Raw genomic sequence first — 55,625 nt, 5'->3', positions numbered from 1 at the left:
TGGATGTGTTCGATTCCGAAATCGCGGAGCAGGGCGCGCGGCTGCAGCTGCAGGCGGCCGAGCTCAATCTCGCACGGCGCAACATTATTGCGCCGATCGACGGCATCGTCGGCATCGTGCCCGTCAATATCGGCGATAACGTCACGACGAGCATCCCGATCGTCACGCTCGACGACCGTTCGGAAATCCTCGTCGACTTCTGGGTGCCGGAGCGCTTCTCCAACACGGTGTCGGTCGGCCAGCCGGTCGAGGCGATGTCGGTGGCGAAGCCGGGACAGATGTTTTCCGGCGTGGTCGAGGCCGTCGATAACCGCATCGACGCGGCAAGCCGTACGCTTCGATTGCGGGCCCGCATCGACAACTCTTCCGACGAACTGCGCGCCGGCATGTCCTTCAGCGTCAGCATGAAATTCCCCGGTGATAAATATCCGGCCGTCGATCCGCAGTCCGTCCAGTGGGATTCGCAAGGGTCCTTCGTCTGGCTGGTGACCGACGACAAGTCGCATAAGGTGCGGGTCAGCGTCGTGCAGCGCAACCCGGATTTCGTGCTCGTCAAAGCCGATCTCAAGGACGGCGACAAGATCGTGACGCAGGGCCTGCAGCGCGTGCGTGAGGGTGGGGCGGTGCGCGTTTCCGCCGATGTCGCCGCGAATGCGGAGGTCGCCACGCAATGAATGTGACCGAAATTCATCAGGACAGGGCCTCGGGCAAGCAGAGCTTCACCGCGCTTTTCGTTCGCCGGCCGATCCTGGCGCTGGTGTTCAACACGCTGATGGTCGTCGCCGGCCTTGCGGCTTATGTCGGCGTCGAGGTGCGCGAACTGCCGGATGTGGACCGTCCCGTCGTCACCGTCCGCACCACTTTCGACGGCGCATCGCCGCAGACGATCGACCAGGAACTGACCAAGGTGATCGAGGGCGCGGTCGCGCGCGTCAGCGGGCTGAAATCGATCTCCTCGACCTCTTCCTTTGGCCAGAGCCGGGTGACGCTCGAATTCTCGGATACGATCGATCTCGCGGTCGCCGCCAACGACGTGCGCGACGCGATCGGCCGCATCACCCAAAACCTGCCCGATGAAGCGGATGCGCCGCAGATCGTCAAGGCGGATTCGGATTCCTCGGCGATCATGCGCCTTGCCGTCACCTCCACCAATCTCAACATGGACGACCTGACGCAGCTCGTCGAAAACGAGGTGATCGATCGCCTCGCCTCCGTCGACGGTGTCGCCGACGTCGAGGAATATGGTGACCAGGAGAAGGTCTTCCGCGTCGATGTCGATCAGGGCGCTCTGGCGAGCCGCGGGCTGACCATCGGCGATCTGACCAAGGCGCTCGACAATGCCGCGCTCGACGTGCCGGCGGGATCGCTGAAGAGCAATACGCAGGATATTGTGGTGCGCGCCACTGCCAACCTGCAGACGCCGGCGGATTTTGCCAACGTCATGCTGCAGGACCGCGTCCGGCTCGGCGACGTCGCGACGGTGACGCTAGGCCCACGCGACGGCGAAACGGCGCTGCGCTCGAACGGCAAGCCGGGCATCGGCCTCGGCATCATCCGCCAAGCGCAATCCAACACGCTGAACATCTCGACCGGCATCAAGGCCGCCGTCGAGCAATTGTCGAAGACGCTGCCCGAGGGCACGACGATCGCGATCACCAGCGACGACGCCGTCTTCATCCAGGGCGCGATCCACGAGGTGGTGCTGGCGCTGGTGCTTGCCGCCGTCATCGTCACCGCCGTCATCTATCTCTTCCTGCGCGACTGGCGGGCGACGCTGATCCCGGCGGTCAGCATGCCGGTGGCGCTGATCGGCACGCTGGCGGCGATCTATATGGTCGGCTTCTCGATCAACATCCTGACACTGCTGGCGATCGTGCTGGCGACCGGCCTCGTCGTCGACGACGCGATCGTGGTGCTCGAAAACATCGTGCGGCGGCGCGCCGAAGGTATGGGGCCGCGGGCGGCCGCCGTGCTTGGAACGCGCGAGGTGTTCTTCGCCGTTGTCGCGACGACCGCGACGCTCGCGGCCGTGTTCATCCCACTTTCCTTCCTGCCGGGACAGGTCGGCGGCCTCTTCCGTGAGTTCGGCTTCGTGCTCGCCTTCTCCGTCGGCCTGTCGTCGATCGTGGCGCTGACGCTCTGCCCGATGCTTGCCTCGCGCATGCTGACGAAGCCGATGATCGAAGATCACGGCGCGCTCGGCCGTCTGGGCGGGGCGCTTGCCCGGCTCTACAAAGGGGCGCTGCACGGATGTCTCAATGCGCCCTTCATCGTCATCCTGTTCTCGGTGATCTTTGCCGGCGCGGCACTCGTCGCCTTCTCGAGCGTCAGGAGCGAACTGACGCCGGAAGAGGACCGGTCGATGGTGATGATGCGGCTGACGACGCCGCAGGGATCGAGCCTCGAATACACCCGCGACAAGATGCAGCTCGTCGAGGAAAATCTGCAGCCGCTCGTCGACCGCGGCGATATCCGCAACATCTTCTCGATCTCCGGCCAGGGCGGTTCGCTGAACAGCGGCTTCATGGTGCTGACGCTAGCGCCCTGGGGAGAACGCCACAGGACGCAGGCGGAGATCGTCGGCGACATCAATCAGGCGGCAGCAAGGGTGCCGGCACTGCGCGGCAATGCCATCTCCTCCAACAGCCTGCGCATCCGCGGCGCCGGTAGCGGCGTCCAGATGGCGCTGATCGGCAATGATCATGAGGCGCTGACGGCGGCTGCCGCCAAGCTGGTCCAGGCCCTCGACGCTACCGGCCGGTACGATACGCCGCGCCTGACCAACGAGCCTAGCCAGGCGCAGGTGTCGGTGGCGATCGACCGCGAGCGTGCCTCGGATCTCGGCATCGACATAACCGGGCTTTCGACGGCAATCCAGTCGCTGCTCGAAGGTCGCTCGGTGGTCGACGTCTTTGTCGACGGCGAGTCCTATCCCGTGCTGCTGACCTCGACGACGCGGCCGATCGACGATCCCACAGACCTCGAAAACGTGTTCCTGAAAACTGGCGACGGCAAGATCGTGCCGATGTCGGTTATCGCCACGATGAAGGAAGGTTCGGTTGCGCCGCAGCTGAACCGCGAGCAGCAGCTCGCCTCAGTCGCGATCACCGCCGGTCTGAAGGACGGCATGTCGCTCGGCGACGCGGTCAAGCAGGTGACGCAGCTTGCGCAGCCGCTGCTGCCGGCCGGCGCACGCCTGCTGCCGCTTGCCGAAGCCGCGACGCTGGAGGAGAATTCGAGCGGCATGGCGCTGACCTTCGGCTTTGCCATCGTCATCATCTTCCTGGTGCTGGCGGCGCAGTTCGAGAGCGTGCTGTCCTCGCTGATCATAATGTCAACGGTGCCGCTCGGCCTTGCCTGCGCCGTCTTCGCGCTCATCATCACCGGCTCCAGCCTCAACATCTACAGCCAGATCGGCTTGGTGCTCTTGGTCGGCGTCATGGCGAAGAACGGCATTCTGATCGTCGAATTCGCCAACCAGCTGCGCGACCGGGGCGAGGACGTGCGCTCGTCGATCGAAAAAGCCTGCGCGCTGCGCCTTCGCCCCGTGATGATGACGATGATCGCCACCATCCTCGGCGGCGTGCCGCTGGTCTTTGCCCACGGCGCCGGTGCCGAAGCGCGCGTCGCCCTCGGCTGGGTGATCGTCGGCGGTCTCGGCTTCGCGACGCTGGTGACGCTGTTCATCACGCCGGTCGCCTATCTGCTGCTCGCCCGCTTCGGCAAACCGCACGCCCATGAAGAAGCGCGGTTGCACGAGGAGATGGCGGTCGCCACGCGGCCCCGCGCCGCACCCGACGAGGAACAGCTGCAAGCCGCCGAATAGGCCTTCCATCCGAATTGAACACGCCGCCGGATCCCCATTCGGCGGCGTTTCTTATGGTGTATGAAACCTTGCGAAATAAGATAAATTACTTCTGAAGTTTAGCCGTTTGTTAAGCATAAACGGCAATGATCGTGAGCAGCAACCGGCTGGTCTTCTTCGTTTCTTGAAGGCCACAACGCGCTGGAACCCCAGCGACCCCGGACATGAATGTCCGCGCGGCAACGGTTCATTTCTTTGTGCAGTTTGCGTCCTGTTTGCGTTTTGGAGTTTAGTTCCCGTGAGTATTTATCAGCGCGTCTCCGTGGACGCGGCGCTTCATGTGCTGCGCGATATCAACCGCAATATGACGGTTACGCAAAACCACATCACGACCGGCCTGCGTGTCGCGAAAGCCGCCGACAATGGCGCCTACTGGTCGGTCGCCACCACCGCGCGCACCGACAACAAGGCTGTGTCGGCGATCCAGGATGCGCTCGGCATGGCGGCTGCGACGATGGGCACAGCCTATACCGGCGTCGAAAACGTCATCGACGTCGTCTCCGAGATCAAAGCCAAGCTGGTTGCCGCGACCGAAGACGGCGTTGACAAGGACAAGGTCAACGAAGAGATCAAACAGCTGCAGGAGCAACTGCGCAGCGTTTCGGAATCGGCGACCTTCAACAGCGACAATTGGGTGATTCTCAACAACGACGCGACGCCGACGCAGCCGCGCCAGATCCCGGCTTCCTTCATCCGCAATGCGGACGGCACGGTCTCGGTCGGCATGCTGAGCTATCACATCGACAATACGCCTGTGGGAGCGACGAGCTCCAAGGACGCGCGCTATCTGATCGACGACCGCGCCACCGGTTCCGGCGAATACGGCGTGCTGACATCGGCCTACTTCGCCACCGAGCTCGGCGCCTCGCAGAATTATGTGCTGATGGAAAGCAAGAACGGCACCACCACCGGGCAGGTGGTGATCTCGCTTTCGGACGCCACGACGCAGGGGCAGATCGGTGAAATGATCAGCGTCGTCGATGCCGCGCTGACGCAGCTGACGACGGTCGGTTCGGCCTTCGGCGCATTGGAAAAGCGCATCAATCTGCAGAACGATTTCGCCACCAAACTGCACGACAACAACACCGCCGGCATCGGCCGGCTTGTCGATGCCGACATGGAGGAAGAGTCGAGCAAGCTCAAGGCGTTGCAGACGCAGCAGCAGCTCGGCCTGCAATCGCTGAACATCGCCAATGCGACGTATGATACGGTCAGGCAGTTGTTCCATAATTTCTAAAGGTTGTGATTGGATGCTGAGAGCGGCGCACTGCCTATCCCATTATTGATCTCCCGAGATATCGGCGGTCGATTTTGGGGCGGTGCTATCCCACTCTCCCTCATTCCTGTGCTCGTCACAGGAATCCAGTGCGCCCAAGTCTTTGGGCGCGAGAGACTTTTCACGCTTGGTGAGAGCTATTCACCGCGCAGACGCGCGGTGGCTGGATTCCTGTGACGAGCACAGGAATGAGGGAGGAGAAGTGGGCGCTCCCAAAGATGCCTGTGGAGATGTCAGTGGCGAAGCTAGCCGCAAGCTCTGCCACTTCGCGAAAACTGGTGATATCAGCGCATTCCGGCAACATGGCTCCTATTTCGGCGACTGAAATTCCCCTATCACGAGAGCATCTTCATTTTCTTGCCGCAATCCTTGCCATTTGCTCGCATCAGCTTCGAACGGAGACCATCCTGTCCATGATCAAGAAATTCGTACTTCTGGCTGTTGCAGCAAGCTATCTCAGCGCCTGCACGACGACCGACCCCTATACCGGTGAACAGAAGGTTTCCAATACGGCGGGCGGCGCGGCGCTTGGTGCGCTTGGCGGCGCTCTGGTCGGCGTGGCTGTCGGCGGCGGTGGCCACGGCAAGCGCAACGCAGCGCTGATCGGCGCCGGCGTCGGCGCGCTTGCCGGCGGCGCAATCGGCAATTACATGGACCAGCAGGAATCCGAGCTTCGCGCCCAGCTCGAAGGCACCGGCATTTCGGTGACCCGCAACGGCGACAACATCATTCTCAACATGCCGTCGAACATCACCTTCGACGTCGACCAGGACGCGGTGAAGCCGGGGTTCTATCCGACGCTGAATTCGGTGGCGATCGTGCTGCGCAAGTTCAACCGCACGCTGATCGACGTCAACGGCCACACGGATTCGACCGGCAGCCTGCAGCACAATCAGGATCTGTCGCAGCGCCGTGCGCTTTCGGTCGCCGATTATCTCGGCGGCCAGGGCATCGACCAGCGCCGCGTCTCCGCCGTCGGCTTCGGCCCGTCGCAGCCGGTCGCCTCCAACGCCAGCGAAGCCGGCCGCGCCCAGAACCGCCGCGTCGAAATCCAGATCGCGCCGATCACACAGGGTTGAGTCGGATTTTCCGTCTTTCAAGCGGCCGGGCTATGCCCGGCCGTTTTTGTTACTGCTGCATCGTCGCGCCCTTGGTGATCTTGTCGACGATCTTCTTTTCGGCCCGTATTGCGATACCGACCACCCTGGCATCGTCGGGCGCGAATTCGGCGAAGACGGCACGGTTGGCCGCGTCGTGGCCGGTCGCAAACATTTCCTCGATGAAGAGAGAGGCGGTGATATCGCGCTCCAGCGCGCGGCGGTGGATGGCTGATATCGTCGACTCGTCGGCGGAGAGCACGATGATCGGCTGGATCGACAGCGGGTTGTAGAGATTGCCGGCGCGGTCCTTGTAGGGCTCGCCAATGATTTCGGGATGGCCGCCGGCGATGCCGGTCATCAGGAAGGCGGCGACGTTCAGCTTCTGCCAGCCGGCAAGATTGTTTCGCAGGACGACGGCAATTTTGGTATCAAACATCGGACAGTGTTTCACCTCGGGTTAGGGAGTCTCGGGCGGTTGAGCCAGGATCTACATCCGCAGGCCTTCGAAGGTCTTGAACGTTTGTGCGCGGGAGCAGCCGGCAACGCCATCCTGGCGGCGCCGGCTTTTCCCGGCATCGAGCGCATCGAGGCGCAGTTTTCAGGCAATGCCTTCGAGCCGCACCGCCACGACACCTATGCGCTCGGCGTGACGCTGAAGGGCGTGCAGACGTTCGGCTATCGCGGCGAGCGGCGCTTCAGCCTGCCGGGGCAGGTGATCGTGCTGCATCCCGATGAGGAGCATGACGGCGGGGCGGGGACCGAGGACGGGCTGCACTACCGCATGCTCTACCTGGAGCCGTCGCTGCTGCTCGAATGCCTGGAGGCCGATGGCGTCGGTCTGCCTTTCGTCGACCAGCCCGTTATCGGCGATCCGGCGCTGGCGGCTGTGCTGCTCGCCGCGCTTGGCGAGCTCGACCGCGAACTGGACGAGCTTTTCGTCGACGATTTCCTCTCGCAGGTGGCGGGCGGGCTGTCCCGGCATGCGTCGATGCCGCGTCGGCTGCTCGGCAGCGTCGCATGGCGGCAGGCGCGGGCGGCGCGAGATTATCTTGAGGCGCATACGACCCGCGCAGTACGCTCCGGCGAGCTGGAAGCGGTGACGGGGCTCGACCGTTTCGCGCTGTCGCGGCATTTCCGGGCGGCCTTCGCCACCAGCCCGCACCGCTATCTGCTGATGCGGCGGCTGCAGCGGCCGCGCACCATGATCGGCGCGGGAGAGGGGATTTCGGACACGGCGGCGGCGACCGGCTTTGCCGACCAGAGCCATCTCAACCGGCATTTCAAGAAGGCCTACGGCATGACGCCCGGCCAGTGGGCAACGCTGGCGCATAACCCCGCGCGCCGCCTTATACAGGGTTTTCCGCAAGGCCGGAACGACGGGCGATGAAGCGAGCGAGCGCCGGGCCGATCATCAGAATGACCAGGAAACGGCCGGTCTGCATCGCCATGACGAAGGGCACGTCGACATCGCTGGAGGCGGCGATGATGGCGACGGAATCGGCACCGCCCGGGCTGGTGGCGAGATAGGCCGTCAGCGGATCGATGCCGGCGAAGATATGAAGCGCAGCCGCCATGCAGCCGCAGAGCCCCATCAGCAGCACGATGCAGGCCGATACCCGCGGCAGGGCGCGGGCCACATGCTCAAGGATCGAGCGGGTGAAGCGCAGGCCGATGCTCCAGCCGACGAGCGCATAGGCGATGGCGAGCAGCCACATCGGCAGCTCGATCTTCAGGAGGCCCAAGCCGTGCAGAAAGGCGCCGAGAAAGAGCGGTACGATGATCGTGCCGCCCTGGATGCGCAGGCGCCGGACGCCATAGGCACAAAGGGCGGCAAAGGCGATGGTCGCGGCGAAGGCCGGCCAGTCGACCGCGGGGAAGAGGATGAGCGGCGGCGGCTCGGCGCCGTCGGCCGCCACCCAAAGGCGCGAGATCACCGAGGCGCCGACAGCGACAAAGACGACGCGCAGATATTGCATGAAGGCGACGAGGCGGGCATCGGCGCCATAGGCCTCAGACATGATGACCATGGCGGAAGCGCCGCCCGGCGAGGATCCCCAGACGGCGGTGGTTCCGGGCAGTACCTGCCAGCGTGTCAGCAGCCAGCCGAGGCCGGTGGCGATGGCGATGACCGAGAAGATGAACAGCAGGAAGAGCGGTGCGTCCTTTGCCATCGTGCCGAGAATGTCGGGCGTGATGGTGCGCGCCATCATCAGGCCGACAAGGACCTGGCCGAATTGCAGCGGCCAGGCGGGCACGCGAAGCTTTCCCTTGCCGGCGGTGAGCGCCAGCAGGATCGCAGCTGCCATCGGTCCGATCAGCAACGAGGCGGGCAGGGCAAAGAGTTCGAGGAAGATGACGAGAGCGGTCGAAAGCGCCAGCAGCAGGGCCCATTTTGGCAGGCCGGCATCGCGCAGCAGGCGGCGTGCGTCGCTGAATGGCATGATCCCCATATCTTTCCTGGCCGGTGCCATGCCCTGAAGCTGAAGATGGAAGGACGCTCCGGCATGTCGAAGAGAGGCCGGCTGCAAGGACCGGCTGGGTTCGGTATAGTCAGCAGCAATAGCGGCGGTCAATTGCGAAATCTGGCTCTTCCGCGGCCCGGAATGCGAATTCGATTCAAGCTGCCGCCTTAAGCCATTGTTTTTATGGATGAGAGACGCACATGCTCGGCGAGGAAATCGAGCAGGGCGCGCACGCGCGCCGGCAGCGGGCCGCCCTGGCCGATATAGAGGGCGTAGAATTCTTCGAGATCGCCGGGATTGGCTGCTTCGAGCACCGGCACCAGTCGGCCGGCATCGATATCGGCGCGCACGGTGAAGGCGGCAAGCCGGGCGAGACCGGCGCCGGACAGCGCCAGATGCCGCAAGGCTTCGCCGTCTCCCACCTGTATGCCCGGCGTGATCGGGACCGTTACCGTCTCGCTCCCTTCGCGCAGCGGCCAGCCTTCGACGGCGCGGGCGTAGGAAAAGCCGATGCGGCAGTGGCGGTGGAGATCGGCGACCGTGCGCGGCTCGCCGTGATGCCTGAGATAATCGGGCGAGGCGACAATGATCTTGCCGGTGGCGCCAAGCTTGCGGGCAATCAGTCTGGAATTCTTCAAGGGGCCGGCGCGGATGGCGATGTCAGCGCGTTCCTCCATCAGGTCGACGATCGCATCGGTATGAGAAATATCCAGCGTCACGGCGGGATGAAGCGCCATGAAGGCCGGCACCAGCGGCGCCAGCACATGGTTGCCGAAGGAGCCGCTGGTATTGATGCGGATGCGGCCCGAGGCCTCCTCGCCTGATGAGGCCTGGCGCTCGGCCTCGGCGATATCGGCAAGGATGGCGATGCTGCGCTCGTAAAAGGCGCAACCCTCAGGCGTCAGTTGCAGCTTCCGCGTCGAACGATTGACAAGGCGGGCGCCAAGGCGGTTCTCCAGCCGGGCGACGAGCTTGCTGACGGCCGATGGCGTCATGTGCCGGGCCATGGCGGCCGCGGAAAAGCCGCCGCGCTCGACGACGCTGACGAAGACCTCCATTTCGCCGGAGCGGTTGATGTCCTGACGGCTCATGTTGAATTCAAGTCACAGATGATTTGCTGGCAGGCAATCTATATCACCGGGTTGCCGAGGTCTATCTCATAGGAAACGAAGGAGACAGATCCATGGACTACAGAAATCTCGGTGCATCCGGCCTCAGAGTGCCGGTGTTGAGCTTCGGCGCCGGCACATTCGGCGGCAGCGGCCCGCTGTTCGGCGCCTGGGGCAATACCGATGCGGAAGAGGCGCGGCGGCTGGTCGATATCTGCCTCGAAGCCGGCGTCAATCTCTTCGACACCGCCGACGTCTATTCGGGCGGCGCTTCCGAAGAGGTGCTCGGCCGGGCGATCCGCGGCCGGCGCGACGCCGTGCTGATCTCGACGAAGACGGCGCTGCCGACGGGCGAGGGGCCGCAGGACTGGGGAACGTCGCGGGCGCGGCTGATCCGCGCCACCGAGGCTGCGCTCAGCCGGCTCGGGACCGATTATATTGACCTCCTGCAGCTGCACGCCTTCGATGCCTCGACGCCGGTCGAGGAGGTGCTGTCGACGCTCGACGGGCTCGTTTCCTCAGGCAAGATCCGCTATGTCGGCGTTTCCAACTTTGCCGGCTGGGAGCTGATGAAGTCGCTCGCCGCCGCCGAGCGCCACGGCTATCCGCGTTATGTCGCCCATCAGGTCTATTATTCGCTGGCGGGGCGTGATTACGAATGGGAGCTGATGCCGCTCGGCGCCGACCAGGGCGTCGGCGCTCTCGTCTGGAGCCCGCTCGCCTGGGGACGGCTGACCGGCAAGATCCGCCGCGGCCAGCCGCTGCCTGCGGCAAGCCGGCTGCACGAAACGGCGCAGTACGGCCCACCGGTCGACAATGAGAAGCTGTTCGACATCGTGGAGGTGCTGGACGCCATCGCTGAGGAGACCGGCCGGACGGTGCCGCAGATCGCCATCAACTGGCTGCTTGGCCGGCCGACGGTCTCGAGCGTCATCATCGGCGCCCGCAACGAAGAGCAGCTCAGGCAGAACCTCGGCGCGGTCGGCTGGAGCCTTTCGAAGGATGAGATCGCAAGGCTCGACGCCGTCAGCGCCGTCACAGCGCCCTATCCCTATTTCCCCTATCGGCGGCAGGAGGGTTTTGCGCGGCTCAACCCACCGATCGTCTGAGGCGCCGGGGATGGCGGACTTGCGTGTGGCAATGGGTCTACAACAAACGGGGAATGAAATCTTCTGGCAATCTTAACTGGACAGCCGCTTTGACTTGCCGCATACCCAGCCTGCTGGATAATTCCTGAAATCGGAATCGATTTAAGGATGAAATTATGCAGTAAATTTAAAGGTCTACAGCGGCCTTCGCGCGTCTGAAAAGATGCGCGGCGCTGTAGCCTGCAGGCCACATTGTGGTTTCTGCGAAATTGCAGGGAGATCAAAGGGATGGCGCTGAAGGACGCGAAGGCCGGCACACGCAACGAGGCGGGAATATCAGCCGTGCTCGGCATTCTCAAACAAAGCTTCGGCGAGCGCTTCCAGACTGGCCAATCCTTCCGCGAACAGCATGCCCACACGACCACCTACATCCCGCCGCAGCTGCCTGATGGTGTGCTCTTCGCCGAGAGCGCCGAGGATGTGAAGGCTGCGGTCAGGGTATGTGCGACCCACAAGGTGCCGGTGATCGGCTTCGGCGTCGGCACCTCGCTGGAGGGTCAGGTCAATGCCGCCAATGGCGGTATTTCGATCGATTTCAGCCGCATGAACCGGGTGATCGAGGTCAATCCCGAAGATCTCGACTGCACCGTCGAGCCGGGTGTGACGCGTGAGGCGCTGAACATCCACCTGCGCGATACCGGCCTGTTCTTCCCGATCGATCCCGGCGCCAATGCCTCGATCGGCGGCATGGCCTCGACGCGGGCCTCCGGCACCAATGCCGTGCGTTACGGCACGATGAAGGACAATGTGCTTGCCGTCACCGCCGTCACCGCCAATGGCGAGGAGATCCGCACGGCCCGGCGCGCCCGCAAATCGTCCGCCGGCTATGACCTGACGCGGCTCTTCGTCGGCGCCGAGGGCACGCTTGGCATCCTGACCTCGGTGACGCTGCGCCTGCAGGCGATCCCGCAGAAGATCGCCGGCGGCGCCTGCGCCTTTCCGAGTGTCAAGGCCGCTTGCGACGCCGTCATCATGACGATCCAGATGGGCATTCCGGTGGCGCGCATCGAGCTGCTCGATACGGTGCAGATGCGGGCCTGCAATGCCTATTCCAAGCTTTCCTATGCCGAAAGCCCGACGCTTTTCCTCGAATTCCACGGCACCGACGAGACGGTGCCGCTGCAATCGGCAGCCTTTGGCGAGATCGCGGCGGAATGCGGCGGGGGCGAATTCCTGTGGACCGCCAATGCCGAGGAGCGGACCAAGCTCTGGAAGGCGCGCCACGATGCCTATTGGTCCGCAAGGGCGCTGGCGCCCGGGCTTGCCGCACTTTCGACCGATGTTTGTGTTCCGATATCGCGGCTTGCCGACTGTGTTTCGCAAACGCAGGCCGATATCGAGGCGCATGGACTGCTCGGTCCGATCGTCGGCCATGCCGGCGACGGAAACTTTCATGTGCTGCTGTTGTTCGATGACAAAAGCGCCGCAGACATCGCCAAGGCCGAGAGCTTCGTGCAGCGGCTCAATCGGCGGGCGCTCGACATGGATGGGACATGCACCGGCGAACACGGGATCGGGCAGGGCAAGATGGCGTTCCTCGAACAGGAGCTGGGGGGCACGGTGGATCTGATGCGACAGGTGAAACAGGCGCTCGATCCGGACGATATCTTCAATCCCGGCAAGATTTTCCACCAGGGCTGAAAACGGAATATTCTCATGAACTTGGGCCTTGCCCCCGGCATGAATAGCGCTAGTGTCGGCAACAGTATCCCGAATGGAGAATCCTTGCATTGGTAGGCCGGTTCCTCGTCTTTCTGGGGGGAGTGATCGTCGTAGCGCTGTTTGTGGCGCTGCTTGCGCCGCTGTTCATCGACTGGACGGATTTCCGCAAAAATTTCGAGGATCAGGCAAGCCGCATCATCGGCAAGAAAGTCACCGTCTACGGCACGGTGGACGCGCGTCTGCTGCCGTTTCCGTCGGTCACGCTGCATGACGTGCGCGTCGGCCAGGAAGCGGACGGCACGCCGATCGTCAAGGTCGAGCAGTTCTCCATGGATGCGGAGCTTGCGCCTTTCCTGTCGGGCGAGGCGCTGATCTTCGACATGCGCATCGTCAATCCGAAGGTGCGCCTCAGATTGCTCAAGGACGGCACGCTCGACTGGATGCGCGGCAGCCACGCCGAAATACCGGCGAAAACCGTCGTTCTCGAGAACGTGCATGTCAATGGCGGCGAAGTCGAGTTCATCGACGACCAGTCGGGCCGCTCCCGCCGGATCACAGGCCTCAATGCGGAAATGTCGGCCAAGTCGCTGGCCGGCCCCTGGCGCATCGAGGGCGATGCGGCGCTTGATGGCGAGCACGGCAACTTTGTGATATCGAGCAGCCAGCCGGACGAGAAGGGCGTGCTGCGCATGCGCACGAAGCTTTCGCCGGACAAACAGCCTGTCAGCGTCGATCTCGACGGCGAATTGAAGCTCGTCGACAGCAAGCCGAACTATCAGGGCCAGCTTTCAGCGGCGATCGAAAACCGCAACAGCGCCAGGCCTGCCAACAAGAAAGAGCAGCCGCCCCGCGTCAAGGGCCGCTTCGAGCTTACCAACGAACGCATCCGCATTCCCGAATACCGAATGGAGATCGGCCCGACGGACGATCCCTATGTCATCACCGGCGAGGCGACGCTCGACACCGGCAATGCGCCGGAATTCCTGTTGACCGCCGACGGGCAGCAGATCGACGTCAACCGCATCGGCAATCAGGGCGCGGCCGGCAAGACGACGCGCGATGCGGCGGTCTCGGCACGCCAGCGGCTGAGCTCGCTGATCGATGTCATCCGGCAGGTGCCGATCCCGCAGGTGCCTGGAAAGGCGAGCGTCAAGCTGCCGGCGATCGTCGCCGGCGATACGACGCTGCGCGACGTGCAGCTGGAGTTGGAGCCGGCCGGTACCGGCTGGATGATCGACAGCGCCACCGGCACGTTGCCGGGGCGCACGCAGGTGGAAGGCAAGGGCAAGCTCCTGCTGCAGGGCGAAGCCTCGTTCAACGGCCAGATCGTGGTGGCCTCCAGCCAGCCGACGGGGCTTGCCTCCTGGCTTGCCGGCGCGGTCGATCCGGCCATCCGGCAATTGCGGCAGGCCGGCTTTTCCGCCAATGTCAGCCTGACACCCGAATTGCAGCGTTTCGAAAATCTCGAGATCGCCATGGGACCGGCGACGCTGAAGGGCAGGCTGGAGCGGCAGGCGATCTCCGGCCAGACGCCGACGCTGTCGGTGGCACTGAACGGCGATACGCTCGATCTCGATGCGCTGCAGGCGCTGAGCGGGCTGATGACCGGCCAGGATGCCGGCGACAACGTGCTCGACCACAAGATCGCCGCCCAGCTCAAGGCCGATAAGTTCACCGCTTTCGGTGTCGATGCCGAGAATGTCGAGACCACTTTCACCATCGCCGACGGGGCGCTTGCCGTCGACCGGCTGTCGATCAAGAATATCGCAGGCGCCGAACTGACGGCGACGGGCAGGGCGGAAGGCTCGCTGCTCGACTATAAGGGCGCCGGTGAGATCACCTTCAAATCGGCCGATCCCGGCGGCTTTTTCACCATGCTGCGCGAGCACCTGCCGCATCACCCGGTGCTCGACCGGCTGGTGCGAAATGCCGGCTGGTACGGTAATACGGCGCTGCGCGGCGCGCTGACGCTCGGCGGCGACGAGGGCGACGCGCTGACGGTGACGCTTGCCGGTGTTGCGAACGGCAGCCGCGTCAATCTCGATTACCGCATGTCCGACCTGCTGGCGCTGACCGGCAACGGGACCACGAGCCTCGAGGCGACGCTCGAAAATGCCGTGCCGTCCATCCTGTTCGGCCAGGCCGGGCTCGACCCGCTGCCGGTCGATGTCGGCGCCAACGGCCGCCTGACGCTGAAGGTGAAGGCATCGGGCAATGATCCCGCCGATGCCGCGCTGACTTTTGCCACCGACCGGACCTCGTTTACCGCCAACGGCAAGGTCGATGTCCGGCCGGAGACTTTCATGAACGGCCAGATCGCGCTTTCGCTCGACAGCGCCGATATCGATCCCTATCTCATCATGAACGGCATCGCCCTGCCGCAGACGGGAACCGGGCTGCCATTCGGCCTGCAGGTCAATGCCGGCGTCGACAGCGACAAGATCGTCTTGTCCGATCTCAAGGGCCATGCGGCCGACAACGAGTTTTCAGGCGCGCTGAGCTTCGACCGGAAGGCTGCGAAGACGACGGCGAGCGGCGAACTGACGCTCTCCAAGGCGGATGCCGGCTGGCTTGGCGAGGCGGTGTTCGGGCAGATCGTCGATCCCGCCAATGGCGCGCTGACGACGGCGCCGCTCGGGCTGCCGGTTTTCAAGGATCTCGACGTCAACGTGAAGCTGACGGCCAAGCAGTTCTGGCCCGGCCTGCCGGAAACGGCAGTCACCGACTTCACCAGCAACGTCGCCTACAAGGGCGACGAGCTGCAGCTCAACGACATGGCCGGCAGCTGGGACGGCGGAAAGCTCTCCGGCAATCTGCTGTTCACCAATGCCAACGGCACCGGCTTCCTGCAGACGAAGCTTGCGCTTGCCGATTCCGATCTTGCCGGCGTCGTCTGGCTGCGCGACGGCGCACCGATCGCCAACGGCAAATTCGGATTGTCGCTGTCGATGGAAGCCTCGGGCAAGACCATCGGCGAGATCGCCAGTTCGCTGAACGGTTCGGGCGAACTGAGGCTCGGAGATAGCAGCATACGCGGGCTGAACCTCGCCATCCTTCCGCCGCTGCTTGCCGCGACCGACACGATGCAGGAGCAGATCAATGCCGGCAAGGTGCATCCGATCGTCGAGACGCTGCTCAGCAACGGAGAGGCGAAGCTGCCGCCGCTCGGCATCCCCTTCAATATCGCCGATGGGACGTTGCGCGTGCAGAATGTCGCCATCGCCAACGATCTCGCCCGCATCACCGCCGATGCGCAGATCGCGCTGCCGGAGGAACGGATCAGCGCAACGTTGGGCGTCGGGCTCATTCCGGGCACGGAAGCGCTTTCCGGCGCGGAGCCGGCGCTCAGGCTGAATTTTTCCGGCATGTTGCCGTCGCCCGGCAAGACGATGGATGTGACCGATATCACCAGCTATCTGTCGCTGCGCGCCTTTGAGCGCGAGCGCCGGCGCGTCGAGCGGCTGCAAGCCATCGTACTCGAAAAGCAGCGGTTGCGCCGCGAGGCGGCCCTCTACCGGTTCAACGACGCCGAGCGCGTCAGGGCGGCCGAAATCGAACAGCAACGGCAGGCGGAGGAAGAGCGGCTGCGCGCATTGGCGCAGGCAGCGGCTGCGCAGAAGGCGCTCGCCGAAGCGGAGGCGGCACGCGCAGCCGAGGCCAAAGCCAAGGCGGATGCGCAGGCGAGGGCTGCCGCCGAGGCGGAAGCGGCGCGGCGCAGCGGGCCGCCCGGTTCGCTCAATTTCGACCAGGTGCCGGGCGTTCAGGCGCAATGAATATGCGCGGGATTCGATTACAGCGCGCGGCGTAAATCGAGTCCGATTTAAGGACTTATGCCGCAGCGCCGGCTTTCGCCCAGGCGAGCACATGCAGCCGGAGTGCCGAGGACAGGTTGCTGTCCGGCGGCCGATGATCATCGATCTCCGAAATCAGCGCGGCGAGCGGCATTGCGCGGCCTGCGGCGATCGTCTTCAGCTCAGCCCAGAACTCGTCTTCGAGGGAAAAACTGGTGCGATGGCCGTGCAATGTCGCAGAATGCTTGCGGATCATGAAGCGGCATCTCGGTTTGGTTTTCGCGGATTGATTCAGTAAAGCCGCATAAGTGGCTGATCTTGGAATCGATTCCGACTCTTCAAGTTCTGCGTGAAAGTGTCAGGCTCCGTCGTCATCCGTCTCGATCCGGCCGGCGCGATGAGCCTTGTCGGCCTTCTCGTTCAGGCTGCGGGTGAGCTGCTTTTCGGCCTTGGTTCGGCCGAAGGAAATGCGGTTCTGCTCGGCCTGCGCCTCCTTTTCGGAGCGGGCCTGCTGCTTGCGGAATTGGCGCAGATTGACGATTTCGGCGCTCATGCGGGGCCTGAATCCTTATGAAAAAGGGAGGCCTGGCCTCCCTTTGAAATCACTGCTTCTTGCGGAAGGAGTCGAGCGAGACGACCGAGCCTGGCTTCTTCTCTTCGCCATCGGCGGGTTTTGCGGCCGAGGCCTCTTCGGGCTTTCCTGCCGCGTCGACGGGATAGGCTGTGATCTCGCCTGACGGCAATTCCTCGCCATCGGCGAGCGGCACGTCGAATTCGAGCTCGAAGTTGACGGAAGGATCGTAAAAGCCGCGGATCGCATTGAACGGGATGACCAGCTTTTCCGGAACGTCGGAGAAGGAAAGGCCGATCTCGAAATGCGTCTCGGTGATCTTCAGGTCCCAAAACTGATGCTGGATGACAATGGTCATCTGCTCGGGATATTTCGACTTCAGGTGCTGGGAGATGCGTACGCCGGCGGCACCCGTGAGGAAGGTGATGAAGAAGTGATGGTCGCCGGGCAGACGGCCCGTCGCTCCGACTTCCGCCAAAACCTTGCGGATGACGCCGCGAAGTGCATCCTGCGCCAGAATGTCGTAGCGGATATGATCCTGCCCCATGCTTTTCCTGTCTTTCGTCGGTTCGGAAGTCTTTTCACAAGGTTATATGCCACGTCCGGGCGCCTTGGGAAAGACCGGAGCCGAGTCACGTTTTTCAGCAGCATACATGATTTCGGCGGCAGGGAGAAGGTGAAGGCTTCTGTTGCCAGGTGCCTTCGGACCCCGCCTAGAGGTGCGAACCACTAGGGCTTTGATTGAAGTGTCACACCGCGATTAAGCAGCGAGACGAGCTTCCGCATAGTTGTCGTTTGCAACTACAATTTTAGCCCGATAACGGCGGTACAATGCCGAGCAAAAAGACGATCTTTACACCCTTGTCGATCCTGTTTCGCCCCCATCAAAAGCCGGCCTTCGTGGCCGCCGGTTTTTGGTGGAGGCGCCGGGTACCGCCCCCGGGTCCAATAGGTTTATTACACCGCTCGTTTATCGCCATAGCCGGCCCGAAAGCCGGCAGGGGTGATATAGTGGTTTCCTCAGCCCAAGGAAAGGGCCAACGTCATAAAAGCGTAATGCACCGCATCAGAAACATTGGGAAAATGCCCGCCGGTGACTGGTTTCCTGCTGCTGGTAGCATAAATTAGCTCAAACGGAATCAGCGCGCCATGAAGCAATATCTCGATCTCCTCAACCATGTGATTGAAAAGGGCTCCGACCGGGGCGACCGCACCGGCACCGGCACCCGCTCGGTGTTCGGCTACCAGATGCGCTTCGACCTGCAGGAAGGCTTTCCCGTCCTCACGACGAAGAAGCTGCATCTGCGCTCGATCATTCATGAGCTTTTATGGTTCCTGAAGGGCGAGACGAATATCCGCTATCTCAAGGAGAACGGCGTTTCCATCTGGGACGAGTGGGCCGACGAAAACGGCGATCTCGGCCCGGTCTACGGTGCCCAATGGCGCTCCTGGCCAGCGCCTGACGGAGGCCATATCGACCAGATCGCCAATCTCGTCAAAGGTATCGTCAACAACCCGAATTCGCGTCGCCACATCGTCTCTGCCTGGAATCCGGCCGAGGTCGACGAGATGGCGCTGCCGCCCTGCCATTGCCTGTTCCAGTTCTATGTCGCCGAAGGCAAGCTCTCCTGCCAGCTCTATCAGCGCTCGGCCGACATCTTCCTCGGCGTGCCGTTCAACATCGCCTCCTATGCGCTTTTGACGATGATGGTGGCTGAGGTCACCGGGCTGAAGCCCGGCGATTTCGTCCACACGCTGGGCGACGCCCATCTCTACCACAACCATTTCGACCAGGCGAAGCTGCAGCTGGCGCGCCGGCCGAAGCCTCTGCCCTTCATGCGCATCAATCCCGACGTGAAGGACATATTCGGCTTCACTTTCGACGATTTCGAGCTGATCGGCTACGAGGCCGATGCCAGCATCAAGGCGCCGATCGCCGTCTGATCCGGGACATTCCATGGCCGATATTCGCAGGACCATTATCGTCGCCGTTGCCCGCAACGGCATCATCGGCCGCGACGGCGACATGCCCTGGCGGCTGTCGAGCGATCTCAAGCGCTTCAAGGCGCTGACATTGGGCAAGCCTGTGGTGATGGGCCGCAAGACCTTTGAATCGATCGGCAAGCCGCTGCCAGGGCGGCCGAACGTCGTCATCTCCAGGCAGGCGGCGATAGACCATCCCGATGTCTCCATGGCGCATTCGCTGCCGGAGGCGATGACGACGGCCGACGGACTGGCGCGCGAAACTGGTGTCGACGAGATCTGCATCATCGGCGGCGGGCAGGTCTATGCCCAGGCGATCGGCCTGGCCGACCGGATGTGCATCACCCATGTCGAGGCCGATCTCGACGGAGACGCATCGTTCCCTGCGATCGATCCCGACATCTGGCGGGCAGGGGAGCCTATCGCGGTCCCGGCCGGCGAGAAGGACAGTTATCCCACGCGCTACGTCGTCTATGAGCGCCGCCACGCCTGAAAATGAACTATTTTCCAATTAAATTGACCAAGTTTCTCACGTTGCGTTGAAAGCCGATGCGGCGATACCTATAACGGTCACCAACGCATCCACCGGTCAGCCCCCACGGTTCCGGATGCGTGGAAGACTTAACGAACAACGAGGTTTTGATGCCCTGGAGCAATCAGAATGGCGGCGGCGGCCCTTGGGGCGGCGGCGGCGGTAATAATCAGGGACCATGGGGCCAGGGGCCGAACCGCCCGCGGGGCGGTGGCAGCGGCAAGGGCGGACCGCCCGATCTGGAAGATATCATCCGGCGCGGTCAGGACCAGCTGCGCAACATTGTTCCCGGCGGTTTCAACGGCGGCGTGGCGGTGATCGTCGCGGCGGTCGTTGCGGTTTTCTGGCTGATCCAGTGCGTCTACGTGGTGCAACCGGACGAACGCGGCGTCGAGCTGCGCTTCGGCAAGCCGAAGGAAGAGATCTCGATGCCCGGCCTGCATTTCCATTTCTGGCCGATGGAATCCGTCGAGACGGTCAAGGTGACCGTGCAACAGCTGAATATCGGGGCGACGTCTGCGTCGTCGTCGAACGGCCTGATGCTGTCCAGCGACAAGAGCGTCATCAATGTGCAGTTCGCCGTGTTCTACACGGTCAGCGACCCGAAGGCCTATCTCTTCAACGTCGAAAATCCGGCAGAGACCCTGCAGCAGGTTTCCGACAGCGCCATGCGCGAAATCGTCGGGCGTCGTCCGGCACAGGACGCCTTCCGCAGCAATCGCCAGCCGATCGAAGTGGATGTGCTCAATATCGTGCAGGATACGATGAACCGCTACGGCGCGGGCGTGACCGTGACCGGCGTGACGATCCAGAACGTGGCGCCGCCGCGCGAAGTCGCCGATGCCTTCGAAGAAGTGCAGCGTGCCGGCCGTGACCGCGACAGCACGATCGAAGATGCCAACCGCTACACGAACCAGAAGCTCGGCCAGGCACGAGGCGATGCGGCGCGAATCCGTGAAGATGCGGCCGCCTACAAGAACCGTGTCGTCAAGGAGGCGGAAGGTGAGGCGCAGCGCTTCACTGCGATCAACGACGAATATACGAAAGCTCCAGAAGTGACCCGCAAGCGGCTGTTCATCGAAACGATGGAACAGGTGCTGAAGAGCTCGAAGAAGGTCATCATCGACGAGAAGCAGGGTGTGTTGCCCTATCTGCCGCTCAATGAGCTCGGCAAGCCGGCGCAGCAGGGAGGTTGAACCATGACATCGAACAGACTTCCCATCATTCTCCTCATCCTCGCCATCGTGCTGGTCGGGCTTTATTCGTCGATCTTCGTGGTGAATGCACGCGAGCAGGCGATCGTCGTCCGCTTCGGCCAGATCCAGTCGGTCAAGACCGAACCCGGCATCTATTTCAAGCTGCCCTTCGGCTTCATGGATGCCGACCGCGTCCAGCTTGTGGAAAAGCAGGCGCTGAGGCTCGATCTCGATAATATCCGCGTTCAGGTTCAGGACGGCCAGACCTTCGACGTCGATGCCTTCGTGATCTACAATATCTCGGATGTTCGCCGCTTCCGCGAAACGGTGTCGGGCGATCGCGAGGCCGCGGAAGCGCGGCTGAGGGCACAGCTCGATTCATCGCTGCGCCGCGTCTACGGCCTGCGCGACTACAATGCCGCGCTTTCTGAAGAGCGTGTCGCGATGATGCTGGAAATCCGGGACGACCTGCGCACGGATGCCGAAAATCTCGGCCTGCATATCGACGATGTTCGCATCCGCCGCACCGATCTTTCTCCCGAGGTTGCGCCCAACACCTATAACGCCATGCGCTCGGAACGCCTGGCCGAAGCCGAGCGTATCCGCGCGGAGGGTAATGAAGAAGGCCAGCGGCGCCGGGCCGTCGCCGACCGCCAGGTCGTCGAGTTCACCGCGGGCGCCCAGCGCGACGCGGAAATCCTGCGCGGTCAAGGCGATGCGGAACGCAACCGCGTCTTCGCCGACGCCTTCAGCAAGGATCCGGCTTTCTTCGAATTCTATCGCTCGATGGCCGCCTACTCCTCAGCGCTATCGTCGCAGGATACAACGTTGGTGTTGTCGCCGAATACGGAATTCTTCCGCTATTTCGACAATGCCGCCGGCGCCCTGCAACCGCCGACAAATCCGGCCGCGTCAGTTCCCGGTGCGGCTGCTCCCGCAGCACCCGCCCAGCCGGCGAACTGACGGCAAGGGGTGCCGCTCGCATCCCGACAATCCTGAAAGGGCCGGCCCGAGTGCCGGCCCTTTTTTCGTGGAAAGGTCGAGATAATCAGGCCTTTGCGAGGGTAAGTCATATTGCACGGGGATTTCGCGAAAAGGTGATTTCGCCCTCCATCATTCCGCCTTATGCTGGTGCTCAATGTGCGCATTTACCCCTTATGAGGAAGCTTGATGGCCCCCACGAATCGCTCGCCCTTCAGACGAACGCTCGCGTTTATGGCCAGCGCTGCAATTCTTGCGCATGCCGGCATGAACGGGGTCGCCTATGGGCAAACCGCGCCTGATACGACAGCGCCAGGAGTTGTCGCACCCGCTCCGGCTACTCCGGAAACGACTGCTCCTGCACCCACGCCGGCTGCAGCCGCTGCGCCGCAGCCGGCCGCACCAATTCAAGCCGGAGTGCCGAACAACGGTCCGGCTTCGGTCGCGGATCTGGCCGAGGGGCTGCTCGACGCCGTGGTCAACATCTCGACCTCGCAGAACGTGAAGGACGACGAGGGCGTCGGCCCAGCGCCGCGCGCGCCCGACGGCTCGCCGTTCCAGGAATTCTTCAACGACTTCTTCGACAAGAAACAGGGCAATAAGGGCGGCAATCACAATGTCAGCTCGCTCGGCTCCGGCTTCGTCATCGACCCGACCGGCTATATCGTTACCAACAACCATGTGATCGAGGGCGCCGACGATATCGAAGTCAACTTCGCCAATGGTTCGAAGCTCAAGGCAAAGCTGATCGGCACAGATACGAAGACTGACCTTTCGGTGCTGAAGGTCGAGCCGAAGACGCCGCTGAAGTCGGTAAAATTCGGCGATTCCAGCACAATGCGGATCGGCGATTGGGTGATGGCGATCGGCAATCCGTTCGGCTTCGGCGGTTCGGTGACGGTCGGCATCATTTCCGGACGCGGCCGCAACATCAATGCCGGCCCTTATGACAACTTCATCCAGACGGATGCAGCGATCAACAAAGGCAATTCCGGCGGGCCGCTCTTCAACATGAAGGGTGAGGTGATCGGCATCAACACGGCGATCATTTCGCCGAGCGGCGGCTCGATCGGCATCGGCTTCTCGGTACCCTCCGAGCTTGCCTCCGGCGTCGTCGACCAATTGCGTGAATATGGTGAGACGCGGCGCGGCTGGCTCGGCGTGCGCATCCAGCCGGTGACCGACGATATCGCCGACAGCCTCGGGCTCGACAGTGCCAAGGGCGCGCTGGTCGCCGGCGTCATCAAGGGCGGCCCCGTCGATGACGGTTCGATCAAGGCGGGCGATGTCATTTTGAAATTCGACGGCAAGACCGTCAGCGAAATGCGCGATCTGCCGCGCGTCGTGGCGGAAAGCACGGTCGGCAAGGAAGTCGACGTGGTGGTGCTGCGCGACGGCAAGGAGCAGACCGTCAAGGTGAAACTCGGCCGGCTCGAAGACAGCGATCAGGCGGCGGCATCCGGCGATGCGGCGCCCGACGGTTCGCAGGATGACGGCGTGATCACCCCGGATCCCGACGAGAACAACGACATGGACCAGCCGGATTCCGGCGATCAGGCCCAGCCCGCACCGGGTGCACCGGCGCCGGACCAACATCAGGGCCAGGTGTCACCGGATGCATCAACGCCGAAGAATGTGCTCGGCCTGTCGCTGTCGCTTTTGAGCGCCGAGACGCGCAAGGCTTTCGGCATTGCCGAGAGCGTCGACGGTGTCGTCGTGACGGAGGTGACGCCCGGCTCCGCCTCGGCCGAAAAAGGGCTGAAGCCCGGCGATGTGATCGTCGAGGTGGCGCAGGAGTTCATGAAGTCGCCGGATGCGGTCGCCGCGAAGGTGAAGTCGCTGAAACAGGAAGGCCGCCGCAACGCCCAACTGATGATCGCATCGGCGAATGGCGATCTGCGGTTCGTGGCGGTGCCGATGGAGTAGGGGAATTGCGGCGGTGATTTGATTGGCCGCTGCGGTTTCTACCCCTCGTTCCCGTGACAAGCGCTGGACAAGGAAGGAGAGGGCGTGCCGTGTGGTACCCCCTCTGCCCTGCCGAGCATCTCCCCCACAAGGAGGGAGATCGCAAGCGGCCTGCGCCCCCCTGCCTATCTACAGTTTCGTCGTGCTGGACGCTGATTAATTGGGGAAGCGGGTGCGCCCAGCCGATCTCCCCACCTGTGGGGAGATGCCCGGCAGGGCAGAGGGGGGCGGCCACGGACACGCGGGTGAAGGCGGAGGGTGTGTGCCGTGTCGGCTTCAACCCATCACAAAATCCGTCTTCCTATAGCCCTGGATGTAGAGCAGCGCCGTCAGGTCGCCGTGGTTGATGCGCATCTGCGCCTCGGCGGCAACAGCCGGTTTGGCGTGGAGGGCGACGCCGGCGCCGGCGAGGTGCAGCATGCCAAGGTCGTTGGCGCCGTCGCCGACGGCGATCGCATCCTCAGGCGAAATGCCGAGGCGAGCCGAAATCTCGTTCAGCGCATCGACCTTCGCCTGCTTGCCGAGGATCGGTTCGGCGACGAAGCCGGAGAGGATGCCGCCGTCTTCGAGCAGCGTGTTGGCGCGGTTCTCGTCGAAGCCGAGTGTGGCGGCGATGCGGCTGGTGAAGACGGTGAAGCCGCCGGAGACGAGGGCGGTGTAATGGCCTTTCGACTTCATGGTGGCGATCAGTTCCGGGCCGCCCGCCGTCAACGTGATGCGCTTGGCGATCACTTCGTCGACGACCGATATCGGCAAGCCCTTCAACAGGGCGACGCGTTCACGCAAAGCGGGTTCAAAAGCGATCTCGCCGTTCATGGCGCGGGCGGTGATGATCGCCACCTTCTCCTTCAGGCCGACTTCGGCGGCAAGTTCGTCGATGCATTCCTGGCCGATCATCGTCGAATCCATGTCGGCGATCAGCAGTTTCTTGCGGCGGCTCTCCTGCTCCTGGACGACGAGGTCGATCGGCGCGCCTGATATGACGGCGAGAATAGTGGCCTCGGCGGCTTGCGCATCCGTGCCGTCACGCAGCGCGATGTCGCAGGCGATGCCGTCGGCCAGCCAGTAGAGGCCGGAAGCGTTCACCGCTTCGGCCGCCTGTTCGGCGATCTTGGGTGTCAGCACGGGATTTGACGGATTGGCAACAAGCGTGGCAACGAGAGCCATGATGGAAAACCTTCTGAGCACAGTGAACGCGATCCTGATAACCGGGCCGACCGCCAGCGGCAAGTCCGCGCTCGCCGTCGAATTGGCCAAGCGCCATGGCGGCGCGGTCGTCAACGCCGACAGCATGCAGGTCTACGATACGCTGCGGGTGCTGACCGCGCGCCCGTCGGAAGAGGAGATGCAGGGCGTGCCGCATCATCTCTACGGCCACGTGCCTGCGGGTGCGGCCTATTCCACCGGCAGCTGGCTGCGCGATGTCTCGGCGCTGCTGCCGGCGCTCAGGGCCGCCGGCCGGCTGCCGGTCTTCGTCGGCGGCACCGGGCTTTATTTCAAGGCGCTGACCGGCGGCCTCTCCGATATGCCCGAGATACCTGAGGCGCTGCGGGAGGACCTGAGGACACGGCTGCTGGAGGAGGGGCCGGAGGGGCTGCATGCCGAGCTCGCCGAGGCTGATCCCGCCATGGCGGCCAGTCTCAACCGCCAGGACGGGCAGCGCATCGTCCGGGCGCTAGAAGTGATCAAGGCGACGGGACGGTCGATCGCCGATTTCCAGGGCCGGTCGGGACCGGTGGTGATCGACGCCGCCCAGGCTCGCAAGATCGTCGTGCTGCCGGACCGGGCGGTGCTGCATCAGCGTATTAACGGGCGTTTCGAAAAGATGCTGCGCGAAGGCGCGGAAGACGAGGTGAGGGCGCTGCTTGCGCTCGACCTGCCCGCCGAGGCGCCCGTGATGAAGGCGATCGGGGTACCGCAGATCGCGGCGATGCTGAGCGGCGAGATGACCCGCGACGAGGTGCTGGAGAAGGGCGCTGCGGCGACCCGGCAATATGCCAAGCGTCAGATGACATGGTTCCGCAACCAGATGGACGGGAGCTGGGAGCGGCTGACGCTTTAGCTGGCGGCGAACCCGTCAGCCGCCGCACTTGTGCTGGGCATCGGGCAGAATCCAGCTTTCATGGGTGCGGCCGTTGGTGACGAGGAATAGCCTCCCGCCCTCGTCGGGGCTGCAATCGCGGTCGATCTCGACCAGGCACATGGTGACCAAATCTCCGGGCTTCGATCTGATCAGCGCTTCCTCCCTGTTATAAGAGACCTGGTAGCCGTCATTGGCATAATCGATACCCGTGCCGTTATCGAAGTCCGCATCGTCAGCCGCGCCGCCATTGTCGAGGCGGGGATGGACTTCAAGAACCGATGTGGTCGCACAGCGACCGGCCTTCTCAGGGATCGCGGTCGCCTCGGGCAGCTTGCTGCCTGCAAGAGACTGGGCTGAAACCCCCTGCATGAAATCGGTTTTGTCAGGCGAGATATTCCAGAGGACGGCGAGATAGGCGCTCAGAATGCACGACCTGTCGTCGCCGCAATCGCGCCGATCCGCCAGGAAATTGCGGGCCGTATGGACGTTATCCTCGTCGGGCGCTGCTTTTTTCTGAGCGGCATAGCGTTGGTTGAAAAGCTCGTCGAGCCGGGAGAGCTGACTGTCGCTGCAGACGATCTTTTCATCGGCGCTGCCCGCCTTGGAGCAGTCGAAGCCGGCAGCCCCCGCCGCCGTCGCGAGAAGAACGCCGACGCTGAAGACAATGATGAAGTTCAAGATGGATTTCACGATCGCCCTCTCCGAAAAGCTGCCGTCTCCCACGGCGCAACGCACACTCGCATCAGGGCGCGGACTCATCAATGCGTAGCCGTCAGTTCACATCGCCCCACCGGCCTCTATGTCGGGGGCGCCGCTGGCATAAGGCCGTGACGGCGCATGATTTCCGCGATCTTGGCCCGGTCCGGCGGACCACCGTTCGCTGCGTTGAGCACCGCGAAAGCCTCGCGGAAATACTCCGGTCCGATCGCTGCCGGCGTGACCACGCAGAGCGCCTTCACGTCTTGGCTGCCGTTGTTGTCGAACCGATGGACGGCGCCGCGCGGAATGCAGAGCGCTTGCCCCGGCCCGACGTCGATCTGTTTTCCGTTGACCGTCCAGGTCAGCACTCCCTCGAGGCCGTAGATCGTCTCTTCGTAGTGGTCGTGGCTGTGCGCCGGGGCCGGCAGTCGTAGCGCGGCCGGGACCATGAGCTCGAAGGCGGCAACGCTTCCGTTCGAGTTGTCCGCAGTCAGCAGGAAGCGAACCGCGAACCCTTTGGTGCCAATGGTTTCATCGGAAGGATTAACGCGAGGATCGATGGTTCTCTGTGGCATTTTGGAAATTCCTCCGGTAAACTACATTTACTACTTAGCAGTAAACTCAATTTACCGGATCGTCAATGCCGCCATCCATGAAGGCTTGCCAGTGAGAACCGAAGACATGCTGATCGGCGCCCTGCTGCGCGTGCCGGCCCAGGCGATCCAGCGCCGGCTGATCAAAGGACTGAACGCCGCCGGTTTTGACGAGCTGCGTCTGCCGCATATGGCGGTCCTGCAGTTTCCAGGGCCGGACGGAGCACGGCCGGGCACGATCGCCGAGCGCTCCGGCATGAGCAAGCAGGCGATCAACCAGCTGCTCCGCAGCCTCGAGGGTTTCGGCTATATCGTCCGCTCCGACGTTCCGGGTGAAGCCAGCGCGCGCATCGTCCGGTTTACCGAACGTGGACACGCCGCATTCTCGAAGATGGTCGACATCTTGCGCGACATCGAGGACGAGTGGCGCGCCGAGCTTGGTCCGGAGCGTTTCGCCCAACTCAAAGCGCTGCTGTTTGTCGTCTGGGACAGTCCATTGGCGCGCTAGCCGAAGCCATTTGCAAATTCCTCACTCTTTCACAGCGGCATATGTGCGCTTGTCTGCCGTTTCACGCAGCCTCAGCAGTCTGACGAGTTCGCCGACCGCGGCCTGCAATTGCTCCGGCAGAAATCCGCCGAAGCCCAGCATCAGGCCCGGGCGCGCCGGCTGCGTGGCATACATCGGGGAGATTGCCCGCACCGCGAGGCCGGCCGACAGGGCACGGGCTGCGAGTTGCACGTCGTCGGCCCCCTCGGGCAGCCACAGAAGAATGTGCATGCCCTGGTCGCTCGGCTGAATGCGGCATCCCTCAGGCAAGGGCCGCTCGAGGCTTGCGAGCAGGATTGCGCGGCGCTCGGCATAGAGGCCGCGGATGCGGCGGACATGGGCTTCGAAATAGCCTTCCCTCATATAGGCCGCCAGAACGTGCTGTTCTGCGGTCGGCGAGTGCCGGTCGAGAATGGCGCGGGCACCGGCGAAGGCTTCCGCGAGCGGAGCAGGGGCGATGACATAGCCGAGGCGCAGCGATGGAAAAAGCACCTTGCTGAAGGTGCCGAGATAGACGACGCGAGAGGGACGCAAGCCCTGCATCGAGGGGAAGGGGTGTCCGGCATAACGCAGCTCGCTGTCGTAATCGTCCTCGACGATCCAGGCGCGGTTTTGATCTGCCCAGGCGATCAGGGCGTTGCGGCGGGCCATGCTGAGCGGCATGCCGACCGGATATTGATGCGACGGGGTGACGAAGGCGGCGCGCGCCTGCGGGCAAAGTTCGAGGCCGCGTTCCACGTTCATTCCCTGCGCATCGACCGGGATGCGGTGCGTCCGTACGCCGAGATCGTCGAGCACGGCCGTCAGCCCGGGATAGGCCGGATCCTCAGCCCATGCCGGATCGTCGCGCGACAGCAGCACACGCCCCGCCAGGTAGAGGCCTTGCTGGGTGCCCGACGTGACGATCACCTGTTCCGGTTCGCAGTGAACGGCCCGTGCGCGGCGGACGTGGTCGGCGATAGCGACCCGCAGTTCGTACAGTCCCATCGGATCTTGGTAGCTTCCGGGGGCTGCCGCTTTCGACGCGCGCACGCGATTGCCGAGGCGGCGCCAGTTGTCGTCGGGCGCGATGCCGGAAGCCGGGACGGCGATGGCGAAGGGAATGGGCGGGTGGGGGATGAGCGCGCGGGCGATCGATATCAGCCGGGCCGCCGGGGACGGCAGGTCGATGGCATCGGCGCCCGGCGGCGCTGCCGGTGCGGGCGGAAACGCCGGCGTCGCGTCCACCAGGGCCGAGGCAACACGGGTTCCGGCCCCGACCTTCGCTTCGAGATAACCTTCGGCGGTCAGTTGATCGAACACCCCGACGACGGTGCCACGGGCTATCTTCAAGGACGCAGCAAGGGTGCGCGTCGAAGGGAGGCGTTCGCCCGGCCTGAGCTCTGCGCTTGAGATCGCGCTGCGCAGGGCCTGGGCAAGTTGGCGGCCGACATCGGCCGTTCGGTCGATGGCTTTGAGCGACGGGATCTCGATGGAGCTGCGCCGCTTGGACATGACAAAATGGCCCATGAAAATTCTTGAAAATGGCGCTTCATGATGGACCAATTTTTGAGGAGAAGGAAGCGAAGTGGATGTTTCCGGAAAGAATGAAATGCAGGATCTTCTCGTCGTCTATATCGCCTATGTCATCGCGGCAGGCAGTCCCGGGCCAAGCAACATGGCCATCATGAATGTAGCGATGCGCCAAGGGCGGCGGCCGGCCCTGGCGCTTGCCGCCGGGGTGATAACGATGTCGACATGCTGGGGGCTGATCGCGGTCACGGGCATTTCGACACTGCTTGTCCGCTATGCCCACGCGCTGCTGGTCCTCAAGATCGCAGGCGGCGTATACCTCCTCTGGCTCGCCTGGAAAGCGGCTCGCTCGGCGGCCGCCCCGGATGCGCCGGCGGGTGAACTCGCCCAGCCTGCTGCGGAGCTCGGCGTGCTCTATCGCCGCGGGATTCTGATGCATCTCGGAAACCCGAAGGCGGTTCTGGCCTGGGTCGCGATCATGTCGCTCGGTCTTAAGCCTGGCGCCTCGCCCGAGACGGCCGTCACGGCGTTTGGCGGATGCGTGCTCCTCGGGATCTCGATATTTTCCGGCTATGCCGTGCTGTTTTCGACGGCGCCGATGGTGCGCGGCTACGCGCGGGCGCGCCGCTGGATCGAGGGAAGCCTCGCCGTCTTCTTCGCGGGCGCCGGATCGCGCCTGCTGTTCTCCCATTGACCGCTTTTCTCAGGATCGCATCATGTCTTCAGTGTCTCCGTTTCATGGCCTTTCGGCTTTTCCGCCAACCCCCGCCGACACGGATGGCCGGGTGAACACCGAGGCCCTTTGCCGCCTTCTCGAGCCTTTGCGTGATGCGGGCGTCGCCTCCATCGGTCTTCTCGGCAGCACCGGGATCTATGCCTACCTCACACGCGAGGAACGGTTGCGGGCCGTCAGGGCGGCGGTCGAATGCGTTAAAGGGCGTATTCCCATCGTCGTCGGTGTCGGCGCTCTCAGGACAGACCACGCCTGCGATCTTGCGAGGGATGCCGAAATGGCCGGCGCGGATGCGCTTCTGCTGGCGCCGGTCTCTTATACGCCTTTGACCCAGGAGGAAGCCTACCAGCATTTCCTGGCGGTCACGAAGGCGGCGGCGCTGCCGCTTTGCATCTATAACAATCCCGGCACGACTCACTTCACCTTCAGCCATGAGCTTCTGCAGCGCCTCTCCGATATCGAGACGATAGGGGCGGTGAAGATGCCGCTGCCGGCCGACGGCGATGTGCGAGGGGAACTCGCGGCATTGCGTGGAAAGACCGATCTCGCGATCGGTTATAGCGGTGACTGGGGTGCGCCCGAGGCGCTGCTCTCAGGCGCCGATGCCTGGTACAGCGTCGTCGGCGGCTTGCTGCCGCGCACGGCACTTGCCTTGACCAAGGCGGCGACGGCAGGCGACGGTAATGAGACGCGCAGGCTCAATGGGCTGCTTGAGCCGCTTTGGAAGATGTTCAAGGAATTCGGAAGCATCCGTGTGGTCTATACCCTGGCCGAGCATCTTTTGCTGGTCCAAGCAGAGCTGCCGCGGCCTCTCTTGCCACTTGGGCCGACGGAGCGGCAGCGTGTGCTCGACGTTGCCGAGCCGCTCGCAGCCCTGGAGCGTCAATCCTTGTTGTAGAGGCTGCTCAGCGGTTTTTTCAGGATGCTTTCGCGTAGCGATGTGCCGGGCTCCCTGCGAGTGACCGCGGGCTGATCCGTTGGCGGTGCCGGCCGGGGAAAGACCGGTTCTTCGCGGCGCATCTCGCGGCGGAGCGCGTCCAGCCGGGGATCGATCGCCGACGGCGCGGCGGGGTCGAGCCGCGGCGCCTGCGGCAGCAATTCGCGCCGGTAGGATTCGAGCGGGGCGGATGGCGGGGCAGGCGAGGCATAGGGCTTGTCGTCGATATCCTCGTCGGTCGCATCAACCTCGTCGGGGGCTGGCGCTGATGCGGCATAGCTCTGCTGGAAATTCGAAATGTCGGGTCCGACGGTCACCGCCCGCATGCGGGTGACGATCTTGCGCAGATCGACCGTATCCGGATCTTCCTCGCTGTGTTTGCTGTTGGCGCTGGCAGCCTTCGGCAGCAGGCTCTCGTCGACGCGGGAAAAGCGCATGCGCATCGGCACGCTGATCGCCTCGCCGAAGGCGATCGCCTCGCCATTGCCGATCGAGGAGATAAAGCTCGTGGTCGAGATCGATGAGTTCGGGATGGCCGAGCGGATGATTTCCTGGTCGCGGTCATTGGCGAGGCGCATGGCAAACAGCGTCGAGCACTGCGACAGGATCGTCTGGTCGAGTTCGCCCGGCCGCTGGGTAATGATCCCCAGCGAGACGCCGTATTTGCGGCCCTCCTTGGCGATTCGGGCGATCGCCTGGCGCGTCGGCACGAAGCCGAGGGTCGGATCGGAGGGGATATAGCGGTGGGCTTCCTCGCAGACGACGAGCATGTGGATGGCGCCTTCGCTCCACAGCGCCACCTCGAAAGCCATGCGGCAGAGCACGGAGGCGACCGAATTGACCACCTCGGAGGGAATGCCGGCCAGCTGGAAGGTGCAGATCGGCCGGTTTTCGCCGGGAACGCGGAAGATTTGCGCGATGGTCTCGGTGATCGTGTCGCTGATCGTGTTGTTGGAGAACATGAAGTGATAGCGCGGATCGTTGATCGCGGCGATGAGGCGCATCTTCAGCGACCGCAGGAAAGGTTTTTCGGTGCGGCCTTCAAGGCGGCCGATGCGCTCGTCGATCAGCGCCAGCAGATCGGCCATGCGGTAGGGAACGGGGGTGTCCGCGGTGATCGAGCTCTTTTCCGTGGTGCGGCGCACCAGCGAGTTGTCGCTGCCGCGGAAAGCGCGCTTGGCTTCCGGCAGGATATCGCGCAGCATGTCGAGTTCCTCAGGCACCGGCGGGCGGCCGCGAAAGACGACTTCGGCGAATTCCTCCAGCCGCATCAGCCAGAAGGGCAGGTCGAGCGTATCGGTATCGATGGTGACGGCGTGCTTGGGAAATGCGGCGGCGAATTCGTTGTGCGGATCGAGGATCAGCACCCGCAGCTTCGGGTTGGCTGCGATCGCCTTATGCAGCAGCAGCGACACGGCCGTCGACTTGCCGACACCGGTGGAGCCGACGACGGCGAAATGTTTGGAGAGCATCGAGGGGATGTGGATCGCCGCATCGATGCTTTCGTCCTGCGTCAGCTTGCCGATGACGGCGGTCGTATCCTCTCCGGCATCGTAGATGCGCACTAGGTCGGCGGCGCGGATGCGGTGGGCGATGGCGCCGAGATAGGGATAACGCGAAATGCCGGTGGAGAATTCCTCGCGCCCGTCCTCGTCGACACGGACTTCCCCGAGCAGCTCGGTCTCGATCTTGAAATTATTGTCCTCGCCTTCGCCCCAGGCATGGCTGCCAGTGTTCATCTGATAGACGAGGGCAACGACGCGGTTGCGGCCGACGCTGATGGAAATCAGCCGGCCGACGGACCAGAGTTCGGTAAGATCGGTGCCGCCCTGTTCGGCGACGGCGGCAATTGTTGCCCTGGATCCGCTGCACGCAACGACGCGGCCGAGAAAGCGATTTCCCGGCGCATGGCCATCGCGGCGGTCATGCTCGCCTGCCTTGCCAGACACGCGCAAGTCGTTGTTGAGCACAGGGCTACTCCCTACAATGGGGATTAATGATAAAGTCCATCCTTTAACAAATCCTTCAAACCATGGTTTTTAGAGGGTAAAGGAGGGCGGATGGATTTTTATTGCGGCATGCGTTGACGCTGCGAAATTTTCTGTCTATCACTTCCGACCATGAAAATCGCAACGGCTCTTATCGTGGTGGGAAAGCGCATGGGCAGGATGGTGTAACCATCCGGCGGTAGCCACCCATGCGCTAGATGACAGGCTCCTCCGGGGCCTTTTTTTATGCCCGAAATTCGGGCTTCCGGCCACAAACGCAAATCCCAGCATAAACGGAACAGACAGATGAGCACGGACAATCAGGCGGCAGGCAATCGGATGACGGGAGCGGAGATCGTTCTCAAGGCGCTGAAGGACAACGGCGTCGAACATATCTTCGGCTATCCCGGCGGCGCGGTTCTGCCGATCTATGACGAGATCTTCCAGCAGGAAGAGGTCAAGCACATCCTCGTCCGTCACGAGCAGGGGGCAGGCCATGCGGCCGAAGGCTACGCTCGCTCCACCGGCAAGGTCGGCGTCATGCTGGTCACCTCGGGTCCGGGCGCCACCAATGCGGTCACGCCGCTGCAGGACGCGCTGATGGATTCGATCCCGCTCGTCTGCCTGACCGGTCAGGTTCCGACCCCACTGATCGGCTCCGATGCCTTCCAGGAATGCGATACGGTCGGCATCACCCGGCCCTGCACCAAGCACAACTGGCTGGTCAAGGACGTCAACCAGCTCGCCGCCATCATTCACGAGGCCTTCCGCATCGCCCAGTCCGGCCGTCCGGGCCCCGTCGTCGTCGATATTCCGAAAGACGTGCAGTTTGCGACCGGCACCTATACGCCGCCCGCCGATTACACGATCCAGAAGAGCTATCAGCCGAAGATTCAGGGCGACCTCAACCAGATCCATGCAGCGATCGAGCTGATGGCGACTGCGCGCCGTCCGATTATCTATTCCGGCGGCGGCGTCATCAATTCCGGCCCCGAGGCCTCCAAGCTGCTGCGCGAGCTGGTCGAACTCACCGATTTCCCGATCACCTCGACGCTGATGGGCCTCGGCGCCTATCCGGCTTCGGGCAAGAACTGGCTGAAGATGCTCGGCATGCACGGCTCCTACGAAGCCAACATGGCGATGCATGACTGCGACGTCATGGTCTGCATCGGCGCCCGCTTCGACGACCGCATCACCGGCCGCCTCAATGCCTTTTCCCCGAATTCGAAGAAGATCCATATCGATATCGATCCGTCTTCGATCAACAAGAACGTCCGTGTCGATATCGGCATCCGCGGTGATGTCGGCCATGTCCTCGAAGATATGGTCCGCCTGTGGCGGGCGCTGCCGAAGAAGCCGGAGAAGAACCGCCTCGAAGACTGGTGGACCGATATCGCCCGCTGGCGGGCGCGCAACTCCTTCGCCTATACGAGGAGCAATGACGTCATCATGCCGCAATATGCGCTGGAGCGGCTTTATGCGCATACCAAGGACCGCGATACCTACATCACCACCGAAGTCGGCCAGCATCAGATGTGGGCGGCGCAGTTCTTCGGCTTCGAGCAGCCGAACCGCTGGATGACATCGGGCGGCCTCGGCACGATGGGCTACGGCCTGCCGGCGGCCCTCGGCGTGCAGATCGCCCATCCCGACAGCCTCGTCATCGACATTGCCGGCGACGCCTCGATCCAGATGTGCATTCAGGAAATGTCGGCGGCGATCCAGCACGATGCGCCGATCAAGATCTTCATCATGAACAACCAGTATATGGGCATGGTGCGCCAGTGGCAGCAATTGCTGCACGGCAACCGCCTGTCGAACTCCTATACCGAGGCGATGCCCGATTTCGTCAAGCTGGCGGAAGCCTATGGCGCCGTCGGCCTGCGCTGCGAAAAGCCCGATGAACTCGACGACGCCATTGTGGAGATGATCGAGGTCAGGAAGCCGGTGATCTTCGATTGCCGGGTCGCCAATCTCGCCAACTGCTTCCCGATGATCCCCTCCGGCAAGGCGCATAACGAAATGCTGCTGCCTGATGAAGCCACCGACGAAGCGGTCGCCAATGCGATCGACGCCAAGGGCCGCGCGCTCGTCTGACATTTTTAATTTGCGCATAATCCTTTCCGAAAATCGTTTTCGATTTTCCGGGTTATGCGACAGGGAAGAGGAAACTCAAGACCATGAACGCACATCTACAGCCCACGGGCTCCGCCTACTTCATCTCGCCGGAAACGGCGGCCATCGAAAGCCACACGCTTTCCATTCTTGTCGACAACGAGCCGGGCGTTCTTGCCCGGGTCATCGGCCTGTTTTCCGGCCGCGGCTACAATATCGAGAGCCTGACGGTCTCCGAGACCGAGCATCAGGCGCATCTTTCCCGCATCACCATCGTCACGCGCGGCACACCGCACGTGCTGGAGCAGATCAAGGCGCAGCTCGAGCGGATCGTGCCGGTGCACCGCGTCGTCGATCTGACGGTGCGCGCCCGCGAGCTCGGCCAGGAGCGGCCGATAGAGCGCGAGGTGGCGTTGGTCAAGGTGGTCGGCGAGGGCGAGATGCGCGCCGAGACGCTGCGCCTTGCCGATGCCTTCCATGCCAAGGTGGTGGATGCGACGATCGATCACTTCATTCTGGAGATCACCGGCAAGTCCTCGAAGATCGACCAGTTCGTGGCGATCATGAAACCGCTCGGCCTCATCGAGGTCTGCCGCACTGGCATCGCGGCGATGAACCGCGGCGCGCAGGGGATGTAAGTCCGGCACTGCAGTAGTGCCGAAAGCCGCTGGAGATCAAAGCATCTCCAGCGGCTTTTTCTTTGCCGGCGGCGGGAAGGCGGCGTCGAGTGCCTGCCAGTCCTCATCGGTGATCTCAAGCGAAACGCAGTCGCGATTCTCAGCCGCGCGTTCGGCATTCGACGTTTTCGGGATGACGATGACGCCGTCGCGTTCGAGCAGGAAGGCCAGCGCCAGCTGGGCGGGTGTTGCCTGATAAGCCTTGGCGATGCGGATCAGTTCGGGATGGTGCAGGATATGTCCCTGCTCGATCGGTGAATAGGCCATGACGGGAATGCCGCGGTTCTGGCACCAGGGCAGGAGATCATATTCGATGCCGCGGCGGGAGAGATTGTAGAGCACCTGGTTGGCCGCGACGTTGGCGCCGTCGGGAACCCTGAGCAGCTCCTCCATGTCGTCGGTATCGAAGTTGGAGACGCCCCAGGCGCCGATCTTGCTTGAGGCTTTCAGCATTTCGAAGGCGGCGACGGTCTCGGCAAGGGGATAGTTGCCGCGCCAGTGCAGGAGATAGAGATCGATGCGGTTGGTGCGGAGCCGTTCGAGACTGCGCTCGCAGGCTTCGATCGTGCCTTCCAGGCTGGCATTCCAGGGATAGACCTTGCTGACGATGAAGACCTCGTCGCGCCGTCCGCTGATCGCCTGGCCGACGATCTCCTCGGCGCCACCGTCGCCGTACATTTCGGCGGTGTCGATCAGCGTCATGCCGAGATCGATGCCCGCCTTGAGGCTTTCAATCTCCATCTTTGCATGGCCGGCATCCTCGCCCATGGCCCACGTTCCCTGGCCGAGCGCCGGCACTTCCGTGCCGTTCGGGAATTTGACGGAGGGGATAGGGTCGTCCTGCATGTTTTTCTTCCTCCGCAAAAGATTGGGCCGTGTCTCCATCTTTCAAGTAATCCTGTCACCATGACAATGATGCAATGGCATGGGTGGTTTTGGACAGTTATGCTGACCTAAATAAAAGGCCTGCGGGAAAAGCCGGTCTCGGGAGGTCGCATGCCGCTGGATACGCTTTTCGCCCTCGTTCTCTTTGCCTTCACGACGTCGATCACGCCGGGGCCGAACAATATGATGCTCTTCGCTTCGGGCGTGAATTTCGGCTTCCGCAGGACGATCCCGCATATGTTCGGCATCGGTGTCGGGTTCTTCTCGCTGCTCATCGGCGTCGGCCTCGGGCTCGGCGCGGTGCTGCATACGATGCCGGCCGTCTATACGGCGTTGAAATTAGCCGGTGGCGCCTATCTCGTCTGGATCGCCTGGAAAATCGCCTCGTCGCGGTCGATCAGCGAAGGCAAGAGCGCCGTCGAGCCGATGTCCTTCTTTTCGGCGGCGGCCTTCCAGTGGGTCAATCCGAAAGCCTGGGTGATGGCAGTCACCGCGATGGCGACCTATACCAATCCCGAGCTCTATCTCGTCAGCGTGCTTCTCGTCGGCCTCGCCTTTGCGGCGGTCAATGTGCCGAGTGTTTCGACCTGGGCAGGCTTCGGCTCGGCGCTCAGGGAATGGCTTTCTGATCCGGTGCGGCTGAAATGGTTCAATATCAGCATGGCGGTGCTTCTGGTGGCGAGCCTCTGGCCCATGCTAAAATAAGGCGATCGACGGTTTTGTCAGCATCAGCCAGAAAATGCCGATGACGGCTGAGAAGGCCGGAAAGCCGAAAGCGAACCAGACGCGGTAGAGGCTGAAATAGGCGGGCGGCAGGGCGCCTCCCGATGCTGCGGCGGCGCGGGCGAGATCGCGCAGCCGGATCTGGATCCAGACGACCGGCAGCCAGAACAGGCCGGTGACGACGTAAAGCAGCAGCGACAGCGCGATCCAGCCCTCCGACAGGTCCCAGCCGATCGAGCGGGCAAGGAGATAGCCTGTCACGGGCTGGAAAATGGCGGCCGTCGCCGTGAAGATCGTATCGGCAACGACGACGGTTCCGGCGACATGGGCGATCAGGACGGGATCGCGCGTGCGATGCGCCATCGCCATGAAGAAGGCGATGCCGGCACCGGTGCCGAAGAGCACGGTCGCGCCGATGACATGGGCAAGCAGCAGCCATTCCTCGAGCATCAGCGTTCATCCAGGATGGCAAGCGCCGTCAGCGTCAGCAGGATCGACGGCAGCACCTTGACGAGGGGCCCAAGCGGATCGAGCCAAAGCGTCGGTTCGAGCAGGCTGGCGCCGGTGAGATAGGCGAAGGAGACGGCGAGCATCCCGAGAAGGGCGCGTCTGGCGAGTGGACGCACAAGCACGGCAGCGCCGAGTGCGGCGTCGATCAGACAAGTCGCAAGCGTCAGCGCCGTTGCCGCCGCTTCGGGCATGAACGGCAGGAAGTGGGCGGATGTCTTTTCCAGCGCCAGCAGCGGGATCAGGCCGGAGAGCAGCCAGAAGGCGGAGAGGCCTGATATGACGAGCGGTTTCAGGAGATAGAGCCGGGCGAACCAGAGATCCTGCACGCCGGAGGGATTGGCCGAGAGCATTGCCGCCGCCGATGTCGCGACGATGCCGCTTTCTCCTTTCGCGCTTCGGATGCCCTCCGACATCACAGTCATCGCCGTCGAGCGCAGTGGCGAACGCCAACCGAGCAGCCCTGCTATATCGGCAAGCCACGTCACGGGCTTCGCAAGCCATGGAGCAAGGGAAAAGACGCGGGCGGGCGGCAGGCCAAGCCATTGCCGGTGAAGGCTGACGAGATCGGCGAGCGTCAGAACCTCGTCGGCGGCAAGATCGATATCACCCCGGAGGCCGCCTGCGACCGCCCGCGATACGGCTTCCGCCACATCGTCCACCGACAGCGTTTCGATCTGGCTTTCGGCATAGACGAGCGGCAGCGCCAGGGGGAGGGCGGCAAGCGCCCGAAGCAGAGACGAACCGCCATGGGCATTGCGGCCGAGAACGAGGGCAGGGCGCAGGATGAGGCAAGGCAGGCCGCTTGCCGCCAACGCCTTGTCGGCTCGCCGCTTGGTAACCAGGAAGGGCAGGTCGCCCGCAGCACCCGCCGTCCTTGCCGATATCTGGACGATCAGCGGACGGGAGCGTTTCGCCGCGGTGTAGAGCGCCAACATCGCCTCGGCTTGCGTGGCGGCCAGATCGTCCGACAGGCCGTCCTGCAGCGCGCCGGCGCAATTGACGACGGCATGCTGGTCTTTGAGGATCTCGTCCCAGTCCTCAGGCTTCGTTATGCGGGAGAGATCGGCACGGCGCCAGTTGATCGCCGGCTGTTTCAGGCGGGCACGCGTGGGATTGCGGCCAAGCCCGGTCACGGCATGCCCATCGGCGACGAGCCGGGCCGCGACAACGGAGCCAATGAAGCCGGTTGCGCCGAGAATCAGAATGTTCATGGCGGGAGATTAACCGAAAAGATCAGGGCGCATAGAAGGGCTTGGCGGGGTTGTGGTGTGTGGTAGAAAGAGCGGTGAATATTTCCACGAAGGATGTTTGAGGGAGAGCGAGGCCTCGCCTCATCTCCCCTTCTCCCCATCGGGGAGAAGATGCCGGCAGGCAGATGAGGGGGTGAGCGGCGAAGCTGCGAATGCACTGAGCGCAAGCGAAGGGCAATCATGAAGGGATTGCCGTGTGGCCCCCTCATCCGACCCTGCGGGCCACCTTCTCCCCGCTGGGGAGAAGAGGGTGCAAGGGGCTGACCTTACCCATCCTTCGGCCGCGCGAGAGTAAGTGGGGCGCCTATCCGCGTTCCGAGAGGATATTGCTATGCACGACGACGACCACGACCATCACCACAGTCACGGGCACCACCACGACAACCACTATTCCGACATGCAAGCCCGCGTCAAAGCGCTGGAAACGCTGCTGACGGAGAAGGGGCTCATCGACCCTGATGCGATCGATGCGATTGTCGAGACCTATGAGACGAAGGTGGGGCCGAGGAATGGCGCGCATGTCGTCGCGAAAGCCTGGAGCGATCCTGATTTCGCCGACTGGCTGAGGCGCGATGCGACGGCGGCGATCGCCAGTCTCGGTTATACCGGCCGGCAGGGCGAGCATATGCGCGCCGTCTTCAATACGGCCGAGACCCATAATCTCATCGTCTGCACGCTCTGCTCCTGTTATCCCTGGTCGGTGCTCGGGCTACCGCCGGTCTGGTACAAGGCGCCGGCCTATCGCTCGCGCGCCGTCATCGATCCGCGCGGCGTGCTTGCCGAATTCGGGCTGACGCTACCGGAGGAGAAAAAGATCCGTGTCTGGGATTCGACGGCGGAGCTGCGTTATCTCGTCATCCCCGAGCGGCCGGAAGGCACGGACGGAATGGACGAAGCCGCACTTGCCGGTCTCGTCAGCCGCGATGCGATGATCGGCACGGCGGTCGCCGGCAGCCCGGAGGCTCTGCCATGAACGGACCGCACGATCTCGGCGGGCAGATGGGCTTCGGGCCTGTTGCGCCCGAGAAGGACGAGCCCTATTTCCATGCCGAATGGGAAAAGCGGGCGCTCGGCATCACGCTTTCCTGCGGCGCTTTCGGCGCCTGGACGATCGATGAAAGCCGGCATGCCCGCGAAAACATTCCGCCGGCCGATTATCTCGCTGCCAGCTATTATGAGATCTGGATCCGCGGCGTCGAGACGCTGCTCGCACGACACGGCTTTGCCACGCGCGAGGAGCTGCTCTCCGGGCGAAAGCTGCAGGCAGGCACGGTGCCGAAGCGGGTGCTGAAGGCGGAGATGGTCCCGAGCGCGCTGGCGAAAGGCGGGCCTTGCGATCGTCATGTGGAAACCGCCCCGCGCTTTGCGGTCGGCGAGACGGTAAGGACGAAGAATTTCAATCCGGCCACCCATACACGGCTGCCGCGTTATGCGCGCGCCAAGACAGGCGTCGTCGAGGCTGTGCAAGGGGCTTTCGTCTTCCCCGACGACAATGCGCATGGCCGAGGCGAAAATCCACAATGGCTCTATACCGTCGTTTTCGACGGCGGCGCGATCTGGGGCGAGGGAGCGGATCCGTCGCTGACGGTCTCCATCGATGCGTGGGAGAGTTATCTTGAGCATTTGTGAGACGCCGTCTCAGCTGGCGCAGTTGCCAGGCTTGCCGAGGTCGCCGGAGGGCGGACCGGTTTTTCCCGAGCCTTGGGCGGCGGACGCTTTCGCCATGACGGTGCATCTGCATGAGAGGGGGCTGTTCGCCTGGGGCGAATGGGCCGAAGCCCTGTCTAAGGAGTTGCATAAGCCCGGTCGTGCCGAAGATGGCAGCGATTATTTCGACGGCTGGGTGGCGGCTCTTTCCGAACTGCTCGTCAGCCGCGGCATAGCGGATGCATCTGTCATCCTCGACCTGCAGCAGAGCTGGCAGCGGGCCGCGGAAGCCACGCCGCACGGGCAGCCGATCGAACTCGCCAACGATCCAAAGCGCTGACCTTCACGATGGAAACTGCCTGTAGCATTCCTCGGCCACACTACGCAGAGTTTCACGCGTGATTTCGCCGGTGACGGCATAACCGAGTTCGCCGTCGATCCAGTAGAAGGTCTCGAGATTGCCCGATGAGGCGAAGCGGAAACTCGTCGTGCGGTTTTCCGTGTTGCGGCCGACGATGACTGTCAGGCGCTCGCCGGCCTGGTTCTCGTACATGAACATGGCGCCCGGCCTGTCATCGACCGGCAGCAGGCGGCCGCCGACCAGCTTGAAGCCGAGCGGCTGCAGGTTCGGGATCTTCAGGTTCTGGATGGCGAGGCGCTTGCCGAGCCAGGTGGCGAGATGGGCTTCCTCGTCGGCGAAGACCTCGACCGGGTGGCGAACCTCGGCGGCATAGACCATGAACGCGGTCTCAGCCTGCTTCGGCAGGGTTTCGGAACCGGCAAGCTGCAGTTCCGGCCTTTCCAGCAGTGCCGGGCCGTAGTGGCCGCTGACGGCGCCGAGCGCGAAGACGACGAGGGCCGCGGCGGCGACCGTCAGGCGTCTCCACGCCGATGAAACGGTGCGGGGGGGTGATAGGAGCAGGATGTCGGTGTCCTTCGCCTGCTCATATCCTGAAAACAGCGACCGGATACCGCTATTCTGCGCCTGCCATTCGGCGACCAGCGCCGCCTCGTCGGGATTGTCGGCAAGATAAGCTTCGACGCGGGCACGCGCGGTTTCCGGCAACTGGCCGTCGGCATAGGCGTGGAGATCGGCTTCGGTGACGATCGGGTTGGTCTCGTTCATTTCGGTCTCCGAAGCGTAATGACGTTGTCGGCTTTCAGCCGCTCGGCAACGCGCTGGCGGGCACGCGACAGCCGGGACATGACGGTGCCGATGGGGATATCGAGCGCGGCGGCGACTTCGCCGTAGGTGTATCCCTCGATGACCACGAGCATCAGCACGGCGCGGTGCTCCTGCGAAAGACTGTTCAGCGCATCGTCGAGCCGGGCACGCGCCAGCGGATCGGCCGGCGGTTCGGGGGCGGCGATATCCTCGGCGGCGTCGAGTTCGACCAGGCCGTCGCGTGCCTTGCCGCGCCGGCCGTTGCGGTAGAGATTGGTCATGATGGTCAGGACCCAGCCGCGCAGATTGAGGCCGCGCCATTGGCCGCGGCGCGCCAGTACCTTCTCGACGCAATCCTGGAGCAGATCCTCGCCATCGGCATCCGAGCGCGTCAGGCTGCGCGAATAGCGCCTGAGCGAGGGGAGGAGGGCCAGGATCTGGCCCTCGAAACTTTCAGGTGCGGGTGTCTTCACGCCAGCTCTCTTGTCATGAAATCAGGGCTTGGCAAGGTCCCAGTTGCCGCCGACGCCGTCGCCGGTGATGTCGCCCGCCTTCTTGTCCTTGACCCAGTAATAGAGCGGCATGCCGTCCTTGGCCCATTGCTTCGTGCCATCCTTACGATCGATGATCGAATATGCACCATCGGCCTTGGCATCGGAAGCGGCCATCAGCGGCGGCCAGTTCTTGGCGCAGTCGTCGTTGCAGTTGGAAACGCCCTTGGCGTCCTTTTTGAAGGTGTAGAGGGTCATGCCGTTTTCGCCGGCAAGAACCTTGCCCTTGGCGGATTCGACTTCCTTGACAGGAGCGGCTGCGAAAGCAGCGGTCGCGGCGAGGGCGGCGGCGGCCAAGACGGACAGGAATTTCGCGGATGTCATGATGTCTCTCCTTGAGATTGGGCACGCAATTTCGCGATACCTGAGATGAGACACGAGACGCGGCGGTTTTATTCCCGACGCATGGAAAGTTTTATGGCAGGAGGCGTGCCGGAGCCCGTGCCGACATTCCGCGGGCAGGGGCGAAGGCCGGTTTGCGCGGTCATTTACATCACGCCTATTTGCGGATAGTGTATATCCTTAATTCCGTTCGCAGAACCAGTATTACGCGAGTTGCTGAATGATCCTGAAAAGCCAGGTCGAGTGGGCGCTCCATTGCTGCGCCATTCTCGCGGGCCTGCCCGAAGGCAGGTATCTCTCCACCAAGGCGCTCGCCGAGCTTCATGGCCTGCCGAAGGAATATCTTTCCAAGGCGCTGCAGAGCCTTTCGCAGGCATTGCTGGTCGATACCACGCTCGGCCCGAGCGGCGGCTACAGGCTTGCCAGACCCTCGTCCGAGATCAATTTCCTCGATATCGTCGAGGCGGTCGAGGGCAAGGCGCGCAGCTTCACCTGCACGAACATCCGTGACAACAACCCCTGCCGGCCGGCCGGCTATTGCGACAGCAAGCCATGCGCGGTCGCGCGCGTCATGTGGGAAGCTGACGAGGCCTGGCGGAATACGTTGAGAGCCGTCCGGCTCTCCGATCTCGTCGATACTCTGTCCGAGGAAGTGCCGGCCGATATCTGGCGGAGCACATTCCAATGGGTGCTCAAGCGCACCGGCTGACCAGGAAAGATTCTATGCCCTGAAGATGGTCCTGATGGTTTTCAGAATGGCGTGCGCGCTGTGGGCGGGTTCCGCGGGCAGGGCGGCGCCGTTGCGAAAGCGCTCCGCGCGGCTGGCGAGATCTTCGGCGATTTCTTCCGCCAGCGCCGGACGCTCGTTCAGCAGCGGCGCGAAGGCCTGCTGATCGATTTCATAGACGGTCACGGGGGTTAGAGCCTCCAGGGTGCAGACTTCCTGCATGCCGGCGAGCAGTCCGGTCTCTCCGAAAAAATCACCGGGCGCGAGCCGCCCGCGCTCCCCATCTCCCTGCCGCGCCGCGATAATACCGGCCCGCAGCATCATCAGAGACGGCAGCATTTCGCCCTCCTGCACGATCACGTCGCCCTTGCGGAATTCACGCACGGTGGTGGTCTCGGCGAGTTTTTGCTTTTCATCTGAAGTCAGCGTCGCAAAGACCGGAATGGCCTCGATCAGTTCGAGCGGCGTCACGCGCGGCGGTCGTGCGCTCTCTTCGGTCGGCAGATCGCCCGTCAGGACCGAGGCCGCCGCCGGAACGGCGAGAAGCAGGCCGGCCGATTTGCAGTGGCGATAGACGAGATCGAGCACCTCGTTTCGCGCCAGCACGCGCTGGCTTGGGCTCTTCACCCGGAACTGCAGTTCGACCTCCAGCGCTGTCGCGTCCAGCCCCTTCAACGCAACGACCGGCGGCGGTTCGCGCACGATGGAATTGCAGCTTGCAAGCGCCGTTGTCATGACGTGGCGAACCGATGCCGGCATCCGCGTCGGGGCGATGCGGATGGTGAGGACCAGCAGATGGCTCTCGTCCGGCCGGCTGATATTCGTCAGTCCGAGCTTGGCCAGAAAACTGTTCGGCAGAACGACGATGTTGTTGGCGCTGGTCAGGATATGCGTCGCGCGCCAGTTGCTTTCGATGACGCGGCCTTCCGTGCCGTCGCTCAAAAGGATCCAGTCGCCGATGACATAGGGCCGGCCGAGTGTCAGCGCGATGCCGGAGAAGACGTCGGCGAGCGTATTCTGCAGTGCAAGGCCGAGAATGATGGCGACCACACCCGAGGTCGCAACGAGGGTGCCGATCGGCACCCCGAAGACGAAGGCCAGAACCGACAGCGCCATGCCGATATAGACGACGCCGATGACGAGATCCTGCAGCAGGCGGGCTTCTCGGGGACTGCCTTCCAGAACGAGATACAGCCTGATGAAACCGATGACGGCCCATGCCAGGTGAATCCACCAGAGCGTTTTCGCGACGATGACGAGAAGAGCCTGCGGGTCTTCCGAGCCATATCCCTGAAAGCGGTGGGGTTCGATGCCGCTGTGGACGAGGATCAGCGTCATCACGCCGAAGAAGAGGATCTGCACCACCAGCCGGGTCGTCGGCCGCTGGCTGGAGAGGAAATACCAGACGACGATACCGGCGAAGCCGACTGTTATCAGGGATATCAGAGGCTTGCCGAAGAGTGCGTCGTAGATCATCTCTCTGTCTCCGGGAGGGGCGGCGGGCGATACATGATTGAGCATGTCTGCCGCCCGCGCAAGCATTGGCCCTGCGCGGACGAGTTTGGCGGCCCCTTACTTCTTGAGGGGATAGGTCAGCTCTTTCTGGTTGGTGTCGACCACGAACACAGCGAGCAGGCGGGCGGGCTTCGTTTGGCTGCCGTTGGCGCTGACCCCGTGGCGGTCGCCCGGCATTTCCGAGAAACTCTCGCCGGCATGATAGACTTTGACCGGGCCGTCATTGACCTGGCTGCGGATGTCGCCTTCGAGCACAGTGGCGTAGATGAAGGCCGAGTCGGGATGGGTGTGGCCCTCGGAGAAGCCGCCGGGAGCATATTCGACCAGCACGCCCTTGATGTCCTTGCCCGGCACGTTCGGAAGCTCGTGTTCATAGACGAGGGTGACCTTGGCAGATTTGCTGCTGTCGTGGGCGCCGGCGCCGGTGGCTGCCAGGCAGATAAGGGCGGCGGCGAGGATCGATGTTCTGATCATGGGTATCTCCATCTTTGCTGGGTGGCAGGACGCGTCCCAGTGGCCGCGTCCCCGGGGCAAATCACTTGGGCTGGGCGGATTTCGCGAACCATTGTTCGAAGGTGATCGAACCCAGCCGCGGCTTGTCGTCGGAAACGGGCGACTGGTCGTTGAGCCGGACGCCGAAATATTTCGCTTCCGGATCGGCCTCGACTTTGCGTGGATCGTTCATGGCCTTGACAGGCGGACTGTCTGGCCGACCGTACCCGACTGGGCGATACCGCCAAGGAATTCCATGAACTGCGTCGAATGCACGATGGTGTAGGGAATGCCCGACGCCTTGATCCGCTTTTCCTGGGCGAGCTTGCCACGGAAGTAACCGCTTTCCTGCAGCCGCTCGGTGCCGACGACGGAGAGCGCGACATGATGCTTCACGCCGGCAATTTTCTCGGCGGCGAGAAGATTGCGCCCCGAGGTCTCGAAGAATTCGAGCACGGCCTTGTCTTCGAAGGACGGCGAATTGGCAAGGTCGAGCACGATTTCCGCAGCCTCGAGCGCCTCTGCCAGCCCTTCTCCCGTGATCGTATTGACGCCGGAGTTCGGCGAGGCGGCAATCACGTCATGCCCCTTCTGGCGCAGGCGTTCGACAGTCTTCGAACCGATGAGGCCGGTTCCGCCGATGACAACGATTTTCATAACAGATCTCCGTTCGCCGCCGGGATGCGGCGGCGTCAAAGGTGAATCTTCTCAATGAATTGTGAGGGTTAGTTCAGGCCAGCCTTGTCGAGGCCGTAGGCCTTGTCGGCCGAACCGGGGACGGTCTTGAAGCCGACATTGACGCGGTTCCAGGCATTGATCGCCATGACGACGAAGGTCAGGTCGGAGATTTCCTTTTCGGAAAGCTGGCCGCGCACCCGTTCATAGATCTCGTCGGGAATGCCGCCTTCGGGAAGTTTCGTCAGGGCTTCGGTCCAGGCAAGGGCGGCGCGCTCGCGGGGAACGAAGAGGTTCGATTCCCGCCAGATGGCGATGTGATGGAGCCGCAGTTCGGTCTCGCCGTGGATCTTTGCCTGCTTCACATGCATATCCAGACAAAAGCCGCATCCGTTGATCTGCGAAGCGCGGATTTCGATCAGGGCCTGGAGCTTCTCGTCGATCACGCTGCTGCGCAATGCCATGCTGAATTCCATGAACTTCTTGAAAAGCTCGGGGGACTGCTGGGCGTAGTTCAATCGCTGGCTCATCTCATTTCTCCTCAATTAAGGATATTTGATATCCTTATGGATAAAAGATATCCTTAATTGCTGGACTGTAAAGCCATTGCAGCCTAGTCTTCCGGCATAAAGCCTATGCGCAAAAGTATGAGGGGGCGGGGATGGATATCGTTTCGGCATTGCGGAGCTTCCAGCGCGTCGTGGAGACGGGCTCGTTTTCGGCGGCTGCACACGATCTCGACGTGACGCAGCCGGCGGTCTCGCGGCAGGTCGCAGCCCTCGAGGGCCATTTCAATACGCGCCTCCTGCACCGCACCACGAGCGGCCTGTCGCTGACGGCGGAGGGGGAACGCATGCTGCCGATGGCTCTAGGGATTCTCGAAGCGGTGGAGGAGCTCGGTGATGCGACCAGCTCTGAGGGCGCGATGGCTTCAGGGAAGGTTAGGCTCAGTGTTCCGGCACCGCTCGGCCTCTATCTCAGCGAGCGGCTCGGCGATTTTCTCGCCGCCCATCCGAAACTGTCCGTCGAGCTGCTCTTCAGGGAACAAAGCTCCGATATGATCGAGGAGCGCCTCGACCTCGAAGTGCGTCTCGGCTCGGTCGCCGACAGCAGCCTCGTCTGTCGCCGGATCGGCTGGACGACGGCCTTCCTCGTCGCGTCTCCCGCCTATCTCGCGCGCAAGGCCGCCCCGCGCACGCCCCGGGATATCAAGGACCATGAATGCCTGTGCTACAACAGGGCCGGCGATGTCGCGACATGGTCGTTCTCCAACGGCTCGGAAGACATTTCGGTTCGGATCTCGCCGCGGCTGACCGCCTGCAGTGCCGTCGCCATTCACAGGGCAGCCATTGCCGGCGCGGGCCTGGCGGTGCTTTCTCACATTATCGCCGTGCCAGACATCGCCGCCGGCCGGCTGATCCCCGTGATGGAGGATTTTCAGCCGAGCCGCCTGCCGATCACCGTCGTCTACCCCTCGCGGCGCAACATGCCGCTGCGCGTCAGGACGGTTCTGGATTTTTTGACCGACGCTATCGGGCAGGACCCGTCGATGTGCGCGAGCGGCATGGACCGGCAGTGGAACGGATGATCGTCCGGCCCAAGCGATTTGCGGTTTTCCGCCTTGCCTAACGCGCGCGAATCCTGCCAAGTCCTGCGATCATGCAATTTGCGCCGCAACAAGACGAAGCCCTCAAGGCTGTTTCGAAATGGCTGAATGAAGGGCGCTCGCCGCTCTTTCGCCTGTTCGGCTATGCCGGAACGGGGAAGACGACGCTTGCCAAGCATTTCGCCGAGAATGTCGACGGCGACGTGCTGTTTGCCGCCTTCACCGGCAAGGCGGCGCAAGTGCTGCGTTCGCGCGGCGCCTCCAACGCCAAAACGATCCATTCGCTGATCTATCGTCCGCGCGGCGAGGAGGCGGTGGAGGACGAGGAAACTGGCAAGACCTCGATCGCGCCGATGTTTTCGATCAACCGGCAAAGCCCGGTCGCCAAGGCGGCGCTGATCATCGTCGACGAATGCTCGATGGTGGACGAGGCGCTCGGCAAGGATCTGATGAGCTTCGGCACGCCGATCCTGGTGCTCGGCGATCCCGGCCAGCTGCCGCCCGTCAGTGGTGGCGGTTACTTCACCAATCAGGATCCGGATTACCTGCTCACCGATATCCACCGGCAGGCGCGCGACAATCCGATCATCAAGCTCGCCATGCAGGTGCGCGAGGGCAACGAGATCATGTATGGCGACTACGGCACCGCCAAGGTGATCTCGAAGAACGAGGTAACGCAGCAACTGGTGCTCGATGCCGACCAGGTGCTGGTCGGCACCAACAGGACGCGGCGCCGCTACAATCAGCGTCTGCGCGAGCTGAAAGGCTTCAATGCCGAATATCCGCAGACCGGCGACAAACTCGTTTGCCTCCGCAATGATCCCGCCAAAGGCCTGCTCAACGGCTCGCTCTGGCAGGTGATGACCTCGTCCAAGGAAACGACCAAACCCGGCATCAATCTGCTGGTCCGGCCCGAAGACGACGACATGGATCGGGGGGCTGCCAAGATCAAGCTCCTGAAACAGGCCTTCGAGGATGTCGAAGGCGAGATCCCCTGGAACACCCGCAAGCGCTACGACGAGTTCGACTATGGCTATGCCCTGACCGTTCACAAGGCGCAGGGCTCGCAATGGAACGACGTTGTGCTCTTCGACGAGAGCTGGGCCTTTCGCGATACGCGGGAACGCTGGCTTTATACCGCGATCACACGCGCGGCGGAGACGCTGACGATCGTGCGCTGACCTCGATCGCGCCTCGCGATCTGGGGCGGGAGACGACGGTGGCGGCCGTCGGGGCACGTATCGGACTATGCCTGCACGATGCCGAGCAGGACGGCTTTGGCGATCGCCTGGAAGCGGTTGTTGGCACGGAATTTCAGGATGATTCCGGCTTCGAGATCCCTGGTCTCATCATGCTTCAGGTCGAGCGCCCGGGCGATTCGCTGAGTGGAATAGCCCTCCGCCATCAGTTCCAGGCAACGCCGCTCCTGCTGGGTCAGGCTTGCACTGTCCTGGTTGTCGTTGAGTGGCGGCTCTTCGATATTGTCGTCGTAATCCAGGAGGTCGCCCACCTGCTGGAGTTGGCGGTGCAGCGTCGACATCTCGGCCGTCAGCTCGCGCTTGCGCACCTGCAGCGCCTCGCGGAACATCGCCTCGGCTTTTTCCTGCGAATCGGCCTTGCGAAGCTCGTCCATCAATTCCTGGATGACGGCGATCGGCATGCCGGTCTCGCGGCAGACGGTGATGACTGCCATGCGCATCACGTCGTCCTGGCCGTAGACCCGCATCAGGCCGATGCGATTGGCAGAAATCAATCCCTTTTCTTCGTAGAAATGCAGGGTCCTGTGCGTAACGCCGAATGCATTGGCCATATCGGCGATCGGCACCGGACCGTCCGGTAGATCCGGCGGCAGCGCGGCCGAAGGCAGAAACCGGTATTTCGACCGGGCCTCCGAAGCGATACCGGCGGCAGCAAACAGGCGTTTGGAACCGTCTGGCATGAACCCTCCTAGGGCATAGTGTTGCACCTCATGCGGATTTGCCAGTTGCTTCCCAGGCGCGGCGAGTGGGGTTTTCCTCTGGGCGTTCTTGTCATTGGGAAAAGAAGCAGTACGCGGCGTACGTTTACGCGATACAATGTCCACGTTATGCGTGAACGATCTTTTTTATAAGTGCTAAAAGTAATCTCTTTTAAATGGGATAGCAACGTAACGACCGGATTTCTGGGTGTGCTGCAGCAAAACATGCGCTGCATTGCAGCGTGGGTCGACCGTCTTCACGGGTGACGGGAATTACTATTTACGGTACGCGGGGAGGGGTAATGCCCCGCCGACAGCAATGTTCATCAACGATCGACATCGCATCCATTTGCGAATCTCGTTGGTCATCTCAGGGCACTTGGCTTAAAAGCAGGGCCTCTGTTTCAGCACCGATGGATATCAGCCATGCCCGCAAAGCTCTCCGTGAACCTCAACGCGATCGCCATGCTGCGCAACCGGCGCGACCTGCCATGGCCGAGCGTCGAAGCGCTCGGGCGAATAGCGCTTGCCGCCGGCGCCAGCGGCCTGACGGTGCATCCGCGCCCCGACCAACGGCACATCCGCTTTTCCGACCTGCCCATCATCCGCAACCTGATCGACGACGAATTCCCCGAGGCCGAGTTCAATATCGAAGGTTATCCGACTGAGGAGTTTTTTGACCTCTGCGCCGGAGCAGCACCGGAGCAGGTGACGTTGGTGCCCGACGATCCCGCGCAGGCGACCTCGGACCACGGCTGGGATTTCCGCAAACATCGGGCGTTTCTGGCCGATGCCGTCGCGCGGCTGAAGACGATGGGATGCCGGGTCTCGCTGTTTGCCGACGGAGACGGGGATGCTGAAGCCGTCGAGATCGCCAAGGCCGTCGGCGCCGACCGGATCGAACTTTATACCGGCCCCTATGGCGGCTGCTACGACGCGCCGGAACGGGCGGCCCCGATCCTCGAAGCACTCGGCCGGACAGCGGATGCGGCGCTGGCGATCGGCCTCGCCGTCAATGCCGGGCACGACCTGACGGTCGCAAACCTGCCTGATCTGGTGAAGCGCATTCCAGCGCTTGCCGAGGTTTCGATCGGCCATGGGCTGACAGCCGATGCGCTTGAGTATGGCATGGCCGAGACGGTGCGGCGGTTCTGCCGGGCGTGCGGGCAGGCGGTTTAAGAATAGTCGATGCTGTTCCCCTCTTCTCCCCAGCGGGGAGAAGGTGGCCCGAAGGGTCGGATGAGGGGGCCGCACGGCACACTAGTCATTGCCCTTCGCTGGCGCTCAGCGCATTCGCTCCTGTCGTCGCTCACCCCCTCATCTGCCTGCCGGCATCTTCTCCCCGCTGGGGAGAAGGGGTGCGTAGCAACGCCTCGCTCCAATTCCGCTTACAATGAAACCCTCTCTCCGCAGAAGCGGAAAGAGGGCCTCGCAAGCCACTGCCCTCAGTGACCGCTATCCAAAGCAGCCTTCTGCTCGACAAAGAACTCCTTCAGCGATTGTGGCTGTTTGCCCGTCAGCTTGGTGAAATCCCCCGTGACGATGTCGAACTTGCCGGCGCGGATGTTGGCGTCGGCGGAGACCAGCATGTCGGCGACGAAGCCGGGGAGGCCGGCGCCGCGCATGCCCTGGCCGAGCTGTTCGTCATTGACGTCGACGACCTCGAGCGGCTTGCCGGCGACGTCCGAGATAATGGCGGCGATCTGGCGGTTGTTGAGAGACGCCGCACCGGTCAGCGTGTAGGTGGCGCTTTCCGATGTGCCGGAGGCAAGGGCTGCGGCGATCGCCAGGGCGCAGTCGTCACGCGAGATCGTCGAGACCTTGCCGACGCCCGTGGCGCTGTACCATTTGCCGCCCTGCAGGTTGTGCGGCATGCTATGCATGTAGTTGTCGTGATACCAGGCGTCGCGGATGATCGTGTGAGCGATGCCGCTCGCCTTGATGGCGTTTTCGCTGCCGAGGTGATCCGGCGCGAAGGTGACGAGCGAATCGTCCGGCGATGGCATCGAGGTATAGGCGATGTGCTTGACGCCTGCCTTGACGGCGGCGGCGACGGCCGCCTGGTGCTGGGCAAGACGCTTGCCGGGGGTGTCGAGCGCATCGGTGCTGATGATCAGCAGGCGGTCGACCCCGGCGAAAGCCTTCTCCAGGCCGGCCGCGTCATCGAAATCGGCCTTACGGGTGACGACGCCCTCGCTTGCGAGATCGGCGAGCTTTTCGGGGCTGCGCGTTGCCGCGACGATGTTGCCTGGGGCGACCTTGTAGGTCTCGATCAGGTGATGGATGACACGCTGGCCGAGCTGGCCGGCAGCGCCGGTGACCAGGATTGTTTCGCTCATGGATAGTTCCTTCTGCGTTGGCCTTCTGTGTTGATTGGTGGTCTCAAAAAGAGAGCAGCGCTAGAATAGGAATTGACTTGGTGGTGTAAAGGAGGCAGTTTTTCGGCTCTACGTTACCAAAAGGGAACCAGCTCATGAGCGGCGCGGTCGTCAGTCTGAAGAACAGGATGCCGGGGGCGCGGCGCGAGATCGATCTTGCCGGCCTCGATTTTTCCAATTGCCCGGTCAGGGACATGATGCAGCAGATCGGCGGCAAATGGTCGACGCTGCTGCTCGAAGTGCTGGCGGCCGAGCCCCGTCGCTTCGGCGAGCTGCGGCGGATGCTTCCCGACATTTCCCAACGCATGCTGACGCAGACGCTGCGTGATTTGCAGAGGGACGGTTATATCGCCCGCGAGGTCTTCCCGACCAAGCCGCCGAGCGTCGAATATTCGATGACCGAACTCGGCCGCTCGCTCTACCTGCCGCTGTCGCAGCTGTTGAACTGGGCGGAAGCGAACCACGATGCCGTTCGCGCCGCCCGCTCGCGTTTCGATTCAGCCGACAGCTAGGATGGTGAGAGCCTCTATCACTTCGCGCGGGTAAACAGCGCGCGAAACAGTTCCTCCGAGCGCTGCAACCCTTCGTCGCTCAGAACGACCGACTTGGCCTTGCCCGCCGGATTGGCGATAAAACCCTTCTTGTACAAACGATCCATGACGTCCCAGTCGAAACCTTTCCAGGCGCGATCGCCGTCATGCAGTGTCAGCCAGAGCAAAGCGAGAACGGCATCGTCGATCTTTTCTTCATCCATTTCCATGCCGGAAGCATCCCTGTCACAACCAGAAAATCCTGCGGTTCTCTTATTTTAACCCGCGCATAGTCCCGAAATCGACTCCGATTTTCAGGACTACGCGCGCGACTTTCCTACTTGCTGCGCCCTTCCGTCAGGAACAGCAGGAAGGCGAGCGCCGGGAAGGCGAAGCCGATCCAGGCCGTCATCGTCCAGCCGCCGGTCGCATAGGCCCAGCCGCCGAGCGCCGAGCCGAGGGCGCCGCCGGCAAAGAAGGTCGCCATGAAGAGGCCGTTCAGCCGGCTGCGATGTTCCGGGTTCAGCCCATAGATGGCGCGCTGGCCGCAGACGAGATTGGTGGTCACGCCGAAATCGAGCGTGATCGCCGCCGCGGTCAGAAGGATCAGGGCGGTGAGCGATCCATCGGCGGCGAAATGGCTGATCAGGAAGGAGGCCATGCCGAGCAGCATGGCGATCGTCGAGGCGATCTTGGTCATGCCGTGATCGGCGAGCCGGCCGGCGATCGGCGAGGCGACGGCGCCTGCTGCACCGGCGAGCGCAAAGAGGGCGATGCCGTTCTGCGTCAGGCCGAAGGCCGGGCTCGCGAGCAGCAAGGGCGTCGTCGTCCAGAACAGGCTGAAGGCACCGAACATGCCGGCTTGGTAAAGCGCGCGGCGCTGCAGCACGCGCGAGGTCAGCGCCAGGTGGCCCATGGAAGCGAGCAGCTCGCCGTAGCGCAGCTTCGTCTTCGGCCGGCGGACCGGCAGGTTGGCGCGCAAGACGACGGCGAGCACGATCATCAGCGCTGCGGTGACGTAATAGACCACATGCCAGGAAGAGGCCTCGGCGACGAAGCTGGCGAAGGGGCGCGCCAGCATGATGCCGCAGAGCAGGCCGCTCATGACATTGCCGACGACCTGTCCGCGCGTCGCATCGGGCGCCATGTTGGCGGCGAAGGGAACCAGAACCTGAACGGCGACCGATGACAGGCCGATGCAGAGCGAGGCCGCGAGGAAAGCCGTCGGTGTCGAAGACAGCGCCGCGCCGATCAGCGCAACAGCGGAGACGGCAACCAGCAGCAGCACCAGCCGGCGGTTCTCCGTGAGGTCGCCGAGCGGCACGATCAGCAGCAGGCCGAGGCCGTAGCCGATCTGCGTCAGCGTGACGATCAGGCCGGTTGCGGCCGGCGTGAAGCCGAGCTCGGCGCTGATCGGCCCGGCAAGCGGCTGGCCGTAATAGAGATTGGCGGCCACCAGCCCGCAGGCGGCGGCGAAAAGAAAGGTGAGCCAAGGGGAGAGCGCCCGTGGAATGGCCTTATCAGGCGCGGTGGCTGAAATGCTCATCGGAAACTCCGGTATGATGGAAAGGATTGATCCCAAATCGGTCTGCCGGCGGCCACCCGTTTCCGGGCGCCCAGGGGAATGCCGGCATTCCCCTGGGGGAAATGTCAGGTGACCAGCTTCATCGCGGCTTCGGCAGCGGCGGCCATTTCTTCGCCGCTGCGCTCTGTCTTGCCGATGACGCGCATGCCCTTGGTAAGGCAGAGGAGAGCAAGTGCAGTCGCCGATATATCGAGATCCGCCGAAATCGAGCCGTCGGCCTGGCCGAGGCGGATAAGGTCGGCGAGAAGCGTCTCGTCGGTCGCAAAGGCGGCGGCGACGCGCTCGGCCGCCTCTTCGTCGAAGAGGGCGAGATCGCCGGCGCTGCCGACGACGAGGCAGCCCTGCCTGCCGATCTGCCCGTGCGAGGAGCCGGCAAAGAAGATGACGAGTGCACGCAGCTTGTCGCGGCCGGTTTCGACACGATCGAGTTCGGCTCCGAGCATGCCGCGGCGCACGGCGCGGTAGCGGTCGAAGGCGGCGAGGAAGATGCCGCGCTTGTCGCCGAAGGCCTTGTAGACGCTGCCGGCGGCAAGCCCCATGGCCTCGGTGAGTTCGCTGATCGAGGCGGCATGATAGCCGCGCTCGGAAAAGACGCGCAGCGCCGCATCGAGTGCCGCCTCCGCATCGAATTCCCGCGGGCGTCCGCGACTGCGGGTCTTCTCCTGGAGTGTCGTTGTGTTCATGTCCGCCTAATTAGGAAATGATCGTTTCCAAATCAAGCGAAATTTTGCGACGCAGCAAGTCAGAGGGTGAGGGCCCAGTTTTGGCCGTTGGCCTCCGGACCGAACATTCTATGTCTCTCCTCGGAGACAAGGCGGAAGCCTGATATGACGTAGATGGCGCGGGCGGTCTCCAGCATGTCATTGGTCCAGAGCTGGAGTTCGCTGTAGCCTTTTTGCCTGCAGAAGCGAATGCATTCGTCGACCAGCAACTTGCCGAGCCCGAGCCCGCGGGCTGATTTGTCGACATAGAGCAGCCGCAGTTTGGCGATGCCGTCGCCGCCATTGGTGATGAGGACAGAGCCGACATTGACGCCGCCGCGTTCGGCGATCCAGCAGTATTCCTTTTCGGGATCGAAATTGGCCAGGAATTTGCCGGCGACTTCGGCGACCAACGCCTCGAAACGCAGGTCCCAGCCATATTCCTCGGCATAGAAGCGGCCCTGGCTCTGCACGATCCAGCCGATATCGCCGGCGCGATGGGCGCGGATGACGGCGGGGGCGGGCTTCGCCGCCGGGTCGAGCAGGGCGCGGATCGTGTCCATGGCCGAAACGACGGCTTGCGGCTCGCCGACCGCCAGATTGTCGAAACGGGCGGCGATCTGGGCATTGGCGCGCCGGCCGAGTTCTTCGAACTGCTCGCGTCCCCGATCGGTGACATTGATGATCTGGCTGCGCAGATCGGCCGGATCAGGGCTGGTCTCGATCAACCCTTCCGCGCGAAAGCGCTTGAGGATGCGGCTGAGATAGGCTGGGTCGAGATGCAGGTCGCGGACAAGGGCTGCGGCGCTGATACCGTCATGCGAGCCGATCTCGAAGAGAATGCGGGCATCCGTCAGCGTG

The 55,625-nt window shown here is 63.1% G+C and carries 54 protein-coding genes, 1 other RNA gene and 1 pseudogene (2 of these 56 cut by a window edge); 28 read left to right on the top strand and 28 right to left on the bottom strand.

Annotated features, from left to right (window positions below):
• The 4 genes from AF337_RS20970 to AF337_RS20950 form a co-directional block, all read left to right on the top strand.
• Window positions 1–674, top strand: partial view of an efflux RND transporter periplasmic adaptor subunit gene (locus tag AF337_RS20970; RefSeq protein WP_049733612.1) — the 3' portion only. It extends 532 nt beyond the left edge of the window; 674 of the gene's 1,206 nt are visible here — the last part of the coding sequence; the start codon falls outside the window, past its left edge; the stop codon is at window positions 672–674.
• Window positions 671–3,826 carry an efflux RND transporter permease subunit gene (locus AF337_RS20965; RefSeq protein ID WP_049733611.1) on the top strand — a complete coding sequence of 1,052 codons (3,156 nt, stop codon included), beginning with the start codon at window positions 671–673 and terminating at the stop codon, window positions 3,824–3,826. The genes AF337_RS20970 and AF337_RS20965 overlap by 4 nt, the downstream gene beginning before the upstream one ends.
• A 277-nt stretch (window positions 3,827–4,103) precedes the next feature.
• Window positions 4,104–5,102, top strand: a complete 999-nt coding sequence (locus tag AF337_RS20960) for a flagellin N-terminal helical domain-containing protein (RefSeq protein WP_049733610.1) — start codon at window positions 4,104–4,106, stop codon at window positions 5,100–5,102.
• Between the two features lie 452 nt (window positions 5,103–5,554).
• On the top strand, window positions 5,555–6,220 hold the full coding sequence (locus AF337_RS20950) for a YiaD family glycine zipper/OmpA-like lipoprotein (protein ID WP_049733608.1): 666 nt from the start codon (window positions 5,555–5,557) through the stop codon (window positions 6,218–6,220).
• Between the two features lie 49 nt (window positions 6,221–6,269).
• Here AF337_RS20950 and AF337_RS20945 read toward each other — a convergent pair whose 3' ends face one another.
• Window positions 6,270–6,677, bottom strand: coding sequence for a DUF2000 family protein (locus AF337_RS20945; protein ID WP_049733607.1), 408 nt, complete (start codon window positions 6,675–6,677; stop codon window positions 6,270–6,272).
• Window positions 6,678–6,716: 39 nt separating this feature from the next.
• Here AF337_RS20945 and AF337_RS20940 point away from each other — a divergent pair, with 39 nt between their 5' ends.
• Complete coding sequence (locus AF337_RS20940) at window positions 6,717–7,628, top strand: AraC family transcriptional regulator (protein WP_049733606.1); 912 nt, start codon at window positions 6,717–6,719, stop codon at window positions 7,626–7,628.
• Here AF337_RS20940 and AF337_RS20935 read toward each other — a convergent pair.
• Window positions 7,588–8,682: an AbrB family transcriptional regulator gene (locus tag AF337_RS20935; protein ID WP_049733715.1), complete on the bottom strand. Its 1,095-nt coding sequence runs from the start codon at window positions 8,680–8,682 to the stop codon at window positions 7,588–7,590. The two genes, AF337_RS20940 and AF337_RS20935, sit on opposite strands and share 41 nt — an antisense overlap.
• Before the next feature lie 188 nt (window positions 8,683–8,870).
• Window positions 8,871–9,794 carry a LysR family transcriptional regulator gene (locus AF337_RS20930; RefSeq protein WP_049733605.1) on the bottom strand — a complete coding sequence of 308 codons (924 nt, stop codon included), beginning with the start codon at window positions 9,792–9,794 and terminating at the stop codon, window positions 8,871–8,873.
• 92 nt (window positions 9,795–9,886) lie between these two features.
• Between AF337_RS20930 and AF337_RS20925 the strand changes: the two genes are divergently transcribed.
• From AF337_RS20925 to AF337_RS20915, 3 genes are all read left to right on the top strand, one after another.
• A complete protein-coding gene (locus tag AF337_RS20925) occupies window positions 9,887–10,921 on the top strand; it encodes an aldo/keto reductase (RefSeq protein WP_049733604.1) in 1,035 nt (344 codons plus the stop codon).
• A 267-nt stretch (window positions 10,922–11,188) separates the two neighbouring features.
• Window positions 11,189–12,601, top strand: coding sequence for an FAD-binding oxidoreductase (locus AF337_RS20920; RefSeq protein WP_049733603.1), 1,413 nt, complete (start codon window positions 11,189–11,191; stop codon window positions 12,599–12,601).
• Between the two features lie 89 nt (window positions 12,602–12,690).
• Window positions 12,691–16,395 (top strand): AsmA family protein, encoded by a 3,705-nt coding sequence (locus AF337_RS20915; RefSeq protein ID WP_049733602.1) that lies wholly within the window; start codon window positions 12,691–12,693, stop codon window positions 16,393–16,395.
• A 55-nt stretch (window positions 16,396–16,450) separates the two neighbouring features.
• On the opposite strand, the gene AF337_RS20910 is transcribed toward AF337_RS20915, so the two are convergent.
• The 4 genes from AF337_RS20910 to ssrA all read right to left on the bottom strand — a co-directional run bounded on the left by AF337_RS20910 (window position 16,451) and on the right by ssrA (window position 18,022).
• On the bottom strand, window positions 16,451–16,669 hold the full coding sequence (locus AF337_RS20910; RefSeq protein ID WP_049733601.1) for a ribbon-helix-helix domain-containing protein: 219 nt from the start codon (window positions 16,667–16,669) through the stop codon (window positions 16,451–16,453).
• 102 nt (window positions 16,670–16,771) lie between these two features.
• Window positions 16,772–16,966: a DUF4169 family protein gene (locus AF337_RS20905; protein ID WP_049733600.1), complete on the bottom strand. Its 195-nt coding sequence runs from the start codon at window positions 16,964–16,966 to the stop codon at window positions 16,772–16,774.
• A 49-nt stretch (window positions 16,967–17,015) separates the two neighbouring features.
• Window positions 17,016–17,531 carry an SspB family protein gene (locus tag AF337_RS20900; protein ID WP_049733599.1) on the bottom strand — a complete coding sequence of 172 codons (516 nt, stop codon included), beginning with the start codon at window positions 17,529–17,531 and terminating at the stop codon, window positions 17,016–17,018.
• Between the two features lie 128 nt (window positions 17,532–17,659).
• Window positions 17,660–18,022: a transfer-messenger RNA gene (gene ssrA / locus AF337_RS39310) on the bottom strand.
• Between the two features lie 111 nt (window positions 18,023–18,133).
• Between ssrA and AF337_RS20895 the strand changes: the two genes are divergently transcribed.
• The 5 genes from AF337_RS20895 (at window position 18,134) to AF337_RS20875 (ending at window position 23,602) form a co-directional block, all read left to right on the top strand.
• Window positions 18,134–18,928 carry a thymidylate synthase gene (locus AF337_RS20895; RefSeq protein ID WP_049733598.1) on the top strand — a complete coding sequence of 265 codons (795 nt, stop codon included), beginning with the start codon at window positions 18,134–18,136 and terminating at the stop codon, window positions 18,926–18,928.
• Between the two features lie 13 nt (window positions 18,929–18,941).
• The gene (locus AF337_RS20890; RefSeq protein WP_049733597.1) at window positions 18,942–19,460 is read left to right on the top strand and encodes a dihydrofolate reductase; all 519 of its coding nucleotides are present in this window, start codon (window positions 18,942–18,944) and stop codon (window positions 19,458–19,460) included.
• 149 nt (window positions 19,461–19,609) lie between these two features.
• Window positions 19,610–20,695 (top strand): FtsH protease activity modulator HflK, encoded by a 1,086-nt coding sequence (gene hflK, locus AF337_RS20885; protein ID WP_049733596.1) that lies wholly within the window; start codon window positions 19,610–19,612, stop codon window positions 20,693–20,695.
• A gap of 3 nt (window positions 20,696–20,698) precedes the next feature.
• On the top strand, window positions 20,699–21,658 hold the full coding sequence (gene hflC, locus AF337_RS20880) for a protease modulator HflC (protein WP_049733595.1): 960 nt from the start codon (window positions 20,699–20,701) through the stop codon (window positions 21,656–21,658).
• A 207-nt stretch (window positions 21,659–21,865) separates the two neighbouring features.
• A complete protein-coding gene (locus AF337_RS20875; protein WP_049733594.1) occupies window positions 21,866–23,602 on the top strand; it encodes a Do family serine endopeptidase in 1,737 nt (578 codons plus the stop codon).
• A 315-nt stretch (window positions 23,603–23,917) separates the two neighbouring features.
• Here AF337_RS20875 and serB read toward each other — a convergent pair whose 3' ends face one another.
• Window positions 23,918–24,808: a phosphoserine phosphatase SerB gene (gene serB / locus AF337_RS20870; RefSeq protein WP_049733593.1), complete on the bottom strand. Its 891-nt coding sequence runs from the start codon at window positions 24,806–24,808 to the stop codon at window positions 23,918–23,920.
• Between serB and miaA the strand changes: the two genes are divergently transcribed.
• The gene (gene miaA / locus AF337_RS20865; protein ID WP_082336842.1) at window positions 24,807–25,703 is read left to right on the top strand and encodes a tRNA (adenosine(37)-N6)-dimethylallyltransferase MiaA; all 897 of its coding nucleotides are present in this window, start codon (window positions 24,807–24,809) and stop codon (window positions 25,701–25,703) included. The genes serB and miaA overlap by 2 nt on opposite strands.
• 15 nt (window positions 25,704–25,718) lie before the next feature.
• Here the strand turns inward: miaA and AF337_RS20860 are convergent, their stop codons facing one another.
• Both AF337_RS20860 and AF337_RS20855 read right to left on the bottom strand, forming a co-directional pair.
• A complete protein-coding gene (locus AF337_RS20860) occupies window positions 25,719–26,414 on the bottom strand; it encodes a lysozyme inhibitor LprI family protein (protein ID WP_049733591.1) in 696 nt (231 codons plus the stop codon).
• A 107-nt stretch (window positions 26,415–26,521) separates the two neighbouring features.
• Window positions 26,522–26,998: a cupin domain-containing protein gene (locus AF337_RS20855; RefSeq protein WP_049733590.1), complete on the bottom strand. Its 477-nt coding sequence runs from the start codon at window positions 26,996–26,998 to the stop codon at window positions 26,522–26,524.
• 91 nt (window positions 26,999–27,089) lie between these two features.
• Here AF337_RS20855 and AF337_RS20850 point away from each other — a divergent pair, with 91 nt between their 5' ends.
• Window positions 27,090–27,524, top strand: a complete 435-nt coding sequence (locus AF337_RS20850) for a MarR family winged helix-turn-helix transcriptional regulator (protein ID WP_244471289.1) — start codon at window positions 27,090–27,092, stop codon at window positions 27,522–27,524.
• A 21-nt stretch (window positions 27,525–27,545) separates the two neighbouring features.
• Here AF337_RS20850 and pdxR read toward each other — a convergent pair whose 3' ends face one another.
• Entirely contained in the window at window positions 27,546–29,057 is a 1,512-nt protein-coding gene (pdxR, locus tag AF337_RS20845) for a MocR-like pyridoxine biosynthesis transcription factor PdxR (protein ID WP_193393650.1), read from the bottom strand.
• A gap of 97 nt (window positions 29,058–29,154) precedes the next feature.
• Between pdxR and AF337_RS20840 the strand changes: the two genes are divergently transcribed.
• Entirely contained in the window at window positions 29,155–29,769 is a 615-nt protein-coding gene (locus AF337_RS20840) for a LysE family translocator (protein WP_049733714.1), read from the top strand.
• Window positions 29,770–29,791: 22 nt separating this feature from the next.
• A complete protein-coding gene (locus AF337_RS20835; protein ID WP_049733587.1) occupies window positions 29,792–30,706 on the top strand; it encodes a dihydrodipicolinate synthase family protein in 915 nt (304 codons plus the stop codon).
• Here AF337_RS20835 and AF337_RS20830 read toward each other — a convergent pair.
• The gene (locus tag AF337_RS20830; protein ID WP_049733586.1) at window positions 30,691–32,715 is read right to left on the bottom strand and encodes an ATP-binding protein; all 2,025 of its coding nucleotides are present in this window, start codon (window positions 32,713–32,715) and stop codon (window positions 30,691–30,693) included. The two genes, AF337_RS20835 and AF337_RS20830, sit on opposite strands and share 16 nt — an antisense overlap.
• A 324-nt stretch (window positions 32,716–33,039) precedes the next feature.
• On the opposite strand from AF337_RS20830, the gene AF337_RS20825 reads away from it, so the two are divergent.
• Complete coding sequence (locus AF337_RS20825) at window positions 33,040–34,830, top strand: acetolactate synthase 3 large subunit (protein ID WP_082336841.1); 1,791 nt, start codon at window positions 33,040–33,042, stop codon at window positions 34,828–34,830.
• An 83-nt stretch (window positions 34,831–34,913) separates the two neighbouring features.
• A complete protein-coding gene (gene ilvN / locus AF337_RS20820) occupies window positions 34,914–35,486 on the top strand; it encodes an acetolactate synthase small subunit (RefSeq protein WP_003593459.1) in 573 nt (190 codons plus the stop codon).
• A 36-nt stretch (window positions 35,487–35,522) separates the two neighbouring features.
• Here ilvN and AF337_RS20815 read toward each other — a convergent pair whose 3' ends face one another.
• Window positions 35,523–36,371 (bottom strand): aldo/keto reductase, encoded by an 849-nt coding sequence (locus tag AF337_RS20815; RefSeq protein WP_049733585.1) that lies wholly within the window; start codon window positions 36,369–36,371, stop codon window positions 35,523–35,525.
• Between the two features lie 150 nt (window positions 36,372–36,521).
• Between AF337_RS20815 and AF337_RS20810 the strand changes: the two genes are divergently transcribed.
• Window positions 36,522–37,115, top strand: coding sequence for a LysE family translocator (locus AF337_RS20810; RefSeq protein ID WP_049733584.1), 594 nt, complete (start codon window positions 36,522–36,524; stop codon window positions 37,113–37,115).
• Here AF337_RS20810 and AF337_RS20805 read toward each other — a convergent pair.
• Both AF337_RS20805 and AF337_RS20800 read right to left on the bottom strand, forming a co-directional pair.
• On the bottom strand, window positions 37,107–37,583 hold the full coding sequence (locus AF337_RS20805) for a DUF2269 family protein (RefSeq protein WP_049733583.1): 477 nt from the start codon (window positions 37,581–37,583) through the stop codon (window positions 37,107–37,109). The two genes, AF337_RS20810 and AF337_RS20805, sit on opposite strands and share 9 nt — an antisense overlap.
• Window positions 37,583–38,854: an SDR family oxidoreductase gene (locus AF337_RS20800; RefSeq protein WP_049733582.1), complete on the bottom strand. Its 1,272-nt coding sequence runs from the start codon at window positions 38,852–38,854 to the stop codon at window positions 37,583–37,585. Before AF337_RS20800 ends, AF337_RS20805 begins: the two co-directional genes overlap by 1 nt.
• A 370-nt stretch (window positions 38,855–39,224) precedes the next feature.
• Here AF337_RS20800 and nthA point away from each other — a divergent pair, with 370 nt between their 5' ends.
• The 3 genes from nthA to AF337_RS20785 are packed head-to-tail and all read left to right on the top strand — an operon-like array spanning window position 39,225 to window position 40,880.
• On the top strand, window positions 39,225–39,866 hold the full coding sequence (gene nthA, locus AF337_RS20795) for a nitrile hydratase subunit alpha (RefSeq protein WP_049733581.1): 642 nt from the start codon (window positions 39,225–39,227) through the stop codon (window positions 39,864–39,866).
• Complete coding sequence (nthB, locus tag AF337_RS20790) at window positions 39,863–40,522, top strand: nitrile hydratase subunit beta (protein WP_049733580.1); 660 nt, start codon at window positions 39,863–39,865, stop codon at window positions 40,520–40,522. Before nthA ends, nthB begins: the two co-directional genes overlap by 4 nt.
• The gene (locus AF337_RS20785) at window positions 40,509–40,880 is read left to right on the top strand and encodes a nitrile hydratase accessory protein (RefSeq protein ID WP_049733579.1); all 372 of its coding nucleotides are present in this window, start codon (window positions 40,509–40,511) and stop codon (window positions 40,878–40,880) included. The genes nthB and AF337_RS20785 overlap by 14 nt, the downstream gene beginning before the upstream one ends.
• 3 nt (window positions 40,881–40,883) lie before the next feature.
• On the opposite strand, the gene AF337_RS20780 is transcribed toward AF337_RS20785, so the two are convergent.
• From AF337_RS20780 to AF337_RS20770, 3 genes are read right to left on the bottom strand one after another with little or no spacing between them, the layout of a single operon-like run.
• Entirely contained in the window at window positions 40,884–41,666 is a 783-nt protein-coding gene (locus AF337_RS20780; RefSeq protein ID WP_049733578.1) for an anti-sigma factor family protein, read from the bottom strand.
• Window positions 41,663–42,178 (bottom strand): RNA polymerase sigma factor, encoded by a 516-nt coding sequence (locus tag AF337_RS20775; RefSeq protein ID WP_049733577.1) that lies wholly within the window; start codon window positions 42,176–42,178, stop codon window positions 41,663–41,665. The genes AF337_RS20780 and AF337_RS20775 overlap by 4 nt, the downstream gene beginning before the upstream one ends.
• Window positions 42,179–42,199: 21 nt before the next feature.
• Window positions 42,200–42,580 carry a COG4315 family predicted lipoprotein gene (locus AF337_RS20770; protein ID WP_049733576.1) on the bottom strand — a complete coding sequence of 127 codons (381 nt, stop codon included), beginning with the start codon at window positions 42,578–42,580 and terminating at the stop codon, window positions 42,200–42,202.
• A 238-nt stretch (window positions 42,581–42,818) separates the two neighbouring features.
• Here AF337_RS20770 and AF337_RS20765 point away from each other — a divergent pair, with 238 nt between their 5' ends.
• Window positions 42,819–43,307 carry an RrF2 family transcriptional regulator gene (locus tag AF337_RS20765; protein WP_049733575.1) on the top strand — a complete coding sequence of 163 codons (489 nt, stop codon included), beginning with the start codon at window positions 42,819–42,821 and terminating at the stop codon, window positions 43,305–43,307.
• A gap of 12 nt (window positions 43,308–43,319) precedes the next feature.
• Here AF337_RS20765 and AF337_RS20760 read toward each other — a convergent pair whose 3' ends face one another.
• The 4 genes and pseudogenes from AF337_RS20760 to AF337_RS20745 form a co-directional block, all read right to left on the bottom strand.
• Window positions 43,320–44,801, bottom strand: coding sequence for a mechanosensitive ion channel family protein (locus tag AF337_RS20760; RefSeq protein WP_049733574.1), 1,482 nt, complete (start codon window positions 44,799–44,801; stop codon window positions 43,320–43,322).
• A gap of 96 nt (window positions 44,802–44,897) precedes the next feature.
• Window positions 44,898–45,314, bottom strand: coding sequence for a cupin domain-containing protein (locus AF337_RS20755; protein WP_049733573.1), 417 nt, complete (start codon window positions 45,312–45,314; stop codon window positions 44,898–44,900).
• A 61-nt stretch (window positions 45,315–45,375) separates the two neighbouring features.
• Window positions 45,376–45,989, bottom strand: a pseudogene (locus tag AF337_RS20750) (SDR family oxidoreductase).
• A 68-nt stretch (window positions 45,990–46,057) separates the two neighbouring features.
• The gene (locus AF337_RS20745) at window positions 46,058–46,537 is read right to left on the bottom strand and encodes a carboxymuconolactone decarboxylase family protein (protein ID WP_049733572.1); all 480 of its coding nucleotides are present in this window, start codon (window positions 46,535–46,537) and stop codon (window positions 46,058–46,060) included.
• A gap of 131 nt (window positions 46,538–46,668) precedes the next feature.
• Here AF337_RS20745 and AF337_RS20740 point away from each other — a divergent pair, with 131 nt between their 5' ends.
• On the top strand, window positions 46,669–47,595 hold the full coding sequence (locus tag AF337_RS20740) for a LysR family transcriptional regulator (protein ID WP_049733571.1): 927 nt from the start codon (window positions 46,669–46,671) through the stop codon (window positions 47,593–47,595).
• Between the two features lie 71 nt (window positions 47,596–47,666).
• Window positions 47,667–48,794 carry an ATP-dependent DNA helicase gene (locus tag AF337_RS20735; protein ID WP_049733570.1) on the top strand — a complete coding sequence of 376 codons (1,128 nt, stop codon included), beginning with the start codon at window positions 47,667–47,669 and terminating at the stop codon, window positions 48,792–48,794.
• A 65-nt stretch (window positions 48,795–48,859) separates the two neighbouring features.
• Here AF337_RS20735 and AF337_RS20730 read toward each other — a convergent pair whose 3' ends face one another.
• Window positions 48,860–49,552, bottom strand: coding sequence for a MerR family transcriptional regulator (locus AF337_RS20730; protein WP_049733569.1), 693 nt, complete (start codon window positions 49,550–49,552; stop codon window positions 48,860–48,862).
• A 444-nt stretch (window positions 49,553–49,996) separates the two neighbouring features.
• On the opposite strand from AF337_RS20730, the gene AF337_RS20725 reads away from it, so the two are divergent.
• A complete protein-coding gene (locus AF337_RS20725) occupies window positions 49,997–50,749 on the top strand; it encodes a pyridoxine 5'-phosphate synthase (RefSeq protein WP_049733568.1) in 753 nt (250 codons plus the stop codon).
• Between the two features lie 266 nt (window positions 50,750–51,015).
• Here AF337_RS20725 and AF337_RS20720 read toward each other — a convergent pair whose 3' ends face one another.
• Window positions 51,016–51,909, bottom strand: coding sequence for an SDR family oxidoreductase (locus AF337_RS20720; protein ID WP_049733567.1), 894 nt, complete (start codon window positions 51,907–51,909; stop codon window positions 51,016–51,018).
• 134 nt (window positions 51,910–52,043) lie between these two features.
• On the opposite strand from AF337_RS20720, the gene AF337_RS20715 reads away from it, so the two are divergent.
• On the top strand, window positions 52,044–52,460 hold the full coding sequence (locus tag AF337_RS20715; protein ID WP_003593493.1) for a winged helix-turn-helix transcriptional regulator: 417 nt from the start codon (window positions 52,044–52,046) through the stop codon (window positions 52,458–52,460).
• A 17-nt stretch (window positions 52,461–52,477) separates the two neighbouring features.
• On the opposite strand, the gene AF337_RS20710 is transcribed toward AF337_RS20715, so the two are convergent.
• The 4 genes from AF337_RS20710 to AF337_RS20695 all read right to left on the bottom strand — a co-directional run.
• Entirely contained in the window at window positions 52,478–52,708 is a 231-nt protein-coding gene (locus AF337_RS20710; protein ID WP_049733566.1) for a DUF6429 family protein, read from the bottom strand.
• A 107-nt stretch (window positions 52,709–52,815) separates the two neighbouring features.
• The gene (locus AF337_RS20705) at window positions 52,816–54,024 is read right to left on the bottom strand and encodes an MFS transporter (RefSeq protein ID WP_049733565.1); all 1,209 of its coding nucleotides are present in this window, start codon (window positions 54,022–54,024) and stop codon (window positions 52,816–52,818) included.
• A gap of 104 nt (window positions 54,025–54,128) precedes the next feature.
• Complete coding sequence (locus tag AF337_RS20700; protein ID WP_049733564.1) at window positions 54,129–54,746, bottom strand: TetR/AcrR family transcriptional regulator; 618 nt, start codon at window positions 54,744–54,746, stop codon at window positions 54,129–54,131.
• A gap of 59 nt (window positions 54,747–54,805) precedes the next feature.
• Window positions 54,806–55,625 carry the 3' portion of a bifunctional helix-turn-helix transcriptional regulator/GNAT family N-acetyltransferase gene (locus tag AF337_RS20695; RefSeq protein WP_049733563.1) on the bottom strand. 98 nt of this gene lie beyond the right edge of the window, so the window shows 820 of its 918 coding nt (coding positions 99–918); the start codon falls outside the window, past its right edge — the gene reads right to left on this strand; the stop codon is at window positions 54,806–54,808.

Origin of the sequence: Rhizobium ecuadorense, from assembly GCF_001187535.1 — a bacterium.
In the GTDB taxonomy this organism is placed as follows: domain Bacteria; phylum Pseudomonadota; class Alphaproteobacteria; order Rhizobiales; family Rhizobiaceae; genus Rhizobium; species Rhizobium ecuadorense.
Note: the sequence above shows the minus strand (reverse complement) of the source record. Positions and strands in the feature narration are given on the sequence as shown.

What these genes read in the sequence shown, in the direction of transcription:
- AF337_RS20965 (WP_049733611.1), top strand. Translation starts at nt 671, where the DNA reads ATGAATGTGACCGAAATTCATCAGGACAGGGCCTCGGGCAAGCAGAGC.
- AF337_RS20950 (WP_049733608.1), top strand. Translation starts at nt 5,555, where the DNA reads ATGATCAAGAAATTCGTACTTCTGGCTGTTGCAGCAAGCTATCTCAGC.
- AF337_RS20945 (WP_049733607.1), bottom strand. Translation starts at nt 6,677, where the DNA reads ATGTTTGATACCAAAATTGCCGTCGTCCTGCGAAACAATCTTGCCGGC.
- AF337_RS20935 (WP_049733715.1), bottom strand. Translation starts at nt 8,682, where the DNA reads ATGCCATTCAGCGACGCACGCCGCCTGCTGCGCGATGCCGGCCTGCCA.
- AF337_RS20930 (WP_049733605.1), bottom strand. Translation starts at nt 9,794, where the DNA reads ATGAGCCGTCAGGACATCAACCGCTCCGGCGAAATGGAGGTCTTCGTC.
- AF337_RS20925 (WP_049733604.1), top strand. Translation starts at nt 9,887, where the DNA reads ATGGACTACAGAAATCTCGGTGCATCCGGCCTCAGAGTGCCGGTGTTG.
- AF337_RS20920 (WP_049733603.1), top strand. Translation starts at nt 11,189, where the DNA reads ATGGCGCTGAAGGACGCGAAGGCCGGCACACGCAACGAGGCGGGAATA.
- AF337_RS20910 (WP_049733601.1), bottom strand. Translation starts at nt 16,669, where the DNA reads ATGATCCGCAAGCATTCTGCGACATTGCACGGCCATCGCACCAGTTTT.
- AF337_RS20905 (WP_049733600.1), bottom strand. Translation starts at nt 16,966, where the DNA reads ATGAGCGCCGAAATCGTCAATCTGCGCCAATTCCGCAAGCAGCAGGCC.
- AF337_RS20900 (WP_049733599.1), bottom strand. Translation starts at nt 17,531, where the DNA reads ATGGGGCAGGATCATATCCGCTACGACATTCTGGCGCAGGATGCACTT.
- AF337_RS20895 (WP_049733598.1), top strand. Translation starts at nt 18,134, where the DNA reads ATGAAGCAATATCTCGATCTCCTCAACCATGTGATTGAAAAGGGCTCC.
- AF337_RS20890 (WP_049733597.1), top strand. Translation starts at nt 18,942, where the DNA reads ATGGCCGATATTCGCAGGACCATTATCGTCGCCGTTGCCCGCAACGGC.
- hflK (WP_049733596.1), top strand. Translation starts at nt 19,610, where the DNA reads ATGCCCTGGAGCAATCAGAATGGCGGCGGCGGCCCTTGGGGCGGCGGC.
- hflC (WP_049733595.1), top strand. Translation starts at nt 20,699, where the DNA reads ATGACATCGAACAGACTTCCCATCATTCTCCTCATCCTCGCCATCGTG.
- AF337_RS20875 (WP_049733594.1), top strand. Translation starts at nt 21,866, where the DNA reads ATGGCCCCCACGAATCGCTCGCCCTTCAGACGAACGCTCGCGTTTATG.
- miaA (WP_082336842.1), top strand. Translation starts at nt 24,807, where the DNA reads ATGATGGAAAACCTTCTGAGCACAGTGAACGCGATCCTGATAACCGGG.
- serB (WP_049733593.1), bottom strand. Translation starts at nt 24,808, where the DNA reads ATGGCTCTCGTTGCCACGCTTGTTGCCAATCCGTCAAATCCCGTGCTG.
- AF337_RS20855 (WP_049733590.1), bottom strand. Translation starts at nt 26,998, where the DNA reads ATGCCACAGAGAACCATCGATCCTCGCGTTAATCCTTCCGATGAAACC.
- pdxR (WP_193393650.1), bottom strand. Translation starts at nt 29,057, where the DNA reads ATGTCCAAGCGGCGCAGCTCCATCGAGATCCCGTCGCTCAAAGCCATC.
- AF337_RS20840 (WP_049733714.1), top strand. Translation starts at nt 29,155, where the DNA reads ATGCAGGATCTTCTCGTCGTCTATATCGCCTATGTCATCGCGGCAGGC.
- AF337_RS20835 (WP_049733587.1), top strand. Translation starts at nt 29,792, where the DNA reads ATGTCTTCAGTGTCTCCGTTTCATGGCCTTTCGGCTTTTCCGCCAACC.
- AF337_RS20825 (WP_082336841.1), top strand. Translation starts at nt 33,040, where the DNA reads ATGAGCACGGACAATCAGGCGGCAGGCAATCGGATGACGGGAGCGGAG.
- ilvN (WP_003593459.1), top strand. Translation starts at nt 34,914, where the DNA reads ATGAACGCACATCTACAGCCCACGGGCTCCGCCTACTTCATCTCGCCG.
- AF337_RS20815 (WP_049733585.1), bottom strand. Translation starts at nt 36,371, where the DNA reads ATGCAGGACGACCCTATCCCCTCCGTCAAATTCCCGAACGGCACGGAA.
- AF337_RS20810 (WP_049733584.1), top strand. Translation starts at nt 36,522, where the DNA reads ATGCCGCTGGATACGCTTTTCGCCCTCGTTCTCTTTGCCTTCACGACG.
- AF337_RS20805 (WP_049733583.1), bottom strand. Translation starts at nt 37,583, where the DNA reads ATGCTCGAGGAATGGCTGCTGCTTGCCCATGTCATCGGCGCGACCGTG.
- AF337_RS20800 (WP_049733582.1), bottom strand. Translation starts at nt 38,854, where the DNA reads ATGAACATTCTGATTCTCGGCGCAACCGGCTTCATTGGCTCCGTTGTC.
- nthA (WP_049733581.1), top strand. Translation starts at nt 39,225, where the DNA reads ATGCACGACGACGACCACGACCATCACCACAGTCACGGGCACCACCAC.
- nthB (WP_049733580.1), top strand. Translation starts at nt 39,863, where the DNA reads ATGAACGGACCGCACGATCTCGGCGGGCAGATGGGCTTCGGGCCTGTT.
- AF337_RS20780 (WP_049733578.1), bottom strand. Translation starts at nt 41,666, where the DNA reads ATGAACGAGACCAACCCGATCGTCACCGAAGCCGATCTCCACGCCTAT.
- AF337_RS20770 (WP_049733576.1), bottom strand. Translation starts at nt 42,580, where the DNA reads ATGACATCCGCGAAATTCCTGTCCGTCTTGGCCGCCGCCGCCCTCGCC.
- AF337_RS20765 (WP_049733575.1), top strand. Translation starts at nt 42,819, where the DNA reads ATGATCCTGAAAAGCCAGGTCGAGTGGGCGCTCCATTGCTGCGCCATT.
- AF337_RS20760 (WP_049733574.1), bottom strand. Translation starts at nt 44,801, where the DNA reads ATGATCTACGACGCACTCTTCGGCAAGCCTCTGATATCCCTGATAACA.
- AF337_RS20755 (WP_049733573.1), bottom strand. Translation starts at nt 45,314, where the DNA reads ATGATCAGAACATCGATCCTCGCCGCCGCCCTTATCTGCCTGGCAGCC.
- AF337_RS20745 (WP_049733572.1), bottom strand. Translation starts at nt 46,537, where the DNA reads ATGAGCCAGCGATTGAACTACGCCCAGCAGTCCCCCGAGCTTTTCAAG.
- AF337_RS20740 (WP_049733571.1), top strand. Translation starts at nt 46,669, where the DNA reads ATGGATATCGTTTCGGCATTGCGGAGCTTCCAGCGCGTCGTGGAGACG.
- AF337_RS20735 (WP_049733570.1), top strand. Translation starts at nt 47,667, where the DNA reads ATGCAATTTGCGCCGCAACAAGACGAAGCCCTCAAGGCTGTTTCGAAA.
- AF337_RS20730 (WP_049733569.1), bottom strand. Translation starts at nt 49,552, where the DNA reads ATGCCAGACGGTTCCAAACGCCTGTTTGCTGCCGCCGGTATCGCTTCG.
- AF337_RS20725 (WP_049733568.1), top strand. Translation starts at nt 49,997, where the DNA reads ATGCCCGCAAAGCTCTCCGTGAACCTCAACGCGATCGCCATGCTGCGC.
- AF337_RS20720 (WP_049733567.1), bottom strand. Translation starts at nt 51,909, where the DNA reads ATGAGCGAAACAATCCTGGTCACCGGCGCTGCCGGCCAGCTCGGCCAG.
- AF337_RS20715 (WP_003593493.1), top strand. Translation starts at nt 52,044, where the DNA reads ATGAGCGGCGCGGTCGTCAGTCTGAAGAACAGGATGCCGGGGGCGCGG.
- AF337_RS20710 (WP_049733566.1), bottom strand. Translation starts at nt 52,708, where the DNA reads ATGGAAATGGATGAAGAAAAGATCGACGATGCCGTTCTCGCTTTGCTC.
- AF337_RS20705 (WP_049733565.1), bottom strand. Translation starts at nt 54,024, where the DNA reads ATGAGCATTTCAGCCACCGCGCCTGATAAGGCCATTCCACGGGCGCTC.
- AF337_RS20700 (WP_049733564.1), bottom strand. Translation starts at nt 54,746, where the DNA reads ATGAACACAACGACACTCCAGGAGAAGACCCGCAGTCGCGGACGCCCG.